The following is a 55857-nucleotide window of genomic DNA, read 5'->3' on the forward strand; positions in this document are numbered from 1 at the left end:
TACGGGCGGGGACGTTCGACGCATGGAACATATGGCAACGGCGGCATTGGCGGAAATGGTAGCCCCGGTAAACAATACCACTGTTGGCTCAGCCTCCAGTGGAGGCAACGGCACTCAGGGGGCTGTCATTATTGTTATCAACGCTCTATCGACATAAGGAAAAAGCCATGCCTGTATTTTATTCTCCCACCGGCAATTGTGAAATCTGGGAACAGAAACCAGACGGTTACATTACGCAAGAAGAATGTGATCTAGCCCGCGCTGCCGAGGAAGCCGCCGCCGAGGCTCAGCGCGCCGCCGAGGAGGCCGCAGCCGAAGCCGAGCGCCTGGCCGAGTACAACAAGCCGGAAAACGCCCGCGTCCGCAAATACGCTGAGATCAATGAAGGATGTCAGGCGGCCCTGGCAGCCCTCACCGCCACCTATCCCGACCGTGAACTGCTGACCTTCGATAAGCAGGAGGCCGAGGCACGGGCCTATCTATCTGATCCTTCGAGCGCGACCACGCCCATTCTGACGGCCATCGCCCAGGGGCGCGGCATCCCGGTGGATGAACTGGCGCAGAAGATCATTGCCAAAGCCGACGCCTTTGCCCTGGCCTCGGGCGCGCTCATCGGCCAGCGGCAGTGGTATGAGGATGCCTTGGAATCGCTCGGTCCGGACGCGACCACGGCGCAGATCGAGGACATCACGGTCAGCTACAGCCTGCCCGGCGCTGGTGGGAGTGCGTCCTGATGGACTACGGCAAGGCTTTACTCATAGCCCTGGACCAGTTTCTTAACGCACTCTGTGGGGGGTGGCCGGATGAAACCATTTCAAGCAGGGCCTGGCGTTGGGAACTATCCGGATCACGGAGCTGGCCGCGCAAGCTCATTGACGGTCTGGCCCTGATCTTTGGCGACCGCGATCATTGCCGAGAATCTTACGAATCCGAACGCTTGGGACGGCAGTTGCCGCCGGAACTGCGTTCTGACCGACATTAACAATGCCTTTGGCCGCAGGATCAAGCCGTTGCCCTCGTTGCTTAAAAAAGGGCAGATTGTAGGTTTGTAACCCCCTCTCCCCACCTTGTCCGGAGGGATGGCGACGGCCATTCCCCCGGACAAAAAAACTATAAAAATCAGCAACAAAGAGCTTGCAACCCCTTGGCGAAAGAGCGAACACACAACCACGGCAAGTGTGAATCGCTAGTAAATAAAAGGGGTTAATCATGAATCGCAAGTTCGGCATCGAGTTGGAAATCGTCTCCATCAACCGTCAGACCGCCCTTCGGGCGTTGCGCGCCGTGGGCATCAATGTGCAGGATGAATCCTACAACCACAGCACGCGGAGCCACTGGAAGCTGGTCAGCGACGCCAGCGTGCGCGGCGGCTTCGAGGTTGTCTCCCCCATCCTGCGGGGCGAGCAGGGCATCGAGGAGGCCATGACCGTGGCCGCCGCCCTGGACGACGCCGGAGCGACCGTCAACCGCAGTTGCGGCTTTCACGTTCACTTCGACGCCGGCGACTTGAGCGTTGGCGATATCAAGACCATCGTCAAGCGCTACGCCGCGCATGAGGCCGAGATCGACGCCGTCATGCCTTCGAGCCGCCGGGGCAGCGCCAACACGTTCTGCGCCCCCGTGGCCCGCTTTCTCAGCCCCCGTTTTGAGGCCGCAGCGACCATTCAGGACATGATCCGGGCGCAGGGCGACCGCTACTTCAAGGTCAATCTGCAGTCTTTCCAACGCCACGGCACCATCGAATTCCGCCAGCATTCCGGTACCGTCAACGCCACCAAGATCGCCAATTGGGTGCGCTTCCTGAGTGAGTTTATCGATGAGTGCAAGCGGCTGTCCACTCCGGCCCCGGCCGTGCCGGTCATGGAACATCCGGCCGTCACCGGCGTGCAGGGACGCCTGGCCGCCATGTTCACGGCTGACGGCACCGTGACTCTGGCCGCCATGTGCGAGCGGTTCGGCTGGCTGCCCCACACCGCTCGCTCCGCCGTGACCCGCCTGCGTCGCGCCGGGCTGCGCATCAGCCGTGTCAAGGTCAACGGCCAGTCCGCCTATCGTCTGGACAACGCCCTGATGGCCCGCGCCGCTGCCCCTCGGACGCGGGCGGAAAACCTCTGGACCGGCATCAGCGAAAGCGTTATCCGGTTTTATCGTCGGCGCGCCGCCGTTCTGGCCGCCGTCTAAAAGGAGCGCCATGCGATATCGTACACAAAATGGTGAGCTGCTGGAGGCCGAGAGCCTCCGGCAGCTGGCCGAGGCCCTCTGGCAATCCAAGTTTGACCCCGAACCGACCCTGGAGGGCTGGATGGCCGGGTCCGCCCGACGCGCCGCCATGTACGACGGCAGCGTCATCCGCACGTCCAGCCCCGAGGCCCATGTGGAGGATCTGATCCGGGCCGGCTTTCTCTCAGCGGTCAACGAGTAACCCTCCCCCGGCACGATTCATTTGCCCATAGAAAAGCCCCGGCCGGCATTCGCCGGTCGGGGCTGCTCTTTCCTGTTGAGTCCGGGCCTCCGCTGCCGTCGTCATGCGGTAGCCGAAACAGAATTATCCGTGCTCTTCTCCGGTTTTTCCGGTATTGGTTGCAACGCCTTTGTCCCCGATTCCGTCCATCAAAAGGCGCGTGGTGAGTTGGCGGTTCAATCGGCGCTCTTCAGCCAGCTCCTTTTCCAGTTGAGCTTTTGCCTGCTCCAGTTCCTTAACCCGTTCCCCATCGGCCGTATCGTAGGACAGCCCTGCCACCATATGGAGCAGGGTGCTCTCCTTACCCTTTGCGTCCTCAGCCATCTGTTTCACAGCCGCCGCCACGTCCTGTAACGGCACCGGCTGTCCCAGAGGCGTGTCCCGGCCGATGGTCATGGGGCCTTCCTCAAAGTAGAGCCACTGGCGTGAAACATGGGGATATGCCTCAAGAATTTCAGGCAGGAGTGGCCATAGGTTATCCTGTCGTTTTTCGTTGAGATAGCCCTGAAAGGTACGCTGCGGCATCCCTAATGCGCTGGCCATGGCGCTCTGGCTGGTGCCAAGATGCGAAATTAACGTTCTAATACGTTCGTATAATTCCATAAGCAAGTTTCTAGCGCCAAAAACGCTAAAACCTCCCTTGACTATGCGCTAAAATCTAGCTAATAGTGCTTTTATATGAGCACATCCAATTCCATGTACGAAACTCTTACCTAACAGAGGCCCAATGCTATGGCAACGCCCGAAGAAATCCGCAGAACGGAACTGGTCAGAGCCTGGATGGAAGTCAACGAGGTGACGTTCGCCTGGGCGGCCAGGGAGCTGGGAGTATCACTCAGTGGCGTCCGCAAGTGGTTGCTTCTTTCGGAAACCGTCAGACCGCACCGCCGCGAGGCTCTGCTGCGGCTTGGCTTTCCTCCCGAACTTGTGCCGCCGGGCGTCATAAAGCCAACCGGCCCGCGCCCCAACAGGAAACCCAAGGTCCCGCGCTTCGTCAGGGAAGGGACCGCTCCCATCCCTGTACATAAAGGCGCCCCCGCGTAGGGGCACATTCTCCCCTCCATAACCATTTTTCGCATCCGTGCCCACGCAATTGCCAAGGAGATTTTTGCGATGACCCCCGATTGCCCGTCCATCGTTGCCGTGCTGCACGAACTGGTCAAGAAAGCCCCCAACGGTCTGACGGCCAGGACCATCGCCTCGCTGCTGGGACGGGACTACCAGACCCTGATGTCCGAACTGTCCCGCCAGCCCGGGCACAAGCTGGGGGCCGATCTGGCGCTCCCGCTGATGCGGCTGACCGGCTCCCATCTGCCCATGGACGTCATGGCCGACGAGTTGGGCATGGTCTGCGTCTCGCTCCCTGCGGCCCAAGGTGAGGAGGAACACCCTGTCCATCAGCAGTGCATGGTGGCCGTGCAGGAGTTCGGCAAGCTCATGGGGGCCACGGCCGAGGCCCTGGAGGACGGCACCATCACCGCCCAGGAGCGCGACGCCATCGCGGCCAAAGGCTACGAGGCCCTGGCCGCCATCGTCAAGTTGCTCAAGGTGGTGGAAGCCGGAGTGTCCAAGTGATCACGTTTTTGGCCGTTATGGCCGCCATCGGCCTGGCTTGCGGGCTGTGGCAGGAATTTTCCGAACAGCGACGGCTGCGCCGCGCCGCAGCCGTTACGCGAGGCACGAGCATTACGGATGGGGACAGCAGCGGTATGGCGCGGGATTGCCGCCGCAAAGGAGACAGTCATGAATAGCATTTTCAGCGCTGAAGAGCGTGACCGGATGCGGCAGGAGATGCGCCAGTCCCTGGAGGAACATCTCGTTTCCGCCACTCAGGCCGCGGCCTATATTCTTATCAGCCTCGACACTGAAAAGGAGTTCTCCGTCAGCTACGGCGTCTCGGGCGTGTCTACCCCGTCTGAGATCATGACCGCACTTACCCAGGGACTCCTCGAGTGCGGGGAGGCTTTGGGGGTGCGCCCGCGGCTGATCGCACAGGCATTGGATCTTGGGTCCTCCATCATACGCGCCAAGGAGGTCGACAGCCTTCAGGCCGACGAGACAAAGGTGCGGCAATGAGCGGCATCATTCCCGAAAACTCCCGGCTCGACCTGGTCGACGCCCTGGCCCTTGCCGACAACGACTGCCGCACCAAGGGGGTGCTGATCGTGATGGTGGCTCCCACATCCGAGGGCTGGTCCCGCGACGCGGTCCTGGCCCACGCGCTCGACATCGCCGCCCGGGCGCTGCTGCAGCACAACGCCCGCGCTCCGGAGGCCCGATGAAAATTTACATCGCGGCGTCCTATAAGCATCTGCACGCCGTGCGCTTGTTCCAGCAGTCCCTGGAGGGTGATCTGCCCGGCGTCGAGATCCTCGACTGGACCAAACTCGCCACACCGCCGGCCGACTTGACGCCGGCGCAGCGCCGGGAGTGGATGGACACGGATCTGTCCGGAGAGGTGTTCCGCTTCTGCGAGGAAGCCTGCGGTCGCGCCGACCTGGTGGTCTACTTCGGCCAGTCCGGCCAGGACGCCGGGGTGGAAATAGGTCTGGCCAGGGCTGCGGGGGTGCCCGTTCTGGGCGTGCTCGGGCCGCTTGAGGCCCCGGGCCTGATGCTGCACGGCTCCGTGTCTCTGTGGGTGCGCGATATTCTGGAGGCATGGGCGTGTATTGCGACTCTGGTCTGCTGTATATGGCGTGAGGACCCCCGTCCGGACTTCTGCGCATCCTGCGTCGGAGAGAAAATCTGCAACATGGCCCCGGCAGCGCCGGGCCTGGAGATATGACCATGAATGGCGATGACCGCGCGTGGGTGTCCGAAGCACGGGGGCAACTGGAGGAAATTGCCGGCGAGGAACGCGAGGCCGTGGCCTCCCTGGAAGAATGCAAGGAGTAGAGGTGCCATGCTGATGCAGGCCATTTCCGTCCGGCAGCCGTGGGCTTGGTTGTTGCTCCACAAGGGCAAGAACGTGGAGAACCGCTCCTGGGCTTTGCCGGCGTGCTATGTGGGCGTTCCCCTGCTGCTTCATGCGGGCAAGACGGAAGCGCCTGTTCCGCCGGAGCTGCGTCCATTGCTGACGGAATATGAAGGCCGACTCGGCGGCGTAGTGGGGCGGATCACCTTCGGTCCCACCACGCAAGGGCACCCTTCCCGCTGGGCGGAACCAGGTGCACGCCACTGGCCCGTCCTGCGGTCGCACCCTCTGCCGTTCTTCGCCTGCTGCGGGCAGCTGGGCATTTTCAAGGTGGACTACCCCTTTCCCCTTGAGGCTTTGATATGACCTTTCTGGATTTATGCGCCGGTATCGGCGGCTTCTCGCTGGGGCTGACCCGCGCGGGCATGACATGCGTCGGGCAGGTGGAGATCGATGACTACTGCAATAAAATTTTGCGACGGCACTGGCCCGACGTGCGACGATGGCGAGACATCACAACCCTCGACCCCGCCGAGCTTCCGAGGGCAACTCTTGTTGCCGGGGGTTACCCCTGCCAGCCTTTCAGCGTCGCCGGGCAGCGCAAGGGCGCGGGAGATGACCGCCACCTCTGGCCGTTCGTGTTCCGCATTGTTGCGCACCACCGACCCGCTTGGTGTCTGTTTGAGAATGTTGCTGGGCACGTCAGCCTGGGGCTCGACGCGGTGTGCTCTGACCTGGAAGCCATCGGGTACGCCTGCGGGCCGCTTGTTGTTCCGGCTTGCGCCGTCGATGCGCCGCACCGGCGCGACAGAGTCTGGATTCTGGCTCACGCCGGATGTGCCCCGGGGCGGGAGGGTAAATCCGCCGGAAATGTCTTCGACCGGGCGCTTGCCGAACGGCCGCAAGCGTCAGGTGGGCCTGGAGCACCAGGCGCGCATGGTGGAGCGGGGCTTTTGGCCGACGCCGATGGCCTCGGACGGTTGCAAGGGGGGACCGGCGCAGCGGGACGGCAGGGGCCGCCCCTACCTCGCCGGGGCGGCTCATCTGTGGCCAACACCGAAGGCATCTCCCTCCGGGCCAGATTTCGCGCGCAGGAAGAGGTCGGGCAGCGGTGGGGACGATCTGGCGACGGCCGTCGCCAGGGCGGATCTCCCGGCGGCAGGACCGACGTCTTCCCGGGGCGCTCCACCAGTGCAAGCGTATCTGAACAGCAGTGTCGGAGCTTTACCCCGGAAGGGCGAACGTGGCCAGCTGAACCCGGAGTGGGTCGAGTGGCTCATGGGGTTCCCGGCCGGGTGGACCGCCTTAAAGGACTAGGCAACGCCGTGGTGCCGCAGCTCGCGGAGATGTTCGGGCTGGCCATTATGGCCGCCCATGACGAATAAACCTGATGGAGGCTGAAATGGCCAAGCAAAACGACAGCGCCTCCGGCATGACCCCTGATGAAAAAGAATTTACCGACGCCATGCTGGACAAGCTGCCGCCGGTCATCGCCCGGCACCAGATAGACAAGTTCCTGGGCGGGCTGATTTCTCCATATACTATCAAAAACGCCGACCTCGCAGGCACAGGGCCGGAGGTCGCCTGGCGCGTGGGCAACAAGGTGGCGTACAAAACCGACTCCCTGGTGACTTGGCTGGTCCGGACCATGGGCGTCAAGCGCATGCAAAACCTTAGCTCTTTGTAGGTCTGAGATGATTTACGGCATCCCGTGTGGCGTCCGGCAGCAAGTGGGCGTAGCGCATCGTCATCTTGATGGTCTTGTGCCGCATCAGGGTCTTGATCCGGTAGATGTCGGTGCCGGCGATGGCCAGCCACGATCCGAAGGTATGGCGCAAGGTGTGAAACACCACCTTGCTCTTGGGGCCGGTGCTGTCCTTGTTCAGTTCGGCGGCGTCCACCGCCATGGCGTAGAGCCTGCGCAGGACGCATCCGTCCTTGCCGGTCCGATCCGGAGGAAATACGGCGACGTCGTCGCGCCGGCGGCGCCGGTTGCGCGTTCGCAGCACCTCCAGCGCTTCCTGGTTGAGCGGCACCTTGCCGCCAGTTTTGCGATGCCGCTCAATCCGCACCGTCAGAAAGGCGTGCTGCAAGGAGACGTCGGTCCACTCGAGCCGCATCAGTTCTCCGAAACGCAGGCCCGTGTTCAGAGCCAACCGAATCAGGTCGACCAGTTCGGACAGCAGGGGCAGGTGGACGTCATCCACCTCCAGCGCTCCGGCCGCCGCGATGAGCGCGTCCGCTTCCTCATAGGTGAGGAAGCGCTCCCGTTCCTCCGAGCCCTGCGGCAGCTCCACCTCGTTGACCGGCGAGACGGCTGCGGCCCACAGCGGCGCTCCGTTGATCATTGTGATCTTGGCCAGGGAGAACATCTGTCGCAGGATGGCCATGTACTGCAGCACTGTGGATTCGGCCAGACCCTCCGAGCGCAGGGCGTCCATCAGTTCTTCCATGTGTTCTTTGGTCAGCGCCCGAAATGGCGTATCCCCCAGGCGTTCCCGGATGCCCTTGTCAAAACGTCCCTGATCATGGCTCCAGGTGCGCTTGCGCTTTTTGGCCGCCGGCACATAGTAATCGTCGAAAAAGGCCCCGACGGTGAGGTCATCGGCCGTGGAGCTTGCTTCCGCCTGACGCTGGTGATTCGCCTCGCGCAGTTCGGCCAGTGTTCGCGGCCCTTCGCCGGTGCGCGCCCCTTTCTTCAGCTCGCCCCGGATGCCCTGGGCCTTTTCGGCCGACCAGCCCTCCGTGGCCCATCCGAGACCGTCCTCGCGCTGTTTACCGTCCGCATCGTAATAGCGGATTGCATAATATCGATCTGGACGGCCGTTCTTTTGTCGTCTAGTTTCATGTTCACGATACCGCACGCCAGGCAGAGCGGAGATCCATTTTCGGCTCATTTTGGTCCCTCCCTGGTCCCTTACGTGGTGGGTGTTTTAGTGCGCCATAGTCCGGTGCGAATGATAGAGTTCTTTGATTTTATGCGCAATAGTGCGGCTAAGTCTGGCCTCTGTTTGTGTGTAGAAGGACTGAAAATCCCCGTGTCGGCAGTTCAATTCTGTCCCTCGGCACCATAGATTTCAGAAGGCCGGAAACTGAAGAATCAGTTTCCGGCCTTTCTTTTATTCGGCTTGAGACCGCGCTACGGGGTCGGCCGCGCGTTTATCCCTCTTCGGGCTGGAGGCGAAAATCTGCCACCAGCGAGCACAGACTGTTCAGCGTGTTCAGAGGGGCCATCAAGGTGTCGCCCTGCAATGTTACGGCGTAGCCGTCCATGCTCGCGCCCGTTTCAAAGTGCTGCAGGAGAAAGATCAGGGTGTGGAGATGGTTGCACGTTTTGTCAAACATCTCCTGCCAGCTTTGGGCTTGGTGTTGCGCGAGCATTATCCGCTCTTCCTCCACAATATAGCCGGGGACGCGGTAGCTGCGGACTTCCGAGGGCTTTTCGGCGTCGGCGGCGTCGCCGGGTTCGGCCACGGGCGCGGGCGGGCCTGCCGCCAGCAGGGCCTGGGCGGTTTGCCGCAGTGTTTCGGCCAGGGCAACGAGATCAGGGAAGGGCCGCGCCGAAGGCGACGGCGCGTCAGCGAGGGGATGGGACATAAGGCGCTCCATTGGTTTTAGTATCGGCATTTGGCGATGAGAAATGCCGGGACTCAACTGCGCCCAATGGAACGCTGCTCGTATTCCCCCGAAGGGTCTTGTATTCGGAGCTATCGACCCGGCAATGTATGCTGTGGGCGTGGACGCCCGAAAAGAAACCCAGCAGTATGCCGGGCAGATTGCGCGCCGCATTTATCCAGCCGCGCCCGCTGCCATTGGAAGTAGTAAATGTAGAATATGCCGCCCGCAGTCGGGCGTCAAGGCGCCGGGTTCCTGGGGCAGGGCAGACGCATCTAATTCCAGGCTTTGCAGGCCTTTTATTCGTCGTGATGATCCGTCAAAACCAGCCTTTTGTGTGCCGGCTGTGTCATCTGGCGCTTTTACAGCCTTGCTCTCGATGCCCGTAAGGCTCGCGGCTCGCCAACGGGCACGGCCCTTTGGGCCGTCTTTCGGTCGGTTTCCGCGCAAAAAGTGCCGTTTTCCTTGCCGGCGCGCAAAAATCTTGCTTCAGCCGTTGCGACGAAGGAGCTTTAGCCGTAGGCGAACTTGTGATCCGCACGGATAAAGACAGCAATTGGTTACGCAATATCTAGGAAAATCGCTGTCGCTATCCGTAGCGGTGCTGTCCTTATCTGTACGCCGCCCTGCGGCTACAGCTAAGGCAACACGGCTTCGCCGTGAACGGCTCAGGCAAGTCGCTGACGCGACAACGGCCAGCGCATTTTTTAGGATTCTCCCGGCACCAGCCATCCGCCTGCGCTTCGCTCCGGCGGAGCAAAGGTGGCTTCGCCTCTTTTTGTCCGTTCTCCGATCTCTCGGGGAATAAAGACTTTTTAGACGCGTCTGCCCTGTTCCTGAGGAGAAGCCCAGCCGGACGCCAGGGAGGGAAGGCGGGACCTCGACGACTTCAGGCGATATGGCCGCGCCCTCGAAGAACAGACAATCAATATCGGTGAAATCAAGGGGGGCATCCCGCAGGATGCCCCTCCTTGATGTTGCGAACACCTCCGGCCGTTAGCGTCAGGTTCTAGAGCGGGTTCACTCTGAAATTGCTCTAAAAGGCCGTGTTCGCGCCGATGACGCCCGCGTAGCTGGAGCGGAACTGCGTGCCCCAATGCCCGTTCATCCTGGTGAGGATGTAGAAGGATTCAAAGGTGACAATTTTTTCATGCGCGGGCGTGTAGCGCGAGAACTGCACGGCCATGTGGATTTTATCCTCATCGGCCTGGATCATCTTGCGCCGGTCCCACTTTGTGTAGCCCCAGCCGGAGGCTTCGCGCAGGCGGCTGACGTCATTGTCTCGCGCGTAGTCTTCGGGCGTGTTCCAGATCTGGACCGCGAGGCCGCCCAGGCGCACGTGCGGGTAGTGCAGGCTTTGCGCCCAGCGCAGGGGCGAGCCGCTGTTGAAGGTTTCCATGAATTCGTCCAGCGCGGCCATGCCTGCGCGTTCCAGTTCGATCCATTGCGGCGTTCCGGGGGTGGCTGCCATGTGGTCCTCCTTATGTTTGCGTCTGTTGTCTGGTGAATGATGGATATGCGCCGTGTGGCGGGCTCAGGCCGCGCCGGTGAGCTTCCAGAAGGGATAGAAGACGAGGATGAGCACGATCAGCGCCATAAGCGCCCGCCAGGCGAAGACCATAACCATGTCCTTGAAGTTGATGTAGCCCGTGGAGAACATGTACAGAAAGGCCGCGTATTCGTAGGGCAGCACGTACTGGTCCAGGCCGAGCATGAAGGCGTAGGCCGGGGCCAGGGGATTGATGCCCAGGGCCTTGGCGATTTCCGCCAGCGGCACGGTGAAGGTGCTTACGGCGGCCACCGGCGTGAGCAGGAAGTTGAGCCCCGCCCCGGAGAGGAAGGAGGCGATGACCGTGCCCAGCTCTCCCTTGCCCTGCAGCAGGGGCAGCACTGCCCGGGCGATGCTCTTGTCCATGCCCGTGGCCTGGGCCGCCGCGCCGATGGACATGCAGCCCACGATGAACAGCACGGAGGTCAGGTTCAGCGTGGCGAACTTTTTGCCGTCCACCAGGTCAAAGCCCGGCAGAAAACCGACAAAGCCCACCACCATCATGATCCAGCCGATGTTGATGCCGTGCCACTTGTCCGTCATCATCAGGACGGCCAGCACAGCGAAGAGCGCCAGGGCCTTCTTTTCGCGCAGGCTCATGGGGCCCAGCCCGGCGTACTGCTCTTCCACCCAGACGCGGGCGTCAACAGTGCTCTTGGGCCGCATGACCAGCCGCAGCACCACAATGGACAACACGCTGTAGACCACGCTGGGCGCGAAATTCTGCAGAAAATACTCCAGCCATGACACGTGCACCCCGGCCGTGGCGAGCATTTGCAGATTCAGGGTCACTTCGCCCGCGCCCGTGTACAGGCCCATGCGGGGCCCGGCCACGGCGAGGTAACCGGCCATCAGCAGGGTGGATGCCTCGCGCGAGCGGGCCTTGAAGCCCATGGCGTCGCAGATGCCGATGCAGATGATGCCCAGCAGGATGCACTTCCCTGTGGATGTGGGCATGAGCGGCGCAATGATGAAGCCCGCCAGCAGAATGCCCCAGAGCAGGCGGCGGAAGGAGCTGCCCGTGACGTGCAGGGCCCAGAGGGCGATGCGCCGGGCGAGCCCCGTATGTTGAAGCACCAGGCCGGTCATCAGCCCGCCGAGGATCATCCAGCCCATGGGCTTGGTCCACGGTGAAAGCACCTGCGCGGGCGTGCCCACCCCCGAGAGAATATAGCCCATGGGCAGCATGACAGCCACGAGCCCGTCGGGCAGCAGGGAAAAGCCCCAGAGACAGATGGCCAGCACTGTGAGGCTGAAAAACCAGCAGGCGGGCCGGGACAGACCGGCGACGACGCAGACGGCCAGAATGACCGCCGCGCACAGCAGGGAAAAAATCCATTTCAGATGTTCGTTACGGGTGGGAGGGATCGCGGCCGCGCCGCCCGTGCCGGTGGCTGCGGTTTCCGTGGCGTGTGTGACGTTCATGCCCGACCTCCATCATGGTTTCCGGTGCGGTGGCGCTTCCCGACTCTCCGAAAGCGGCGTGGGAAGCTGGAACGGAAAGAGCAAGAGCGGTGCCAATATGGATATTTATTTTTTATTGTGTATAATCAGTGTGTTGTTGTTCTCCATTCCAAATACGCTTTTTTTCGGGCTTGTTTGTTAAATAGATTTTGTCCAATATCTGGATTAAATCTGAAAACAGGACCGGTAAATGCTCCATAATCCGCAAGAATCCTTGTCGCAGGCTCTGGCCGCGCTGCTGGCCGTGGATAAAATCCGCTACACGCGGCAGGCGCTGATTCAATTGGGGCCCTGGCCGCCCTCGGCCGTGGACGAAGTTTTGCGTCTTTTCGCCGCGCGGGGGCTGGCGCGGCCGTCGCGCTCGGGGCTCTGGCGGGGACGGGCCGAGGCGCTGCGCGCTTTTTCGCGTGAACGCGCGCCGGAAACCACGGCGCGGCCGTTGTTGCGGGCCGTGGCTTCGTTGGAGCGCGGAGCCGTTCTCGACGGCTGCGAAATATTGCTGGAAGAAGTGCGGCATACCCTGGACGACGGGCGGTGCGCGGCGGTGCTGGCGCTGTTGGACCTGCTGCTGTCCGGCCTGCGCCGATGGAGCGGGGACACGGAAGAGGCGGAGGCGCTGCGGCGCTATCTGAGCGTGTTTCGCAGCGTTCAGGGCATTTCCATCTATATGGGCAAGAGCGGCCAGGAAGTTCTGGATTTGCTGCCTCGGGCCCGCGCCGCCGCCGAGGCGCTGGGGGACAGGCGCGTCACCCTCATGCTGGACCTCACGGAGGCCAGCCAGCGTCACCTGACCCGGATGCACAATACGGAACGGCCATATGCCCTGCTGGCCCGTACCCTGGCCTCCATCAGGGAACTGGGCGACCCGGACATTCTGGAGGAGGCCTCGCACAGCATCGGCATCCTGCATTTTATGCAGGGCGCGTACAGCGAGGCCCTGCCCTATCTTGAAACCGGCGCTGTGAGCCGGTTCACAGCGCATTTCAATTACTTTGAAGAAGCGCGGTTGCGCTATATCGGCAGCGCCGCCTGTAGCCTGGGCCTTCCGGCCAAGGCTGCGGGCATTCTGCTGGCCGGGCTGCGCGAAGCGCGGCTGCGCCGTAACCGACAGACGCGGAAATGGATTCAGACCCATCTGGCCGACGATCTCATGCGCATGGGGCGGCCCGACGAGGGCCTTGCCCTGCTGGATGAGCTTCTGCTCTGCTGCGACCCGGCCACGGAAACCACACTGTGGATCTGGAACATGCGCTCGCTGGCGCACTATCATTTTCTGAAAGGGCGCGTCGCAACCTCGCACAGGATTTTTTACGCCAGCATGCGCTATTGCGTGCGCATGGGGCTCCAGCGTCCCTATTACGGCTTCACCTGGCTGTTTGATATGCTCTGGGCCTATGAATGGCAGGGCCTGCCCCGGATTCCGGGCTATGATCTTGAAGATGAGCTGACGGCCGCGCAGCAAAGCCCCAACCGCCATCTCAAGGGCGCGGCCTTGCGCATCCGGGCTTTGCAGGCCCGCGCCAGAGGGGTGGACCCGGCCCAGGTGCGCGGCCTCCTGGTGCGCGGCCTGACCTATGCCAAGCGGGTGGGCAGTCCGCTGGAGATCGCCCGCTGCCGCCTCGCCCTGGCGTATTGCCTTTCGCGGCGGCGCGCCCGCCAGGCCGAGCTTCTGTTTTCGGCGGCCAGAGCCGTGTTGCGGCGCTATACCCAGTATGACTGCCCTGACGGGCCCGGCGGCGGGCAGGACGCGCCTTACTGCCCCGACGGCCGAAGCTGCCTGCGCCGCTGCCGGGAAGGACTGGAGGCCCTGCCCGCCTGGTCGGATCTGGACGCCCATCTGGCCGACATGCTGCGCATCGTCAGCGAGACCTTTGAAGTGGAGCGGGCGGCCCTGTTCAGCCCGGACGCCGAGGGACCGGTCATGGTGCGCAATATCTCGCGCCTGGAGCTGGAAAGCCCGACCTTCCGCCCGGTGCTGAAAAAGGCCGCCGCCGTCATGGAGGCGGCTTCAGGCGAACCCGCACGCGCCGCGCGGGGCACAGGAATATATCTGCCTCTGGCGGTTCCCAATGCCCGCCCGTGGCTTCTTTTTCTGCAATGCGAGTTTTTCGCCGGCCACATCAGCGCCCAAGGCACGGAAATATTCCGCGAGCTGGGCGGCTTGCTGGCGCGGGAGCTGCAAACCGCCCGGCGTTTGCAGGAAGGCATGCGCAAGGCCCTGTATGCCGTGGAAGAACGGGGCCGCGTGGCCGCCGAGCGCATGGCCGCCTTGGATGAGCCCTACTACGGGACCGGGCTCGACGACGTGTTGCGCCAGGCGGACAGCACGGCCGTCACCGACGCGCCGGTGCTCATTCTGGGAGAAACCGGCGTGGGTAAGGATCTGCTGGCCCGGCGCGTCCACGCGCGCAGCGGCCGGGCCGGAGCCTTTGTGCCCATTCATCCGGCCAGCATTCCGGAGCAGCTTTTTGAAAGCGAACTCTTCGGGCATGAAAAGGGTGCGTTTACCGGAGCTTGGCGGCAGAAGCTGGGCCATCTGGAAGTGGCGGACGGCGGCACGCTGTTTATCGACGAAGTGGGTGAGGTGCCTCTGCCCATGCAGACCAAGCTGCTCAGGGTTTTGCAGGAGAAATGCTTTATGCGGGTGGGCGGCATCCGCGAGATCCGTTCTGATTTCCGGCTGGTGGCGGCCACCAACCGGGACCTCAAAAGCATGGTGGCTCAAGGGCGCTTCCGGGAAGATCTCTACTATCGTATTTCCGTGGTGCCCCTCACCCTGCCGCCCCTGCGCGAGCGTCCCGCCGACATTCCCCTGCTGGCGCGGCGCTTCGTGGAGATGTTCAGCCGCCGTTACCAGCGCCCCGTGCCTCCCCTGGAAAAGGAAGAGGCGGAACGCCTGCGCGCCTATGCCTGGCCCGGTAATGTGCGGGAACTGAAGAACGTGGTGGAGCGGGCGGTCATCCTCCACTCCGGCGGCCCTCTGCATCTGTTGCGCCCCACGGAACCGCCGCCGCTTCCGGCGGAAAAGGCAGCTCCGCCCGGGACGCTTTCCGGTCTGGAATGGGAAGATTTGCCGAGCCTGGAAGAATTGCAGCGCCGCTACATCCGCCATGTGCTGCGTCTTGCCAGAGGCCGCGTGGACGGCGAGGCCGGGGCCCTGCGCATCCTCGGCATGAAGCGTTCGACCTTGTATGCGCGCATCCGGGCCTGGGGCCTGGACGCGGTCTCGCAGCTTTACGGCAGGGAGAAATAGGGCCGCCGGCGGCCGAAGCCGCCGGGACCGCAAAGCAATGTCGCGGGATGCGCGCCCTTACCGCATGAGCAGCGGCACCACCAGGCCCACCAGCACCAGGATGATCGCGCCGCCCAGGCGGGAGGAAATCTGGGCAAAGGGCATCAGCACCATGCGCCGGGCCGCTGAAAGCACGGCCACGTCGCCGGTGCCGCCCATATTCGCCATGCACAGCCCGGCGGAAATGGCGGATTCGATAAAGTGGAAGCCCACCAGCACGCCGCCCAGGCCCGCGCCCAGCACCGCGCCCAGAACCACCGCGATGACCTGGAGGGTGTTGGCGATGGAAAAGGTGTTGATGACCAGGGAGAGGTCCGTGTAGGTCACGCCGATGCCCACCAGCAGCGGGGCGGTCATGTACTTGGCCACGAACCTGAACCAGACCGTGCAGGACTGTTCCACGGGGGTGGGCAGCACATGGAGGATCTTGCACGCGGCCACGCTGAGGATCATCAGGGCGTAGTAGTGAATGCCGGGAATGACCATGGCGGCCAGGCGTCCGAAAAGCATGAAAGTGCAGGAAACCAGCAGGCCGATGCCCAGAGCCGTGTAGGTGATCGGCAGGCGGTTCTCGTCCTCGGCCACCGGGGCCTCGCCCTTGAGCAGCTGGCCTTCTCCGGACAGGCGCGGGAAGGCCTTGCCCAGCTTGTCCAGCAGGCCGCCGGAAATGATGGCGACCACATTGCCTAGGGCCACCGGCGGAATCAGCATGGAGAGAATGTCCTTGAGCGCCATGTCCGGATTGCTCTGGTGCAGGATTTCGGCCATGGGAATGGCCCCGGCCCCCATGCCGCCGCCCATGATCGGGAAAGAGACGTAACTGATGCCTTCGCGCCAGCCCGTACCGGCCAGCAGGCCCACCAGGGCGGCCAGGAGAGCCGCGCAGGCCACGGCGGCCACCAGGGGAACCACATAGCGCGCCCCGGCCTTGACCAGCAGGCGGGCCTCGATGCCCAGAATGCTGCCGCAGATCAGGGCGCAGATGTAAAAGGTCAGGAAGTCGTCGCCCTTCATGAAGGTGTCGATGACGGCCTTGGTCGAGGCCGGCATGACGCCGCTGTATACCAGCAGGGCACTGCCGAAAATGACAATAATGGGGCCGCCGCCCAGATAATCCTTGATCAGCGGCAGGCGGTCGCCGATATATTCCAGCAGAAAGCCCAGCACCATGACCACGGCGAAGCCGCCCACCATGCCCTTGGGCAGGGCGTCCAGGTACATGGCCGCCACGACCACCACGGTGATTCCCAGAAAAACAGGCCAGCTTATGCCTTTGATTTCAATGTCCGCTATCCGCATTGTGTACCCCTGAAAGAAATTTATTCTATTATAGATAATCATCTTTCAGGTTTGTCGCCAGATGTGCGAGACTTAAAAAAGCGCGGCGGAAGTTGCATACGGGGGCGGATTTCCCGCCGGTGCGGCGTTAGAGCAATTTCAAAGTGAAAATGCCCTAACGGGCAAGGAATAAAATGAAGCCGCCGAAGGCGGGCAGGGCCACCATGGCGATTTTGAGCAGTATCTGCGGGGCCAGCCGGGTGAGCTTGGCCCCGAAAAAAGCGCCGATCACCTGGCCCAGCAGCACCTGGACGAAAAGCAGCGGTTCCAGATGCCCGGCGCTGAGAAAGCCCACGCCGCCCAGCACCGCGATGGGCAGGATGACCAGCATGGTGGTGCCCACGGTTTGGTAGAGCGGCGCGTTGAAGACCAGCAACAGGCTCAGCTGGATGAAGGATGCCGCGCCCACGCCGCAGGCTCCGGAGATGAGCCCGTTGACCAGGCCGGTCAGGCCTGCCAGCAGCCAGAATCTGCCGCCCAGGGGCGTCAGGAAGCGCTGGCGGAAGAGCGGGCTGTGGGGGTGGAAAATGCGCAGATAGATCAGCAGGGCCGACAGCAGCAGGGCCGCAGCGGTGAGCGGGGTGAGAACGGCCGTGTCGAGGGATGAGGAAACCCGCGCGCCGCAGAACGCGCCCACGGCCCCGAACAGGCCCATGGCCAGGCCCAGGCGGCGCAGCACGTTGCCTTCGCGGAAATGGCTGTACGAGCCGGAAAGCGCGGTAAAGGCCATGGCCGCCAGGGACGTGCCCAGGGCCGTATGGATGGGCACGCCAAAACCCACGGTGAGCAGGGTGATCATAACCCCCGCGCCGCCCGCGCCCACAAAGCCGATCACCGCTCCCAGCAGAAGCATGGCCGCGAAAACAAGCATGGCATTCCCTGTGCTGAAAAAAACGCCGCCCGGCGGCGTTGGGATGCAATAGCGCCAAGCGGCGTCGGAAGCAAGGGCCGGGGCGGTCCGTGCGCAGCGGAGGCGGCTTTGTGCGTGGGGGAAAAGCAGTGCCTAGAGCGTTTTGATATTGAAAATATCTCAACGCTCTGTGCGGATTTTCCGTGAAAATCCGCACCGCGAAATTATCGCAAGGTGAATTTACTTCGCCGTTAAGCGATAATTTCAAGCGCAAATTGCTCTACACCTAGTGCCTGATTGCAAAAATTTTGAGCATAATTTTGTTCTCAACTTTCGCAGGCTCGTCAGCGGAAAAATGTGTTTTTTCTTTGGCTCACGGCGGCTAGCCCCCGCCCACGGCCGGGAACAGGCCCACGCGGTCGCCGTCGTGCAGCACGGCGTCAGGCTCCACGGCCACGCCGTTGATGAAGATGATTTTTACTTCGGCGGCGGGTAGTTGCAGGCTGTCCATGAGCCGGGCCACGTCCGCGCCTTCAGGAAGTTCCCAGACGCCGCCGGGCGGGCTTTTTTCGGCCAGGGTGGCGAAACATTTGACGTTCAGCCGCATGGTTTTTCCTCCGGAGGCGGGCGGGTTGCGGACAAGTTGAAAGGGGATTCGCGGCTTATAAACGGACGCGTTGAAACGTGCCGTCCGCCAGGTCAAAGACGCACATGCCGGGGGCGGCCCCGCGGCCGGTGAGCAGCTTCAGGGCTTCCGCGGCCTGGAGGGAGGCGGCTGTCGCCGCCGTGGGCGCGAGATTGCCCAGCTCTTCCTCGGGCGAAGCTCCTGTTTCATCTGTCCCGCATGTTTCGCCTGTGCCCAGCCATTGAACCGGGCCCGCCTGTCCGGGCGGCACCACGGCCACCCAGCCGGTCAGGCCCGCAATCCCCGCGCTGACCAGCGGCACGCCGGTCGCGGCGGCGGCTTCCTGCAAGGGCAGGCGGCAGGCCAGGCCGCCCAGGGCGTCCAGAGCCAGATCCATGCCGCGCAGCAGCCGGATCAGCAAAATTTTGTCCGCAAAGCGGGGCACGGGCGTGAAATGCACGGCGGGATTGATCCCGGCCACGCGCGCGGCGGCGACTTCGGCCTTGCTTTGGCCCAGTTGGGCCGTATTGCCCAGCGACTGGCGATTCAGATTGGATTCTTCAAAGCAGTCGCCGTCCACGCCGGTGATCGCGCCCACGCCCATGCGGACCAGCTGCTCCAGCAGCCAACCGCCCAAACCGCCCAGGCCCACCAGCAACACGCGGCTTTGCAGCAGGGCCAGCTGGTCCCGCAGAGAAAGCTGCCGGGCGTTGCGGGCATAGCGCGCGGGCCAGATTCCGGCGCGGCAGGCTGCCTGCTGGGTCGCGAGCAAGTCCACGCCTGCCGCGATGGCCAGCTCGCGTAACACGTCTTCCGCAATGCGGCCCGCCCGGGCGGCGTGGCGGATAGCGATTTCAAGTTGGGGCAGTGGGTCCGGCATGAGGTGATGCTATCCAAAAAACGGCGGCCGGGCAAAACCCGGCCGCCGTGTCGCTCAGGCTCAGAAGTTGAAGACGCTGTCCAGCTCCTCGTCGCTCACGTCAAAGGTCGTGTTGTGCGGCGGCAGCAGTTCGCGGCGCATGTATATGGGCAGACGGTCGTGGGCGCGGGTGAAACCGGCGGCGGCGTTGAATTCCCGCTCCTGCTTCAGGACGCTCTTGCCCAGGGCCACCACGTCGTCGCCGGTCATTTTGCGACCGGTGAAGGCGCTGAGGGTGTCGATGAGAGCCTGGAAGGTCTCGGGCTGGTCCAGGATGCAGAAGGCCACGAAGATGCAGTAGCCCGTGGAGTCCAGGGCGGCGGTAGCGATCTGAAGGTTGCGGGAGAGCTCCACCTGGCCCTCCGGCTTGAGCGGGTCCACCTTGCCGCCGAGGCCCAGAATATTGGTGGCCACGGCGTAACCGGCGGTGTGGTCCGCGCCCATGGGCGTGGTGGCGTAGGTCACGCCCACCCCCTTGACCGCGCGCGGGTCATAGGCAGGCATGGCTTGGCCCTTGACCACGGGAGCGCGTTCCAGGCCGTAGCAGCGGGCCACGGTGGCCGTGCCCGCGCCCAGGATGCGCCCCAGCGGCGTGCCCTTGCCCATCTCGTGGATCATTTCGATGCAGGCCTTGGAGTCGCCCCAGGGAATGACCCCGGCTTCCATCAGCACGCCGAGGCTGGCCCCGGTTTCAATGGTGTCCAGGCCGTAGTCGTCCTCCAGATAGTCCATGCGGATGATGTCGTCCAGATTGTCCACGCCGCAGTTGGCGCCGTGCCCCCAGACGGTTTCATATTCCGGCTGCTTGGAAAGGTACTCGCCGTTTTCGTCCACGCAGATGCCGGAACACTTCATAATGCAGCCCCGGTGGCAGCCGTGGGTGGGATTGCCGCCGCGCTTCTTCTGGATTTCCACCATGGTTTCGGCACAGATTTTTTCCGCGCCCGCGAAGCGGCCTTCCTTGAAGTTGTAGGTGGGCAGCCCACCGGCTTCGTTGAGGATATTGACCAGCACGTTGGTGCCGTAGGCGGGCAGGCCCTGGCCGGTGACCGGGTGGGAGGTGATGCCCTTGGCGAAGCGCTTGCAGGCGTCCTTGAAGGCTTCGGGATCTTGGGCCTTGCGCATGGTCGGCGTGTCCGCCGGGTCGAGCACGATGGCCTTGATGCCCTTGGAACCCATGACCGCGCCCACGCCGCCGCGTCCGGCGTGCCGGGTGGCCCGGCCTTCGGGATCGGTGAAACAGATGGTGGAATTGCACATGCGCATTTCACCGGCCGTGCCGATGGTCACGAAACCAGGGCCTTCGCCGTATTCCTCGCGCAGCCGGGCCACACAGGGATAGTTGGAAAGCATGGCAAGTTCGTCGCACTGCTCGACGGTCACGCCGCTGGCCTTGATGACGATTTTGTACAGATGGTCGTCGCGGCGCTGGCCTTCAATGATGATGGCGGCGTAGTTCAGACGGGCCATATACTGTCCGCCGGTGCCTCCGGCGTTGGATTCCTTGATGCCGCCGGTGAGCGGGCTCTTGCAGCCCACGGAAATGCGGCCCGAGGAACCGGCCGTGGTGGCGCAGAGCATGCCCGGCGCGAAGACCAGCTTGTTTTCGGGACCCAGGGCATGACAGGTGGGGGGCACTTCCTTGCAGATGACCGCAGTGGTCAGGGCGCGGCCCGCGAGGCCCGCGTATTCGCCCAGGCGCTCTTCCCTGATCTTGGGGCCGCCCTCGGCGCCCACATCAATGCGTAAAATCTTGTCCATAGCGACCTCGTCTGTATAAAAAATGTGTGAAGGAAAAATGCACTGCAATTATGTATAACTATAACCAATGAAAAAAGAGCCGCAATATGTTTATTGCGGCATAAATAAGAAGAGATATATTGTGACGTCTTCAATATGCTTTTCAATACATATAATATACGTCTTTATATGCCGCTTGAGTCACTGGCCCGCACCGACCCATGGGCGCAAAAAAAGCCGGTGTTCGTAAACACCGGCTGAAGGCCGCGCCGACGTTGAGAATGCCGATTCTCAACGTTAATCTGATCCGGAAAGGCCGGGGCACGTTTTCCACTCCCCGGCCTGGGATCAACTTTCTTCCCGGCTCGCCTGGCTCACCTGGGTCAGCAGATCCCTGGCCTGGTCGTTGGCCGGGTCCTGTTCCAGAGCCAGACGCAGCAGGGGCAGGGCGTGCATATTGTCGCCGGTCCGCACAAAGACCGTAGCCAGGTTGCTGGCGATGAGCGAGGATTTGCGCGGCAGGTCCGGATTAAGGGCCAGAGCCTTGAGCGTGGAGGCCCGGGCGGATTCGAAATCCTTGCCCTCCAGATAGGCCATGCTCAGATTGTAGTGCAGGTTTTCATCGTTGGGGGCCACCTTCAGGGCCTTGAGATATTCCTCGGCGGCTTCGCGCCATTTGCCCGCGCGGCGCAGCAGAATGCCCACGCGGTTGAAGGTGAGCAGGTCCTCGGTGCCCCAGAAGCCTCTTTTGGCCTCCAGGCCGCGCTGCAGAAAGGCGACGGCGGTCTGCGGGTCCTTGTCCATATAGACGTCGGCCACGCGAAAAGCCACGCCCGAGATGTATTCCGTGGCTTCGCGGTCCGAAAGGGTCATGGCCTGATCGAAAATTTTTCTGGCGTTTTCCGGGCGGTTCATCTGGAGGTATATCTCGCCCAAGGTCAGTTTGCGCTCCACGTTCAGGGGCGAAAGCCCGTCCAGGCGCTCCAGGCATTCCAGGCGTTTGGCCGTATTGCCGGTCTCCGCGTAGACTTCCGCCATCTTGCGCAGGGGTTCAAGATACATGGCCGAGGTGCGGCTGGCGTTTTCATAAGCCTCGCAGGCCTTATCATACTGCCGCATGGCCCGGAAGACGTCGCCGATGAGCAGCAGGGCCGCCGCGGAATTGGCCTTGAGGTCCAGGGCCTGTTTGCAGACCTGCAGGGCGCGCAGATGCTCGCCCTGGGCCATGAGGGCGCGCGCCCATTCCAGAACCCGGCCCAGCTTGCCGTGGGGCTTGATGGTCAGGGCGATCTTTTCAAGCAGGGCCTGCACGCCGATGGGTTTGACGATGCAATTGTCCACGCCGCTTTCGTGCAGAAGAACAAAACGCTGTTTGTTGGTCTCGCGGGCGACGCTGATGATCCACAGCTCCGGATAGGCATTTTTGAGCTGCCGGAGCAGATAGGTCATGTCCCGGCCTCTGAGGTTCTGCTCAATGAGCAGCAGGGGCGCGTTTCTGGCCGAGATCATGTGGCGCAGGGTGTGCAGCAGCATATCGGCGTTGCTGCTGATGGACAGGCAGCCGGAGGGCATCTTCAACCGCGTGCATACGGCCTCGCGCAACAGATCGGTAAAGGCTTTGTCGTCGGAAATACAGATGATCTGGCCGTTGTCGCGCAGATATTCGATAACGGCTTCCCCATAGAATTTATCTTGAACTTTGCTTTCGGCCACGGTTTTCGCCATGGTCTGCTCGATCTGCCTGAGCTGTATGCGCTTTGCAAGGCCGCTTTTCGCGGTATCGTCCTCCATAAGGCCTCCATCCCGCTGAAATGCAAAAGAGCTACGTTTTTGCAGCATAGACAAAAGAATCGTCCCCGTCCAGCGGAGGAGAGGGCCGCGCCAAGGTCATTCCGTTTTCCGCTCGTAGGCAGAATTATTCTGCATTTATAGCAGATTACCTTTCACAATTGTTCTATGGGCTTGTCATACGGATGAGGAATTTCGAGCCCTGCGGGTACGGCTTTTTTCGCTACGCTGTGGCTTGGGCCGCATTACGGATGAAGACAGCAACGATAGGCGGCCCAAACGCCGGGAGGCGTAAAGCCTCTGTGCCCGCAGGGCAGAATAAAACGACGAGCGGAGAACGGAATGACCCCGAAGGGCTTATTCCGCTATGGCCGGCGGGTCAGATGGTAGACGCCCGGCACCATATACATCAGGCTCATCTGGCGGTGGGTGGGCGCGTACTGGGTTGCCACCACCACGGAGCCCAGGTTCCAGAGCCGGGCGTCGTCCCCTTCACCGGCTGAGGGCGGCCCGAAGCGTTCTTCCACCATGTGCAGGATCTGCGCGGCTGTGGCCTTGTCCGGCGCGGCATAGTCGATTTTCAGAAAGCCCAGGGGTGCGGGCGAGCCCGGCCCGTAACAGGCGGCCATCTGCTCCGCGCCGGGCACCACCCGGCGCACGTCGTACAGATCACAGATAAAGTCGTCGCTCTCGCGGCTGGCGGGCGTGCCGGATTTTCTCAGAGCCGCGCGCATGGCGGCGCGGTCCGTGGCGTCCAGCTTCTGGCCGAAGAGTACGGCGGCCTGGCGGGCCGGGCCCTCTTTCGCCATTTCTTCTAGTTCGCGGATGGCCCCGGCTTCGCCGCTCATGGCCGCCGCGTAGAGCAGCAGCACGGCCCGGCCGGGGTTTTTTGCCACGCCCCGGCCCGCGCGGTAGAAATGCCCCAGGCGGGCCAGGGACTCGCTTTGCTGCTGGGCCGCGGCCCGGCTGTACCAGGCGGCGGCCGCCTTGTCATCCTGGGGCACGCCCCGGCCCCGTTCGTACAGCAGCCCCAGATTGTACTGGGCTTCGGGCTGGCCCTGGCGGGCGGCCAGGTCAAACCAGCGGGCGGCTTCCTGCGGGTTGGCGGCAATGCCGCGCCCCTGCTCCAGCATGCGGCCGTAATTGCTCATGCCCGAGGGGTGCCCGGCCTTGGCCGACTGGGCGAACCAGTGCAGAGCCCGGCCCATGTCGGGCTCCACGCCGTGGCCCTGGTCATAGAGCACGCCCAGATTGTTCATGGCCTGGGCGTCGCCCTCCTCGGCCAGCTTTTGCCAGATGTCCCTGGCCTTGAGGAAATCCCCCTGGGCGTAAGCGCGGGCGGCGTCCCCCGCCGGGCCTTCGGGCAATTCAGGGGCCCTGGCCTGGGCCGGAGATTCCTCCTTCGGCCCGGACGCGGTCGCGGCTGGTTGCTGCGACGCTGCCGCCGGAGCGGCTTGGGTCGGCGGATTCTTTTTACGCGCGGGACGTGCGTTTTTGCGGGACGGCTGCGCCTTCTTCGTGGCGGGTGCGGCCGGGGTGGGGACCGGCGGCGCGGCCTGTATTGCCGCCGCCGGAGATGTGCCCGGCGCCTGGGCCTGGTCCGCCGAAGCGTTGCCGGGCATGGCCCAGATCAGGGATGCGGCCAGAAAGACAGCCGGGAAGACGGCCGGAACCGGGCTGCGCCGAAAGCGTCCTGAGGAAAACATGAAGCTCATGCGCACTTATTCCTTTCCGGGCAGCACTAGGGGAAAGTCGGGCGTGAAGCGGTCCAGCAGGTCCAGCAGCTCCGCCACGGTCTGGCTGTCGCCCTCGATCAGTCCCTGTTTTGCGGCCTCGGCCACGCTCAGGCGTCCCTCAAACAAGGCCATGACCGTGGGCATGGCGGCGGTCAGGGTCGCTTCCGGCGCGGAGGCCGCATCGGGATCGTCCGCGCTCAGGCGGGCGTGCAGCACGCTGTTGCCCAGACGCAGGTCCCAGACCTGTTCCAGATCGCTGAGCTTCACGCGCAGCGCGAGCCTGCGGCCCTGAGCCCGCTGGGCGTTGAGGCGCACGCCCAGATAGTCGAAGTAAAGATCCGGGGTCATGGCCCGCGACTGGCTGTTGCTCTTTTGAGCGGCATTTTCGTCCCTGGCCGGGGGCAGGCCGCGCAGATCCCGCGCCCCGCTGAGATAGAAATTGCGCCAGGGGCCGCTCTCCGCCTGATAGCCCAGCTGTTCCAGGGCGTCCGCCGCCAGTTCCCGCGCCGTGATATTGCCGGGATCGGCAAAGATCACGTGGTCCAGAACCTGGGCTACCCAGCGGTATTCGCCCTGGGCGAAATCCTTGCGGGCGCGCCGGAGCACGGCCTCGGCCCCGCCCATGTATTCCACATACTTGCGGGCCGCCGCGCGCGGCGGCAGGGCGTGCAGATGCGCGGGATTGCCGTCGAACCAGCCCAGATAGAAATTGTACACGGCTTTGACGTTGTGGTTCAGGCTGCCGTAATAGCCGCGCAGGCCGAAGATTCGCGCCAGTTCCGGAGGAAGGCGCAGATTTTCGGCGATTTCCAGCATGGTTTGGCCCTGGTTGGCTGCATGCAGGGTCTGATCGTTGATGTAGCGGTAGAGATCGCTGGTCAGGGCCAGGGTCCGGCGGACCCGTTCATTGCCCCAGACCGGCCAGTGGTGCATGCCGTACAGCACTTCGGCCTCGTTGCCCCAGAGAGCCAGGGTTTCGTCCAGGGCGCGGCACCAGCTCAAGGGATCGCGCGTCTTGGCCCCTCGCAGGGTATAGAGATTGTGCATGGTGTGGGTGCAGTTTTCAGCGGCGGTCAGGGCCTTCAGTTCGGGAATGTACCAGTGCATTTCCGCCGGGGCCTCGGTATTGGGAGCCAGCAGAAAAACAAAGGTCAGGCCGTCCAGTTCAAGGCGCTCGCCGCTTTGGGCAATGGTACGCGTGGGCGGAATGAGGCCGGTGGACCCGCCGGAATTTTTCAGGCCCAGGCCCGCGCCCACATGGCCGGTGGGCGACGGCGGCAGCAATTCGCCGTACATGTACTGGGCCCGGCGGCCCATGGCCGTTCCGGCCAGCACGTTTTCCGACATGGCGGCACGCAGAAAGCCCTCCGGCGCGATGACCCGCACCGCGCCGCTCTTGACGTCCTCTTCCGTGGTCACGCCCGGCACGCCGCCGTAATGATCCACATGGCTGTGGGAATAAATGACCGTCTTCACGGGCTTGCGCGGGCGGTGCGTGTAGTAGAGATCCAGGGCGGCGGCCGCGTTTTCGGCGGAAATCAGGGGGTCCACCACGATCAGGCCCGTATCGCCTTCAATGATGGTCATGTTGGAAAGATCCGCGTTGCGCACCTGGTAAATGCGTTCCGTGACTTTGTACAGGCCGTCGCGCAACACTAGCTGCGACTGCCGCCAGAGCGAGGGATGCACCGTGTCCGGCGCGGGCGTGGGCATGATCCGGGAGGGCGGCATGTCCCGGCTCATGGCCGGGGCCAGAAACGCGTATTTCCGGAGATTCCAGGTTTCACGGCCGTTTTTGTCCAGAATGCGGCCGTTGTCCGGCAGGGGGGCCATAAAGCCGCGCTGGGCGTCGGCATAGTCCTGCCGGTCGTTGAAATCCAGATCCTGGACAGCGGCTTTGTTGGCCGCGCGGGTGGCGGCGGTGGCCGCTTTGGCGCTTGTTTCCGCGGAGGCGTCCCGCACGGGGGCCGCATATGCCGGGTGTACTCCCAGGCCGCAGACAATGCCGCAGGCCAGGCCCGCCGCGCTGAGAAAGAAATGACGGAACATCCGCATAATTCCTCCTGGAGTATTTACACGTGAATTGCTCGTTTGCAGCGGGCAAAGCCCGCCTACGCGCATGTTGGGGCAAGGATTTGTCTGCGAATCCTTGCAGGGAGGTTTACGCACAAAATGCGTGAGCCACTCTCAGGGTTGACGTTTGGAACAACCGAAGTGCATGAAATCCGTTTCCGGCAGGCTCGTGAGGCGTTCGTCAGGCACCAGCGCGTGTCCCTGCCAGTCCCGGATGGCGGCATTGAGCCGCTCCATGTTCACATAGGAGAGCAGGGCGGGCCAGCGGTCGGCCATGGCCCGCAAAATCCGGGCGTAGGTGACTTCGCCGCCGTGAAAGCCGTCGATGAATTCGCAGTCGTCGGAAGCGAAGGCGCGCGGGTCCGTGCAGTCCAGCACGTCGATGCCCCGCGCCAGCAGGGCGTCGCGCAGGGCGAAGAGGTGGGGATAGTCCCGCTCGTGCTCGCGCATGGCCGTCAGCACGCGTTCGGAAAGCGGCGCGATGAACACGAAGGTCTGAATGCCGCGCGCCTTGAGGCGGCAGTATATTTCGGCAAAGGCGTCCAGATGTTCCTCACTGGGACCGGTCTGGCCCGGCTTGGCCCGGTAAAAGGCCTTGATGCCGTGGCGGACCTGGCTGAGCGTGTCGCTGAACTGGTAATCAAAGGGGCGCTTTTGGCCGGTGATGTCCGCCGTATAGTACCAGGAGCCGTCCGGGCCGAAGCCGTCGTCGGTCTGCTGGGCCATGATGCCGTAGCGCCCGGCCCGGAAGCCGTGCCCGAAGGGGCTCAGGAGGGGCGCGGCCGACTCCGCCGGGGAGAGCTTGCCGTCCAGCAGCCAGCTCCAGGGCTTTTTGAGGCTCTCGAAACCGTAATTATAGGAGCCGCTGGTGGGCGGCACTTCCTCAAAGGGCCGGGCTTCCCACTGGGGCATGAACCACCAGAAATCCAGGCCCAGGATCACGGCCTGGGGCTTGTGGATGCGCAGCATGGCGTCCAGGGTGGAGCGCAGCACCGCCAGATTGCCCGCCACCCCGCCCATGTTCAGAAAAGGCTTGCGGAAATAGGCCGCGCGGAACTGCATGACCCGCGAGGAGCCCACGGCCGTGATATCCGGCTTGACCGCCGCGTAGAGCCGCAGCTTGTAGTCCACGAAATCCTGGGAAACCCCGGAGCCGAACAGTGCAAATTCGCCTTCGGCCTGGGCTTCCACGGCGCGCTCCACGGCCACGTCGCCGCTTTCATACAGCCACCACCACGTATAGGGCAGCACCAGAACAAGGCCCAGCAGAGACAGGGCCAGCAGGGTCTTGAAATAGCGCCGGAGATAGGCCGCGTCGCTCAGATTGCGGGCAGGCAAAGCCCTCGGGGTCTTGGGCTCGGGCCGCTCTTCCGGGCTGGTGGAAGATGTTCGGAAAAGTCGCATGCTAGGCTCCCGGCGCTAAAACTGAAAATATAAAAAAGTGGACTGCCGCGAGACCAGAATCAACGCCGCAAAAGCCAGCAGGGCCAGACCTGAGGCCCAGAGCCGGGAAGGCCGCCAGGCCAGCCAGGGCCGGGAGCCGTCGCGGCGTCCCTGGAGAATTTCCCGGCTGTTGGGAAAGGCCCAGACCAGCACGGCGCAGAGGATGAGCAGGGCGAAGGGCTGCCAGCCCTGGAAGTAGTGGTTGGGCAGCAGGCCGCCCGTCGGCCCAGGTTGGAGGCTGAACGGGCCGGTGAACATGGCGGTGTAGACGCGCAATGCGCCGTCCAGGCTCAGAGCCCGGAAGACCACCCAACAGAAATTAATGCACAGGAAGGTAAAGGCAATGGACAGCAGGCGCAACGGCGCGGAGGCCAGTATGGCTTCCAGACGCGAGCCCTTGATTTGTGCGCGGAAAAAATGATTCACGCTGAGCATCAGGCCGTGCAGAGCCCCCCAGATCATGAAGGTCCAGCCCGCGCCGTGCCAGGCCCCGCCGATGAGCATGGTCAGGAAGAGATTTCGGTACTGTTTGAGCCGTCCGGCCCGGTTGCCGCCCAAGGGGATGTACAGAAAGTCGCGCAGCCAGGCGCTGAGCGTAATGTGCCAGCGCCGCCAGAAATCCACGATGCCCGTGGATTTGTAGGGTGAATTAAAGTTCTCGGGCAGGCGCAGGCCCAGCATCAGACCCAGGCCCAGGGCCATGTCCGTGTAGCCGGAAAAGTCGAAATAGAGCTGGAAGGTATAGCAGAACGAGCCCAGCCAGGCTTCGGCGCCACTGAGGGGAAAAGCCTTTTCCGCCGCGTTGAACACCGCGTCGGCGTACAGGGCGATGCTGTCGGCCAGGAGGATTTTTTTGGCCAGGCCGATGCTGAACAGGCTGAAGCCGCGCGCCAGGCCCTCGGCGTCGGGATCGGCCAGGGCGTCGAACTGCGGGCCTACCTGCTCGTAGCGCACAATGGGGCCGGAAATCACATAGGGAAAGCAGGAGGAGAACAACGCGTGCCGCGCCAGGCCCTGCGGCGCGATCTGGCGGCGGTATACGCTGACCAGCCAGGCGATCTGAATGAAGGTGTAGAAGGAAATGCCCAGGGGCAGACCGGGCGGCTGGAAGTTCCATTCCGTATGGAAGAGCAAAGCCAGGTTCTGGGCCAGAAACCAGGAGTATTTGAACCAGAGCAGGGGCAGCAGGTTGAGCGTCAGGGCTAGGGCCAGCAGGCCCTTGCGGGACAGGCTCAGAGGTCTTTTTTTCAGGTTTTCCGGCGCGGCCAGGGCCAGGCCGAAAGCGTAGTTCATGCCTACCATGACGGCCAGCAGCAGAAGAAAGCCCGTGCCCCAGAAACCGTAGAAGACCGCCGAAAAGAACAGCAGCACCAAGGCCAGCCGCGCGGAGCCGAAGCCCCCGGCCAGCCGCCAGGCCAGCAGCAGAAGAGGCAGAAAGCAGAACAGAAAGGGATAGGAATTGAACAGCATGCGCGACTCCCGGCACAACGCCCCGATTCCGCCACTCCCACGGTCACAACGGATTGTCCGTTCTCGCACGACAATCTGGCGCGGTAACGCCCGCTACCGGCCTCAACTGGCGTCGCGGGCAGCGGAGCGGAAAACGGACGGCATGGCCGCAACGTGCCGTGGACGTCAACAAGGCCGACGTCCACGCGCAAAGCGGGTTACGGCCCCGCTATGGGCCGGGAACGGGGTTGCCGCTGAGCGGGTCAGGGCTCAACAATGCTCCGCTCTTACAGCTGTTGTGTTTGAAATGTTACACATTTCAAACTCTATGCCGTCTCCGGTCGCTTCCTTGCACCTGGGCGTGGGTGCCCGCTCACGCGGCCACCAGAGCTATTCACTCATTTTAAACGTGAATTGCTCTAAGGATTGAGTTCCGAACGGAATTTGCGCGACAAGCGGAAGACCATAACTTTGCGCGGCGGCAGGGTGATGGTTTCATCCGTCTGCGGGTTGCGGCCTTTGCGGGAGGCCTTGTCGTAACACTCGAATTTGCCGAAGCCGCTGATCAGCAGGGCCCGGTCCTTCTTGATGGCGGTCTTCATGATCTCCAGGAGCTGCTCCACCACGTTTTTCACATCCACGCGGTTTTTGTCGGTCTCTTCGTAGATGGCCTCCACAATATCCGCTTTGGTCAGTGTTTTTTTCATCGTGAATTTCTCCGGCGCGTTCATGCCACGCTTCTGCGGCTGGCGGCCCCAAGCCGTCGCACAGGCGATCCCCGCGTCCATAGTTGAATGGCGCGCATCCGCTTCACACAAGTGACACTTTCTTTTATAAATACACGCAAGTCCTGGTCTGAGCAAGATTTTTCTTTTTTGCCCGGCTGTATTCACTGTCCCGGCAAAGGTCCATCCCTGTTGCTGCCCTGTTCTGTTCCTTGTCCCGTATCCTGTTCCGCGAGGCCCTATGCCGTCCGATTGCCTTTCCTCAGCTTTGTTCCCGCTGAACGCGCCCTGGCCGCCGCTCCCGCGTGCCCGGCCCATTGTGCCGGTATTTCTGCCTTTCCGTGGCTGTCCCACGCGTTGTGTTTTCTGCGCGCAGGACGTCCAGACCGGCCGGACCGATAAGAGCGAGGCCACGCCGGACCGAATCCTGGACACGGCCCGGGCGGCCCTGGATCTGCGTGCCGCGCGCGGTCTGCCTCCGGCGGAACTGGCCTTTTACGGGGGCACTTTCACGGCCCTGCCCGAAACGGAGCGGGACGCTTGTCTGGAGTTTGCCGCCGCCGCGCTGGCGCGTGGGCAGATAACCGCCTTCCGCTGTTCCACCCGGCCCGATTGCCTGGATGCGGCCCTGCTGGCCCGTTTGCGCCAATCCGGTTGCGCGGCTGTGGAACTGGGCGTGCAGAGCTTCGCGGACGCGGCCCTGCGCGCCGCCCGGCGCGGTTATGACGGCGCGGCGGCCCTGCGCGCCTGCGCCCGGGTCAAGGAGGCGGGCCTGGCCTTGGGCGTGCAGCTGCTGCCGGGCATGCCGGGGACGAGCCCGGAGATTTTTCTGGCGGATGTGCCCCTGGCCCTGAGCGCGGGCGCGGACATGCTGCGTTTTTATCCCTGTCTGGTGCTGGAGGGCACGGGCCTGGCCGGGTTCTGGCGCGCCGGAGCCTATGAACCCTGGGATATGGAGTCCACCCTGGACGCCCTGGCCCGCGGCTGGCTGTTGGCGCGGGCCGCCGGGACGCCGGTGATCCGCATGGGTCTCGCTCCGGAGGTTTCCCTGGCCGGGGCTGTGCTGGCCGGGCCCTGTCATCCGGCGCTGGGCGCGCGGGTCATGAGCCGGGCCCTGTTCATGACCGTGCGGGATCTGGCCGCCCGCGAGCCGGGAGGGCAGCCCCTGGCGCGTCTGGAGGCGCCGCGCGCCTGCCAGGGCTATTTCTGGGGCCACGGCAACGAACTGCGCCCGGCCTGGGCCGGGCTGGGCCTCGGGCCGCACAACGTCCGCTACGGCGCGGACCCTGTTCTGCGGCTCTGGCCCAGGCCATAGGTGCGCGACAGGCCGCACTTTTCCTCCCTCTGGTTTTTCGTTCTGAACGGCGCTAGCATATTAGGGTCTTTGACATGCGGTGGCGGCAATATCGTCGCGACTATAATCTTTTTCCGGAATATGGCGAAAAAGCAAACAGGAAAGTGGTTCGTCATGTTTCAGAGCACCGGCCTTATGTCCATGCAGATGCCGTATCCCGGCATGTCAGGCCGCTTTATTCAGTATCGGGCACATTCCGGTCGGATTTTTCCAGGGCAGAGTAATTTTGAAGAATTACTTTGCGTGGGCGGTTGCCGAAGCGGACGCCCACGCCCGAATCAAGGCGGGACCGTGTTCCCGCCGCGGGAGGAGGGCAGCGTCAATGTTGGGGATGCTCATTCTCAATGTTAATCTGCCGCCGCACACGGTGCGGCGCGCCGCGAAGACCGACCCGAGGGGCGGCCCGTAGGGCCGTGCCTGTAGCCCAAAGGGCGTACAGGCGTCGAGAGCAACGCGGCGTGGATTCCGGCGAAAACCACGCTTTTCGCCGGAATGTCAACTTTGAAATTTGTAAAATTCAAAGTTAATCTGCCCTAAAGACGGAAAACCGGCATAGGCTCTTCATTTCGCCCGTATCTGCATGGGGTCTCTCCGGCCCGGATGTTCCGGTAGCGGGAGCCTGTTTTTTCGGCTTGCGTCTGCGCTGTGACGCCTTTTTCACGCCGCTGTCCGCGTCGTTCGATTGGAGAAGGGAGAGATGGCATGAAGTTGCGATTATTGCCCAAAATGTTGCTCTTTATTCTGCTGCCCGCGTTGCTGGGGCTCTGCGCGGTTACCTGGTTCAGCTATGTCAGCGCGGAAAAATCTCTGGAGGCGCAGATCGGCGAGGACCTCGACATGATGGCCTTGAGCGAAACCAGCCAGCTGGAAAGCGTGACCGGTTTGCTGCGCAATGTGTTGAACAACGGCGCGAATATTGCGCGCATCAACAACTTTCTCAGAGCCTCGTCTGATGAGGAGCGAGCTTCCCTGCGGCCCGGCATGCAGCAGGCGCTGAAAAGTCTGGCCGAGGATTTCCCCCTGCTCAAGGATGTGGGGCTGATCGGTCCGGACGGCATAGTCGTGGGCCATACCAACACCCAAAAGGGAAAGGGCATGGACCTCGGGGAGCGCCCGTATTTCACGGCGTCCATGCAGGGCAAAAGCAGCGTGCAGAACACGCGCAGCAAAACCACCGGCCAGGTCACCACCATCCTTTCCGCGCCGGTCATGAACGGAACCAAGGCGCTGGGCGTGATCTACGCCACGCTGGATCTTAAAAGTCTCAGCGCGGAAACCACGGACAGCATCAAAATCGGCAAGACCGGGGCCTGCTTCGTCTATGACGGCAGCGGCCTGCTGCTGATGCATCCCAACAAGGACTACATCGGCGACGAGGACGGCAAGCTGGACTGGGTCAGGCAGATCCTCGCCCAGGGCAGCGGCCGCCTGGTCTACGGCTGGGGCGGCAAGGAAAAGGTCGCCTATTTCCGCAGCATCCCGGCCATGAACTGGTTCGTGCTGGTGAGCGTGGAGCGGGCCGAAGTGCTCGCGCCCGCCAAGGCCCTGTTGCGCAGCAACAGCCTGATTTCCGGCGGCATCGCCCTGCTGGTGGGCCTGATCATCTTTCTGGTGGCCCGGAGCATCGCCGGGGCCCTGCGAGAAGGCGCGCACTTTGTGGGCCGGGTGGCCGAGGGGCATTTTGAGATTGACGAGACGCAGCGTCGCAGCCTGGAAAAGAGCGCGGCCCGCACGGACGAGATCGGGGCTCTGGCCCGAGGCGTTGGGGCCATGGTGGAAAACCTCAAGCAACTCTTTGCGGACAGCGAGCAAAAGACGCGGGAGGCCCATGCGGCCACTGAAGAGGCTCGCCAAGCCATGCGTGAGGCTGAGGAAGCCCGCAAAGCCGCCGAGGGCGCGCGCCGCGAGGGCATGCTGAGCGCCGCCGGCCAGTTGGAGGAAGTGGCGGCCGTGCTTTCTTCGGCCTCCACCCAGTTGTCGGCCCAGATTGAGCAGTCCGACAGGGGCGCGGCCGAGTCCGCCACGCGGCTCTCCGAAGCGGCCACGGCCATGAACGAGATGAACGCCACAGTGCAGGAAGTAGCCAGGAATGCCGGTTCCGCCTCCAGCGCCTCCGCCGAGACCAAGGAAAAGGCCGAGGCCGGCGCGCAGGTGGTGGAAAAGGCCGTGCGCAGCATTGAGGATGTGCATCAGATGTCCCTGGCCCTCAAGGGCGATATGGCCCAGCTCAATGAACACGCCCGGGACATCAGCCGGATTATGGCCGTGATTTCGGACATCGCGGACCAAACCAACCTTCTGGCGCTCAACGCGGCCATTGAGGCCGCCCGCGCGGGCGAGGCCGGGCGCGGTTTCGCCGTTGTGGCCGACGAGGTACGCAAACTGGCCGAAAAGACCATGGCTTCCACTAACGACGTGGGCAACGCCATCACGGCTATTCAGGAAAGCACGGCCAAGAGCATGACCGGCGTGGACAACGCCGTGGAACGCATCGGCGAGGCCAATGAGCTGGCCAGCCGCTCCGGCGCGGCCCTGGAAGAGATCGTCGCCACCGTGGTAGCCACGGGGGACCAGGTCAACGCCATCGCCACGGCCAGCGAGGAGCAGTCCGCCGCCAGCGAGGAGATCAACCAGTCCATCGTCCAGGTCAACGACATGTCCCGACAGACCGCCGGGGCCATGGCCGAGGCCTCCAAGGCCGTGTCCGACCTTGCCGCGCAAGCCCAGCGGCTCAATGAGCTCATCATCCGTATGAAAGAAGCCTGATTTCCGGGGCACGACGCGTTTTTTTCCCCTTGCGACAGTATGACAGCCGGCGGCAACGCCGGCTGTCATCGTTGGCGGGGCAATTGCCGTTTCCGGCGGCCTCAGGTCCTGTTGGGACGGAATATTCGGCGAACAGGGCGCGGGCATCCAGTGTCTGATTGCGAAAAACGTGGTTTTTCGCTGCGTCACGGCGGCCACGCTTCCCGGGCGGGCTTTGCAGCCATGGTTGATCCTTCGGGCGGGGGAGAATTTCTGCTTGGAGCGGCCGGTCTCTCGGACGTGTGCCGCCGCGTGCCGCGAAAGGGCTGAATTGTGGATGCGGCCGTCGGCTGGGCGCGGTGGGGCCGCAATGGACAGGGTTTGCCGTGTAGATTTGTAGCGGGCGGCGCCGCTTGCGGACGCCATGCTTAAAAAGGAAGGGCGGCCGCCGGGGGCAACCGGCGGCCGCTGAGAGGGAGGATGTTCCGATGGTTAGAGGGTTCTGTTCAAAGGAGGAGGTTTTTCGGGGGGTTCTCCTTGCCGCTCCTGATGGGGGCTGGGAGCGGCAAGGAAATTTGTTTTATTTTTTTCGTATATGTCGACCGCCCGTCGGCGGATAAACAAGTTGGTGATTCAGCAGGTTAAAGGTTGTTGTCGACTAGTATTGGTCCATACCGTGGCCATAGCCCATGCCGTGACCGTAACCCATACCGTGGCCCCTCATGTGGTAACCGGGACCGTATCCATTAGGACGGGTGTCTGCGCCTGCGGGTTCACCCACTTCCTTTTCAAGGCGCTGGGCCATTTCATCGTGCAGGGCGCCCAGCTGATTATTTAATTTCGTTAGTTCCGTAGCTGTTTCCCGTACAGCTTTGACATCGGGGTTGGTAGCGTTCCTCAGGGCACGCAATTCCTGCCGTTTTACGAAAATTTGGTCTTGGAGGGGATCCATACGCTTGGCGTACTCGTCCACGATCTTTGTATATTTTTCCTGCTGCTCGGGGCTCAGAGCCGCGCCTCTGTTCCATCCTTGGCCGTACCCACCGGGGCAGCCTTCGCAGCCGTAGCCGGAATCAGGGCTGTAGTGGGAGCGGGCCATGCTGTCCGTGACCAGTATGCCGCCAGTCAGAGCGGCGGCCAGCAGGGCGGGCAGAATGAAACGGGAACTTCTCATTATAATCTCCTTACCTTTCAAGCAGTTAGGTTATTTTTTCTCGGCGCTCGGTGTTCCGTGCGTCATGCCCTCTTATAGCAATGCGCGTGCCAACGTTCGACAAAACGGCTAACCTATTATAATTTAATAGAGTTTTTCCTCTATTGATGCGGGAAGAATAAAAAGCGGGGCGTATGTTTTTTATACAGAGCGCGTACAGGTTGTATAAAATTTACACAGGTGACTATATTTCACACAGGCGGAAGCGGAGGGGCACGGGGGGGCGGGAAGTGGAAAAAGCGACCCCGTGCCGACAAGATATCAGGCGGGGGCCGGTCGGCCGCACCGGAGCCCGGAGTTCTTAGAGCAATTTCACTTTGAAATTGCTCTGGTGGCTGCGTAAGCAGACGCCCGCCACGAGCGTCAGCCGTTGGCGGCTATGCCGCCTTACGGATGGCGACAGCAGAGCTAAGCGCCGGAGACCGACCCGAAGGGTGGCCCGCAGGGCCATGGCCGCAGGCACGCTAAGCGCGCCGTACGGACATTGAGAGTAGGGCGAGCGTCTTAAAAACTTTGGGAATGTGTATTCTCAAAGTTGAAATGCTCTTAGTGAACGGATGGGGGCTCGTGTCTGATTTTCCAAATCAGACACACAGAACCCGTAGAGGTTTGGGGCGGCGCAGCCCCGCGAGCCGGTGAAAAAACATATTTTTCGCAATCAGACGCTCGTGGCGACAACCTCTACTCTTCTTCATCCGCCGGGGGAATGCCGGCATGGCTCATCCGGCAGCCCCGGCTGGCGGGCGGCCCCAGCGAAACGCCCACTTCACGGCGCAGGCGCTCGTCCACATCCATCAGGGAGGCCCGCAGGGCGTCGCGCAACTGTTGCAATTCCCGGCCCAGGCGGGGCAGGGTATCCGGGGAGGTTCCCTGGTCGTAGCTGAGGCTTTCCAGTTCCGCCATTTTTTCCCGGATGCGGCCGCGCAGCTCACGGACACGGGGGCGGGCGTCATCTATGATTCTTCTGGCTTTGTTCTGTTGATTCGGGGGAAGCTGTTCCAACCAATCATCTATATCCTGGACGTTGCCTCGGTAGCGCCCCATTCTGTATTCGCCCTGCCCGTTGTACGGGCCGGGGCCGCTATGCCCCGCAACCACGGGCTGCGAGAGGCAGAACGCCGCCAGAAGGCAAAGCGAAAAACAAACTCTTAACATAGAGTAACCTTTATTGAAGTTCGATCCGGCATATCTTCTCGTGACGCCGAACGTTGCGGCCCGGAAACGCTGCTTGTGGACGCACCTGCGAACCGTGCGTATACAGACGGCACTGTGAGTACAAGCAACAACAATACTGTGTTACATGGGCCGACAGTCTGCGAAATTACTGTTGTTCTCCGTGCCGTAGCTGAATTGCAAGCCGTCTGTCGCAGAGCTTTGGCTGACTCAGCGTATTGTTCAGCCAATATCAGGCCGTTTTCCGTGGCGCAAGCGTTAAGAGCGCCGGTTGTCTGTTTCCACGCATTTTAGGAATTTCTTGCAAAAAACGTGCAAAAAATTTAGCCCCACGGCGGCCCATGGGATGACAGCCGCGAGCGGGACGGCTATAGTCGAAATATGAATGCTGAGCAAGACGACGTCCGGTCCGCGCCGGGCGCTCCCGGCGTTGTGCCCGGCGGGGGCGACGCCCCCGCGCCCGATGCGCCTCCCCGTGCCCTGGCCATGCGCGTGGGGGCTTCCCGCACGCCCCTGGGCCTGGTGCTGGGCGGTGCGGCCGTGGTGCTGGCCCTGATGGTGGGGCTGCTGGCTTTCATCTCCATTGAGCGCAGTGAAGCGGCTATGGCCCGTCTGCTGGCGGAAAAGGGCTCTTCGCTGATCATGGCTTTTGAAAGCATTCTGCGTTCGGGCATGCGCAGCGAGGCCGGGGTGCGCCTGCAGGTTCTGCTGGAGGAAATGGCCGCCAGCCCGGACATTATGTTCGTGGCCGTGACCATGCCCGACGGCACGATCGTGGCCCACAGCAAGCGGGTGCGCCTGGGCGAGATCCTCCAGCTTGAGGGCCGGGAACTGGATGAAAAGCGCATGCGCGAGCTGGCCCCGGACGCGGCGGCGCAATGGGGCATCATGAAGGTGGAGGGGCAACGGGTCTTCGTGGTCTATCGTTACTTCACGCCGGGCCTGCGCGACATCCCCAAGGGCTTTCCCATGCCGATCATTTTTCTGGGCCTGGATGTCTCGCCCTTTGAGATCACCCGCAGCCAGAACCGCGACTATGTGGCTATGCTGGCGGCTGTGACGCTGCTGGTGGGGCTGCTCTGCCTGCTGGCCCTGTATTATGCCCAGCGCGCCCGCGAGTCGCGTCAGCGGCAGCGCAAGGCCGAAGGCGAAGTGCGCCGTCTGGAGGAAGAGGTGCGCCGCAAGGAAAAGCTGGCCGCCGTGGGCAATCTGGCGGCGGGCGTGGCGCATGAGATCCGCAATCCTTTGAGTTCCATCAAGGGCTATGCCACCTATTTCGGCCAGCGCTTCCCCGAGGGCAGCGACGACCGCGAGGCCGCCGCCGTCATGGTGCGCGAGGTGGACCGCCTGAACCGGGTGATTACGGATCTGATCGGCCTTTCCCGGCCCAGCGATGTGCGCCCGCGCCCGGTCTGCCTGGAGAATGTGGTGGCGCACGTCATGCGCCTGATCCGCCAGGACGCGGAGCAACGCAATGTCAGGCTGGAATACCGCACCTCCCGGCGCGTGCCCAACGTGCTGGTGGATTCGGAGCGCATGGGCCAGGCCCTGCTCAACCTTTGCCTCAATGCTCTGGACGCCATGCCCGACGGCGGGCGCATGACCCTGGTCATCGCCAAGGCCAAACGGCGGGTCTGCCTGATGGTGCGGGATACGGGCAAGGGCATTGATCCCGCCGCCCTGGCTCATATTTTTGATCCCTATTTCACCACCAAGGGCCAGGGCACGGGTTTGGGGCTGGCCATGGTGCACAAGATAGTGGCGGCGCATAACGGCGAGATCAGCGTCTATTCGCAGCTTGCCGGTGAAGACGGCCACGGGGAAACCATTTTCCGCCTTTGGCTGCCCCTGGCGCCTAAAGCGCCTGAGGAATTCCCCGAGTTGCGCTATCGCGGCAAGGGGCGGAAAAACTAGGCCTTGCGGCAATCCCGAAAATGAGAATAATCCGGTTGGACGCCGGGCCGGGCGCGTAACCGTTCGCCCGATCCGTGTCCCCGGCGTATATCGCATATACGGCAAGGAGGGGTAAGGGTGAAAATCGACATTTTGGTGGTCGATGACGACGATGCCCACCGCGGCATGCTCAAAACCATGCTGGGGTCCTGGGGCTACACGGTGGATGAGGCCACCGACGGCGACGAGGCCGTGGACCGGGTGCGGGAAAAGGCCTTTGACGCGGTGCTGACCGATGTGCGTATGGCGCGCATGGACGGCATCCACGCGCTCAAGGGCATTCTGGAATATAATCCGGCGCTGCCGGTGGTGCTGATGACGGCCTATTCCTCGGTGGAAACCGCTGTGGAGGCCCTGCGCCTGGGCGCATATGATTATCTGGTCAAGCCCCTGGATTTCGAGGCCCTCAAGCACACGTTGGAAAAGGCCATCGAACATTCCCGCCTGAGCGTGGAAAACCGCGAACTACGCCGCCAGCTCACCGATGCCGCGACCCGCCCGGGCATTCTGGGCCGCAGCCAGGCGGTCAAGGACATGCTTCATATCATCAGTACCGTGGCCCCCACTGAAGCCACCGTGCTGATCACCGGCGAATCGGGCACCGGCAAGGAACTGGTGGCCCGCGCCCTGCACGAGGGCAGCGCCCGCGCGGACAAGCCTCTGGTCACCGTGAACTGCGCGGCCTTGGCGGAAAACCTGCTGGAATCCGAGCTCTTCGGCCATGAAAAGGGTTCGTTCACCGGCGCGGAACGCCGCCGCGAGGGCCGTTTTGTCCAGGCTAACGGCGGCACGCTGTTTCTGGACGAAATCGGCGAGATGCCCATGCAGCTCCAGGCCAAATTGTTGCGCGCCCTGCAACAGGGCGAAGTGCAGCGGGTGGGTTCGGACTCGCCCATCACCGTGAATGTGCGCGTGCTGGCCGCCACCAATCGCGACCTGCGCCTTGAGGCGGCGCAAAAGCGCTTTCGCGAGGATCTTTATTTCCGGCTCAATGTCATCAGCATCGACGTGCCGCCCCTGCGCCAGCGCGGCGAAGACATTCCTCTGCTGGCCGCGCATTTCCTCCAGCGCTTTGCCGGGCGCAATCGCAAGAGCATTAAGGGATTCGCGCCCCAGGCCCTGGACAGCATGTTGCGTTATCCCTGGCCCGGCAATGTCCGCGAGCTGGAAAATGCCGTGGAGCGGGCCGTGATTCTCTGCAACGGCGATCTGATCACGGGCCGCGAACTGCCCGCCAATGTCATTGATGCCTCGCCCCTGGCGGAAGCGGCGCTTGTGCCCGAAGGGGATGTCTCCCTGGCCGGACTGTCCCTGGACATGGTGGAGCGCCGGGCTATTGAGGAAACGCTGCGCCAGACCGGCGACAACAAGAGCGAGGCTTCCCGGCGGTTGGGCATTACGCGGGCTACCCTGCACAACAAGCTGCGGAAGTACGGCCTGGAGTAGGGGCGGTCCCGCGACAGCGCCTTTTGCCCACTGGACCGCATCAAAGGCCGGAGAACAAAATCCATCTGTCGGGGGACCGCCCCCTCCGGATGGGGGACTATGAGGCCATATGACGACGACATCGAAGCGACTTTCCGCGGAACAGCTCGGACGGCTGGCGGACTTCTGCAACGAGGTGGGCATGCTGCGCCACACGCCGCGCAGCGGCTACGCCTTTCTGGGCTCGGGCAAGGAGAATGTGGCCGAGCATTCCTATCGGGTCAGCGTGCTGGGCTACGCCCTGGCGCGTCTGGCCGGGGCGGACCCGGCGCGGGTGACCTTTCTCTGCCTGTTTCACGATCTGCACGAGGCCCGCACCGGCGATTTCAACTACGTCAATCACCGCTATAACCAGTGCCGCGCGCGGGAGGCCCTGGAGGACGCCACGCAAGGCACCGGCTTGGCGGAAGATATCCTCGGTTTCTGGGACGAACTGGCTGACGGGCGGAGCCTGGAAGCCGAGCTGGCCCACGATGCGGATCAGTTGGACCTGATCTGCAATCTGCATGTGGAATTGAGCAAGGGCAACGCCTTTGCCGAGGAATGGCTGGACAGCGCGCTCAAGCGCTTGCGCACGCCCTTGGCCCGCGAGCTGGCCGAGGCCGTTCTGCGCACGGACCCCAACCGCTGGTGGTACGGCCAGGTGGACAAGGGCTGGTGGGTTCACCACCGGGAACCGGATTAGAGCAATTTCAAAGTGAAATTGCTCTGGCGGCTGCGTGAGCGGACGTCCGCCACGAGCGTCAGCCGTTGGCGGCTATGCCGCCTTACGGATGACGACAGCAGAGACAGGCGTAAGCGCAATTTATTTGCGCGGTTGCCTCGCTCGTTAGCGAGTCTTCGAGCTTTACGGGCGAGGACAGCAGAGCTAAGCGCCGGAGACCGACCCGAAGGGTGGCCCGCAGGGCCATGGCCGTAGGCACGCGAAGCGCGCCGCACGGACATTGAGAGCAGGGCGAGCGCCTTAAAAACGTTGAGAATGTCAATTCTCAACGTTAATCTGCTCTAGGAGCTGCTCTAAATGGGCTCTTTTGACTTCCGGCTGCGTCAGACTCGTTTTTTCCTTTGGTTGAGTACCATGAGAGTACACTCCCGCCGCAAAAAACTCGTCTTCCTTGCCGGAAAGCCAAAATTTTTCAATTTAGAAACAGCTCCGGTATGGTGCCGCATTATGCCGCATCTGGAGGCAGCCCCTATCGCGCCACCACCGTGCCCAGCGGCGCGTCATCCAGGAGATAGCGCCGCAGACTGGATTGGGCGCGGCCGTCCAGAATCAACGCGCGCGAGCAGCCCGCGTCCAGCGCGTTCAGGCAGGCTTCCACCTTGGGGATCATGCCGCCGCTGATCACGCCGTCCTCTTTCAGGCGGGCGATTTCCGCCCGGTTCAGGCCGGGAATCAGCCTGCCGTCGGCGTTCAGCACGCCCGGCACATCGGAAATCAGCACAAAATACTCGGCCGCCAGGGCCCCGGCCAGCGCGCCCGCCGCCGTATCGGCATTGATGTTCAGGGCTTCGCCGTCCGGGCCCGAGGCCACGGGCGCCACCACCGGCAGAAAATCGGTGTCCAGCAGGCAGCGGGGCAGGGCCGGGTCCACTTCCGTGACCTCGCCCACCAGGCCCAGGGCCGGGTTCTTGCGCCGCGCCCGCAGCAGATTGCCGTCGCGGCCTGAAATGCCCGCCGCGCGCACGCCGTGCCGCGCGAAGCCGCTGACTACCGCCTTGTTGACCTGGCCGCAGAGCACCATTTCCACGGCCTGCATGGTGGCTTCGTCCGTCACGCGCAGGCCGTCCACAAAGCGGCTTTCAACCCGCAGGCGTGCGAGCAGGGCGCTGATCTGCGGCCCGCCCCCGTGCACCACCACAAGGCGCATGCCCTGTCCGGCAAGATGGGCCAGATCCGTGGCGAAGGCTTCGCTCAACTCCGGCTTGTCCATGGCGTGACCGCCGTATTTAATGACCACTGTGGGCTGTGTCATGGCTGTTCTCCGCTGCTGTGTTCCGGCGCATGATCCGCGCGTTACGGAAGCGGAAAAATAGCATCCGGGGGCGTGGGGCGCAAGCCTGCGGCGCCCCCGCATCAGGGCAGACGCATCTAAAAAGCCTTTATTCCCCGATAGATCGGGGAACGAGCAAAAAGAGGCGAAGCTACCTTTACTCCGCCGGAGCGAAGCGCAGGCGGATGGCTGGTGCCGGGAGAATCCTAAAAAATGCGCTGGCCGTTGCCGCGTCAGCGGCTTACGGATAGCGACAGCGATTTCCTTGGATATAATTTTGCGTAACCAATTGCTGTCTTCATCCGTAGCTAGCGTTGCTGTCTTTCTCCGTACGGCTCACAAGTTCGCCTACGGCTAAAGCTCCTTCGTCGCAACGGCTGAAGCAAGATTTTTGCGTGCCGGCAAGGAAAATGGCGCTTTTTGCGCGGAAACCGACCGGAAGGCGGCCCAAAGGGCCGTGCCCGTTGGCGAGCCGGGCGAGCCTTACGGGCATCGAGAGCAGAGCGTACTCAAGTACATGAGCAGCAAAAAGCGCCAGATGACGCAGCCAGCACACAAAAGGCTGGTTTTGACGGATCATCACGGCAAATAAAAGGCCTGCAAAGCCTGGAATTAGATGCGTCTGCCCTGGTCCCCGCATTGCCTTGCACTGTTAAAAAAGGTAGAAATGGATACGTTCATTTTTCCGGAGTTTCCATGAGCCAAGATCTTGCCTGGCGTAACCTGCTCAAAGAACAGTCCTGGATGCAGGAGGCCATGGATGCCGCCAATACCGGCCTCTGGGTGATCATGATCGACACCCGCAACGGCTGTTGCTCCATGCTGGCCAGCGCGCCTATGCTGCGCCTGCTGGGACTGGAAGAGCATCCCGCGCCGGAGGAGTGTTTCGCCTTCTGGCGCGGTCGGGTGGACAAGAAGTGCGACGACGACGTCAATGACGTGGTGGACCGGTTTCTGGCCGACACCCAGATGCACGAAGTGCGCTATCCCTACCATCATCCCAAGTGGGGCGTGATTTTCGTGCGTTGCGGCGGCCGCCGCATTTCCGCGGACGACGACCCCCTGGTGCGCATCACCGGCTACCATCAGGATGTCAGTGAGATTCAGGCCATGCACCAGTCCCTGCGGGAGAGCCTGGCGCGGCTTTCCCTGGCCTGCCGCCTGGGGCGGCTCGGCGTGTTTGAACTGCGGCACGGCGAAGGGGAGCTGGAACTCACGGGCAACGATATTTTTTTCGGCCAGTTGGGCCTGCCTGAAGGCCTTGGCGATGAAGAGCGCGTGGACGCGGTGGAAGCGCGCCTTGTGCCCGAGGACCGCGAGGCCTGGCGGGCTCTGCGGCATCCTGCGAATTGGGTGGTGGGGCGGCACGAACATACCGAGGTGCGCGTGCTGCATCCCCGGCTGGGCCAGCGCTGGCTCAAACTGGCCTATGAGGTCATGGGCTCCGGGGAGAATCGCCGCATCGCGGGCTATACCGACGACGTCACGGAACGCCGCCTGCACGAGCGCATGCTGCGCGAGGCCAAGAATGAGGCAGAGGCGGCCAATGCCGCCAAGAGCATTTTTCTGGCCAATATGAGCCACGAAATCCGCACGCCCATGAACGGCATCATGGGCATGGCCTATCTGGCCCTGAATACCGACCTCACGCCGCAGCAGCGCGACTACATCGAGAAAATCCACGGCACCTGCGTATCCCTGCTGGACATCATTAACGACCTGCTGGATTTTTCTAAAATTGAGGCCAACCACATGGAGCTGGAAAATCTCCCCTTCCAGCCCGCGCATGAAATCGAGGCCGTGCTGACCCTGCTCCAGCCCAAGGCCCAGGCCAAAAAGCTCGGTCTGGAAACCGTCATTGATCCGAACATCCCGACCGTCCTTTCGGGCGACGCCCTGCGCCTGCGTCAGATACTGCTCAATCTGGGCAGCAACGCGGTGAAATTTTCCGAGCACGGCACGGTGCGCATTGATCTGGAACTGGCGCACCGCACCACGGATATGGTGCGCCTGCGCTGCAGCGTCAGCGACGAGGGCATCGGCATGAGCCCTGAGGAACAGGCCCGTATTTTCAAGCCTTTTTCCCAGGCGGACACCTCCATCACCCGTCGTTTCGGAGGCACGGGCCTGGGCTTGGCCCTCTGCCGCCGCCTCACCGCGCTGATGGGCGGCGGCATTTCCGTGGAGAGCGAGGAAGGCAAGGGGAGCGTATTTCGGGTGGAGCTGCCGTTTCGGCTGGCCGCAGGCGCGGACCTGCCCGCCGACGCCGCCGACGGCCCCGAGGATCTGAACTGCCTCAAGGGCTTGCGCGTGCTGGTGGCCGAGGACGGCGACATCAACCGCGAAATCATGGAAGCCCTGCTGGACGGCATGGGCGCGGTCTGCATTCCGGCGGTCAACGGGCGGGAAGCTCTGGATATCTGGCGCGCCCGGCACGAGGACATCGACCTCATCCTCATGGATGTACAGATGCCGGTCATGGACGGCTACACGGCCACCCGCGAGATCCGCGCCGGCGGTCTGCCCGGCGCGGTGGAAACGCCGATCATCGCCATGACGGCCTATGCCATGCGCGGCGACGCCGAGCGCAGCCTGGCCGCGGGGATGGACGGGCATCTGACCAAACCCGTGGATGTGAACGAGCTGACCCGCATGCTCAAAAGCTATGCCCGGCGGCGGCCCAAGGCCCGGCCGGACTGAGCGCCCCCCTGGCCGCTTCTTGACAGGGCCGCGCGTGAGCGCGTAAGTCCGGCAGACACTTCACTCTTCAAGGAAAGTTACACCATGTCAGACGTTGTTACCCGTTTTGCGCCCAGCCCCACCGGGCATCTGCACATCGGCGGCGCGCGCACCGCCATTTTCTGCTGGCTTCTGGCCCGCCATTACGGCGGCCGCTTCCATCTGCGCATTGAAGACACGGATCTGCTGCGCTCCAAGCAGGAATACACGGATTCCATCCTGGCCTCCATGCGCTGGCTGGGCCTGGACTGGGACGGCGGGCTCACCTATCAGACCCGGCGCACGGACCTGTACAACAGCTATGTGGACAAGCTGCTGGAAACAGGCCACGCCTACTGGTGTTCCTGCACGCCTGAAGAGGTGGAGGCCATGCGCGAGGAGGCCCGCCAAAACGGCCTCAAACCGCGCTATAACGGCCACTGCCGCACGCGTGACCTGGGCCCCGGCGAGGGGCGTTGCGTGCGCCTCAAAACCCCGCTCACGGGCAAGGTGGTCTTTGACGACATGGTCAAGGGCAAGATCGCGGTGGATGTGGGCGAGCTGGACGACATGGTCATCCGCCGCGCCGACGGCATGCCCACTTACAATATGGCCGTGGTGGTGGACGACCATGAAATGGGCATCACCCACGTGATCCGGGGCGACGACCATGTGTCCAACACCCCGCGCCAGATCCTGATTTATGAGGCTCTGGGCCTGCCCGTGCCCCGCTTCGGCCATGTGCCCATGATTTTGGGCCCGGACCGCCAGAAGCTTTCCAAACGTCACGGCGCGCGAGCGGTCATTGAATACCAGAAGGATGGCCTGCTGCCCCAGGCCCTGGTCAGTTATCTGGTGCGCCTGGGCTGGTCCCACGGCAATCAGGAGCTGTTCAGCCTGGACGAGCTGGTACAGTATTTCGACGGCAGCAACCTCAATCCGGCGGCAGCGGCCTTTGACCCGGCCAAACTGGAATGGTGCAACGCCCACTTCATGCGCGAATTGCCCCTGGACCAGTTGGCCGCACTGGTGGAGCCCTTTGTGCGGGAGGCCGGTCTGGGCGATCTGTCTAGGGAGCGCCTGGAACCCCTGTGCGTGATGTTCCGCGAGCGGGCCAACAATCTCAAGGCCCTGGCCGAGAGCTTCCGCCCCCTGCTCGTACCCGCCGCCGAGCTGGCCTATGCGGAAAAGGACGCCAACAAGCATTTCACGGACGCGGGCAAGGCCCATCTGCGCGCTCTGGCCGTCGTCTTCAAGGCCTGCGAGCCCTTCAGCGCCGAAGCCCTGGAAGCCGCTCTCAACGCCTATGTGGCGGACAACGGTCTGAAGTTCAAGGAAGTGGCCCCGCCTCTGCGTACGGCGCTCATGGGCTTCATGGGCGGGTCGCATCTCAACGAGATCATGGCATTTCTGGGCCGGGAGGAGACGCTGGCGAGGCTGGAGCGGGCCGCCGGATAAAACACACTCGTCTTCCTGTCGCAATTCGGGCACAGACCGGAAACTTCCCGGCCTGTGCTTTTTTATTGTGTGGATTTATTCCGGCTGACTCTTGTCGTTCAGATAGGACTGTCTTTGTTTGATCTCAAATAACAACGCGCCTGCGTCGATGCCCAATGCCTCGGCAAGCAGGACAAAACCGTGATTGTCGGATTCCGTTTTCTGGATTCGATGGCCTTGATGTGGGATTCAGAGCCGTCAATCCTGGCGGCCAGTTCTTTGCGGCTCATTCCAAGCCGTTCTCTGTGCTCGCGGATGATCTGTCCCAAAGCCAGATCAAAGTTTGGGGTATCTCTCATCTGACCCGGATAGCACCGGACTGACTGGCCGACACGCATGAGGCACTATGGTGGCTATGGCTCGCGCGGAACATCAGGCAGGGCAAAGAGCGGGGAGATGCTTGATAACCCGTACACAGGCGTTCAGGGCCCACAGGCACAGGCCGGGATTTTTTATTGTGTGGATTTATTCCGGCTGATTTTTGTCGTTCAGATAGGCCTGACGCTGGATGACTTCAAGCAGTAATTTGTCCGCATCAATGCCGAACGCCGCCGCGATGGAAACAAAAACCATGACCGAGGGATTTCCCTCACGCACTTCAATAACCCGGATATGCGCCACGGAAATGCCGGTGTCGGCAGCCAGCTGTTCGCGCGTCCAGTGGCGCTTTTCTCTGTGCTCCCGGACAACCTGCCCCAAGGCACGGCAAAAGTTCGGACCTTCTCTCATTGAATCCAGATAGCACCGGATTGATGAAGCCACATGTCAGTGATAGTATATTATCACTAAATCTTGATGCTGTCAGAGCAATTCGCGTTTGAAATGAGTGAATCGTTCTGGTGGCCGCATGCTTCGGGAAAATCGCGTTTTCCTCGGCACGCGGGCGGCGTGGAATTTGAAATGTGTAACATTTCAAACGCAAAATGTTGTAGAAGGTAAAAAGGAGCATGAAAGGCAATGGATGGCGGCTCAATTCCCGATTATGAGGCGGCAATGGAACGCATCCGGGCTGTGACCGGGTGCGGAACGCAAACCGCTCTGGCTGCGGCGCTGGGCATCACCCGGTCGTTCGTATCGGACGCGCGGAGACGTAAAGTCATTCCCGCCGACTGGTTGCTCACACTCTTACGCAGCCGGGGGTCAATCCCGACTGGATACTGACGGGAGATGGCGTGCATCTGCTGTGTCCGGCCGAGGCTGACCCGCCGGTCGTACAGGCTGTGCCTGTGGCGAAAAGCCGCCCGTCGGAATAGTCTTAGGCTCGGGAGTTTGCCAACGAACTGGTAAGGCGGACGTTGCGGGCCCCGTCAATAGCGGGCATCCGGGCCATGCTGGCGCACGCTCCGCATGACAAAGCGGCGGCGTTTTACCCGGAGTGCGGATTTCGTTCCTCGCCTGTGAGTTCGTTGATATTGATGCTCGGAATGGAAGAAATAACGCGGAGCGTTGAAGGCTGACATGCCCTGCCTTTGAAATGGGGCACAATCTTAACGGTACGCTGCTCCTGGAGAGAGCGCCGGACCGTTACTGATACAGCGGGCTCATGGCCCGCAGCAGATGGGTGAACAGCCCGTCCATGCCGTTGATGAAGTGCTCCACATGGTCGGCCATGACAACCAGCAGCAGACCCACAAAGAAAAAACCCACGCCGATCTTGATGGGAAAGCCGAATTCCATGATGTGAATCTGCGGCGAGGTGCGGGCCACCAGGGCCAGGGCCACTTCCACCATGAACAGGGCCACCATGACCGGCGCGGCGATTTTCAGCGCCAGCACGAAGACCTGGGCCGCCAGATCCAGCACCTGCCAGAGCAGATTCTCGCCGATGAACAGGCCGCCGGGCGGCACCAGGGCAAAGGAGGCGGCAAAGCCCTTGATCATGTACAGATGCCCGTCCAGGGCCAGAAAGGCCAGCAGAGAGACCATCCAGAGAAAAAAGGCTGTGGCGCCGGTCTGGTTGCCGGTGAGCGGGTCCGCGAAATTGATCATGGTGAAACCCATCTGAAAACCCAGCAACTCGCCGCCCGCCTGGATGCCCATAAACAAAAAATTGACGGCCATGCCGAGCACCAGGCCCAGTACCACCTCGCCCAACAACATCAGAACCATGTCAAAGGGGTGGGCGGGCATGATCGCACCGGACAGGGCCAGATGCGGCCATACGCCCAGCGAAAAGACAATGGTGACGGCCGCTTTGACCGGGATGGGGATGTTGTTGGTGGAAAAGACCGGCAGCATGAACATGACGATGCTCACCCGCATCATGGTGAGCAACAGGCTGAGCACAGCCGCCGGATTATAACTGAAGGCATCCATGCCGGGCGGAGATGCAAAAAGGCTGCCAGATAGGCAAAGGCCCGCGCTTTAGCGCGGGCCGAAAATGCTGTGCCGTTGCGGCCGGGTCAGGCCGTCGTGGATTAGAGCGTTTTGATATTGAAAATATCTCAACGCGCGGTGCGGATTTTCACGGAAAATCCGCACCGCGAAATTATCGCAAGGCGAATTTACTTCGCCGTTAAGCGATAATTTCAAGCGCAACATGCTCTACTTGTGCAGCTTTTCGGCGATCAGCTCGCGGATAATCTTGTTCAGGCCGGGCAAATCAGGCTTGGAAACCTGCCTGTCCGCGCCCACTTTGACGCCTCTGGCGCGCAGGGCTTCGGTGATCAGGGAGGAGAAGAGGATTACCGGCAGGTCCTGCGTGCCCGGCGTCTCGCGGATTTTGGCCGTGAGCGCGTGGCCGTCCATTTCCGGCATTTCAATGTCGGAAATGACCAGATGCACCAGTTCGGTGAGTTCCACCTGTTTGGACTGGGCCTCGTTGCGCAGTTCCGAAAGATAGTCCCAGGCCTCCCGGCCGCTGCCCACCACCGTGACCTGAAAACCGGATTTTTCCAGCGAGGATTTGAGGATATGCCGCAAGGAGCTGGAGTCGTCGGCCACCAGCAGATGGAACTGGCCCGCGCCTTCCACGGGAGTGGTGTCCACCTCCACCTGAGACATGTCCAGGGTGCTGTCCAGGCTGGCAAGAATTTTTTCCATATCCAGAATGAAGAGCACCCGGTCCTGGATGCGCAGCACGCCGGTGATGCTCTCGCGTGAGTAGGCCTGCACGTATTTGTTCGGCGGCTCGATGCGGTCCCAGGTCATCCGGTGGATGCTGGTCACCGAGGAAACCAGAAAGGCGGCCTGCACGCCGCTGAATTCAGTGACGATGACCTTGTTGTTCTCATCGCTGGCCATTTCCTTGCCGAGCCAGGCCGCCAGATTCAGGATGGGCAGCACCTTGCCGCGCAAATTGAAGGTGCCGAGCACCGAGGAGTCATGCTTGCTGGGCACGCTGGTCACGCTGGGCAGGCGGATGATCTCCAGCACTTTGGCGACATTGATGCCGTAGTGCCCGCTGTAGGCGCTGCCGTCGGGCTGCTTTTCCTCAATGAGAAATTCTATGATTTCGAGCTCATTATTATTGACGTTGAGCAAGCTGTTCTGGGTCATGGCATTCCTCGTCCTTGGCTGAAACGGCGTCAATGAATCTTATCGGCGGCCGCACGCTTTCCTTAAGACGCGTGGGAAAATATCCGCAAAATTTCCGCCGCGTTCAGCGCCGTCCCGCGCTGTTGCGCCCGCTTTTTTCCTTGGGCGGCTCCAGGCGGGGACAGAAGGAGGCCATTTCGCATTCCCCGCAACGAGGCTTGCGGGCGTGGCAGACATCCCGTCCGAACCAGACCATGCGGTGGTTGACGTCGCCCCACTCCTGTTGCGGGAACAGCGCCATCAGGTCCCGTTCCACGGCCACGGGGTCGGTCTGGTCCGTGAGGCCCAGCCGGTGGCTGATCCGCTTCACGTGGGTGTCCACGGCCAGGCCCTCATTGATGCCGAAAGCGCCGAACAGGACCACATTGGCTGTTTTGCGGGCCACGCCCGGCAGGGTCACCAGATGTTCCAGGGCCTGGGGCACCCGGCACTCAAAGTGGTCCCGCACGCGCCGGGCCGCGCCCAGCAGATTTTTTGCCTTGCTGTGGTAAAAGCCCGCCGAACGGATGACCTCTTCCAGCTCTTCCTGGGTGGCCCCGGCCAGTTCCGCCGGGCCTGGCCAGCGCCGGAAGAGTTCCGGCGTGATGGTATTGACCCGCGCGTCGGTACACTGGGCGGCCAGCACGGTGGCGACCAGCAGTTCCCAGGCGTTATGGGAATTGAGGTGGGTTTCGGGCCTGGGGTAGCGGGCCTGCAGGGCGGCCAGGACTTTTTGCGCCCGTGCCGGGCGGGATTCTGCTTTTGTCATGCCTCTGCTATGCCACAGGCGGCAGCGGCCCGCAAGGCGCAGCAGGCCCGGCCCGGCAGCCGCGTGAGCGCCTCGCTCAGCAGGTGGGCGGCCATGCCCGCTTCCAGTCCGTCGTCCGCCGTGTCCACCCGCGCGCCCAGGGCGGTCGGCAGTTCCCGCGCCGCCATCTGGCTGACGGGTTCTCCTCGGCCAGCAGGATGCGCTTGTTCCGGATGGACGGAGACGCGTCGGCCAAAGCCGCGCTTTGCTCCGGCCCGTCGGCGGGAAGATCCGGTTTTGCCGCCATGCCCTGCGCCTTGCCCGGATCGAACAGGGCCGTGAAGCTGAAGCAGGTGGCCTTGCCGGGCGCGCTTTCGCAGCTGATCTCGCAGTGCATGGCTCCCGCCAGCTTGCGGGCGATGTTCAGGTCGAGCTATCGCTCTGCAAGCGTGAAAATTCCAGAATATTGCCGATGATCCGCACCAGAATGCGGGCTGGGAAAAGGATTTTTTCCAGAAAATCCCGTTGGCGGGGCGCGGCATCCTCGTGCAGCAGCAATTCGCTCAGGCCCAGATGCCGCCCCTGGGCGTGCGCAGTTCATGGCTCATATGGGAGAACACGCCCACTATCGCCAGGATGCGGAACAGCGCGATCAGGACGTAACGCCGGAGCATTTCCCAGTCCATGAAGTGCCCTTCATGGACTGGGCCCATTGCACCGCCCGGCCGCCCGCTGGAAATCGCCTGGGAGCACTTGCCGGGATCAGGAAAATTCCGTATTTAAAAAAACTTGGTTATATTTAGAAAATCAATGAAACCGGACTATTAAAAGCAATTAACTATGATTATGGGTTAAATGTAAACATAACTTATTAATTTTTTTATGTATCTTTTATTTGAATGGCGGCATGACATAAAATTAAATGATATGTGGTTTCCGGGGCAAGAGCAACAATGTGATACTTGGCGGAAGATAAACACAGCGCGATATACTGTATAACTCCCCAGTAAATATCTATGGAAAATTCATTCAGATGTCAGGCGGATGCTCCAAACACGCTCCTTATTGTTGACGATGACGAAATAAACCGCACGGTGCTGGCGAACATTTTCGCAACGGCTCACTCCATTGAAACGGCGGAGAACGGCAGGGAAGGCCTTGATAAATTGCGGCTGCGCAGGCGGGAAGTCTGCGCGGTTCTTCTTGATGTGGCCATGCCTGTGATGGGAGGCATCGCCATGCTGGAGGAACTCGGCAGGGAAAATGTGCTCAGTCAGATTCCCGTATTTCTCATCACGGGCGAAACGGACGATCGCGTTATCAAGAAGGCTTATGATCTCGGTGTGATGGATGTCATCTCCAAGCCTGTTTCCTCCCATATCGTCAAGCGCCGCGTCAATTCCGTCATTGAACTGTTCACGGCGCGCAACGAGTTCGCGACCATTGTCGACCGGCAAAAAAATGAAATACTGCGGCAGACCAAGCGGCTGCTCGAACTGAACATGGGGATGATAGAGTCCCTGGCCACGGCCACCGAATTCCGCAGCGGCGAATCCGGCGAGCATGTCCGGCGGATTCACGACATCACCCGACTGTTTCTTACGCATTCCCCACTGGGAAACGGTTTTTCGGAAGAGACCATCCAGCATGTTTCCCTGGCCGCCATCATGCATGATGTGGGCAAAATATCCATTCCCGACGCCATATTGAACAAGCCCGGCCGCCTTACCGGCGAAGAATTCGCCATAATGAGAACACATACCACCGAAGGCTGCCGCCTGCTGGAGCAGATCCCCCAGATGCGGGCCCTGCCGTTTTTCGGCTATGCCTACGATATCGCCCGGCATCATCATGAACGCTGGGACGGCCGGGGCTACCCGGACGGGCTCAAGGGCGACGCCATTCCTCTTTGGGCGCAGATCGTTTCCATTGCCGATGTCTACGACGCCCTGGTCAGCAAACGAGTCTACAAGGACGCCTTTGGTTTTGACCAGGCTGTCGGCATGATTTCCAACGGCGAGTGCGGCGTGTTCAATCCGCGGCTTCTGGAATATTTTCAGGATATCGAAGGGCGGATACGCAATCTTTATGTAACGCAGGCAACGGATATGCGGGAATGAGGTGAACGGGATGGATCAGAACAGGAAAGCGCGGCTGGAGGCCGGGGGCATTAATATCCATGGCGCCCTGGAGCGCTTCATGGGCAACGAGGCCATGCTGGAACGCTATCTGCGGAAGTTTCTGACTGAAAAAAGCTATGCCGGGCTGGAGGCGGCCATTGCGGCCGGTGACCGGGAGGCAGCCGGGATCGCGGCGCATTCGCTGAAAAGTGTCTGCGGCACTCTTGGTTGTGTGGCCATGCAGGCGCTGGTGCTGCGGCAGGAAGAATGCATGCGGGCCGGAAACTGGGACGAAGCCGTCAGAATGATGCCGGACATCGCAGCGAGTTACAGAAAAATTTGCGCCGTTCTGCACGAATAGGCGTTGCGGGCGGGTCGCTTCCGCCGGGGAGGGCTTGGCGCGTCCCGGCTTTCCCCGCGTTTTTTTGTTGAAGTCGAACTAGTCTGCACGCACCCCAAGCCTTTGGACAGCAATATGAAGCTCCGCAATCCGGTTCCAGGTGAAACGGCAACGTTGGCGGCGGTAACGAAAGATAACGCCGTTTCCGGCGAAGAACGCGGCATCGTGTCGCCGAAAAATCTGCGGACTATGGGGCTGTGCGTCATCACCGTCTGCTATGTGCTGTTTGTGGTTTTTACCATGTACAGACTCGGTGAAGCGACAACCGAGCTCTATGACCATCCCTATACGGTCTCACGCGAAGCCCGCGAAATGATGGTTCGTATGAGTGAAGTGAAAAATATGCTTCCCACGCTGCTGGCCACGCCCGACCTGTCCCTGCCGGAGCTTGAAAACATCCTGAAACGGCAGGAAAATGCGCAGGATGTTTCCATGGAGAATATCAGGGCCAACTATCTGGGCGATGCGGCCGACTTGGCCGCTCTGGAGAAGGCCCTGGCCGAGTTCTGGCAGGCCCTGGGGTCGGCCGGCCGGGCGCTTGTCGGAGACGCGACCTTTGACGAAGCCAACGAATATCTCAAACGTGAGGTATTCCCTTTTCTGAAAACTCTGGACAGGGCGCTGGACCGCATCGGCAAGGGCGCCGACCTCAGAGGCGCGGCGATGCTGTCTGATATGGACCGGGCAAGAGCCGTTTCCATCCTTGTCACCTTGCTGATGGGCGGACTCATCATCTGGCTGATCGTCTATACGAACAAACTTGAACGGAAGAAGAACAGGGAAATTGCCTATCGCGAAATGCTGTTCAACCTGCTCGCCGCAAATATAGACGATGTATTTTTCATTTCCAACGGCCGTGGGAGTTTTGAATATGTCAGCCCCAACAGCAAGCGCATCATCGGTTTCTCCTCGGAAGAGTTGTGCCAAGATAACGACAAATTCTATGCGTTGCTGACGCCGGAATTGAATGAGTGGCTGCGGACGGTTTTCAGCGACAGCGCCTTGCGCGGCCCGGTCGAGCGGGCTGCCGAGCTTGCGGGGAGTCGGCGGCAATTTAAGGTCCGGGTCTATCCCGTGTATCAGAACGGCGCGCTGGAACGCCAGATCATGGTGCTGACCGATCAGACCGACACCCTCATGTACCAGCAGACCCTGAGCGACGCCCTTGAAGCCGCGCGCGGCGCCAATGCCGCCAAAAGCAATTTTCTTTCGCACATGTCCCATGAAATCCGCACGCCCATGAACGCCATCATCGGCATGACCACCATTGCCTTGAGCAGGTTGGATGACCGGGGCCGCCTGGAAGATTGCCTCGGCAAAATCGCCCAGTCCTCGCGCCATCTGCTCGGCCTCATCAACGATGTGCTCGACATGTCCAAGATCGAGAGGGGCAGACTGTCCATCGCGCACGAGCCGTTCAACTTACGCCTGTCCCTCCAGGGGATAGTGAACCTCATTCAGCCGCAAATTCAGGAACAGGGACAGAATTTCGAGGTATCCCTGTCTGAAGTTGATGAGGAAGAGTTGAACGGCGATGGCATGCGCCTGAATCAGATCCTGATCAATATCCTTTCCAACGCCGTCAAGTTCACGCCCAAGGGCGGTTCCATCCGGCTGGACATCCGGCAACTTCATAAAAATCACAATAACGTCCGGTTCCGCTTCATTATCCGCGATACGGGCATCGGCATGAGTGCGGAATTTCTCAGCCGTCTGTACACGCCCTTTGAACAGGCCACGGCCGCCACCGCCTCCCAGTTCGGCGGCACGGGGCTCGGCATGGCTATTACCAAAAACCTTGTTTCCCTGCTGGGCGGCATGATTTCGGTAAAAAGCAAGGAGGGCAAGGGCACGGAATTTACCGTGGAGCTTCCCTTCGGCCTGAGCGGCCGCCAACCTTCACGGGAATTATCCGGTCTGGACCCGCTCAAGGTGCTGGTGGTGGACGACGATCGCGGCACCTGCGAGCATGCCTCGCTGCTGCTGGGCAGAATGGGGCTGCGCACTAGGTGGGTTCTCACCGGCACGGAGGCCATGGATCTCATCCTGCAGGCGCGTGAATGCGGCGATGATTACGACGTTTGCCTCATCGACTGGCAGATGCCCGACATGGACGGCGTGGAAACCGCGCGGCGCATCCGTCGGGAGGTCGGGCCGGACACGCTGATCATTATCATCAGCGCCTATGACTGGTCTCCCATTGAGCGGGAGGCGCGCGAGGCCGGAGTCAATGCCTTTATCAACAAGCCGTTTTTTGCCTCCACCTTGTACGACACGCTGCTTTCTGTCACGCGGCACGCCCCGCTAAAGGCCGAATTGAGCGTTTCCAAGCGCCGGGAGTATGATTTTTCCGGAAGGCGGATTCTGCTGGTCGAGGACAACGAGTTCAACCGGGAAGTCGCCAAGGAGTTCCTGGAAATGGCGGGGGCCGCCGTCGAGTGCGCCGAGGACGGCAGGGAGGCTCTGGAAAAATTCACTTCTTCCAAGCCCGGGCACTATGCGCTTATTCTTATGGACGTGCAGATGCCGGTCATGAACGGCTACGTGGCCACACGGTCCATCCGCGCCTCGGACCATGCGGACGCGGAAACAATCCACATTCTTGCCATGACCGCCAATGCCTTTAGCGAGGACATCGCGGCCGCGGTGGCGGCGGGCATGAACGGCCATCTGGCCAAGCCCATTGACGTGGCCGCCCTGTACCGGCTGATTGCCTCGCATCTTGAAGACTGATGCGGGCGGGGGCGTCTGAAAACGCCGGGCCGGCTGCAAGAACGTGTTTAATGACTCCGCCGGAACGGAGATGAAGCCGGTGTCGCGATACAGCGGGTATAAAGGCGGACGCGCCCGACCGGGTCGTTTCCCCGCTGCTTCTGGACCGGCGCGGCATTGCCGTGTAAACTGAACTTCATGCCGTTTCCCGGCGTGCCGGAGGAAGCATGTCCTTTCTGGTCTATGTC

Annotated in this window: 51 protein-coding genes and 1 pseudogene (1 of these 52 cut by a window edge); 25 read left to right on the plus strand and 27 right to left on the minus strand. The window is 62.1% G+C overall.

The annotated features are described in order from the left end of the window. The first annotated feature begins 167 nt into the window (after positions 1 to 167). The 4 genes from HMPREF1022_RS07620 to HMPREF1022_RS07635 all read left to right on the plus strand — a co-directional run bounded on the left by HMPREF1022_RS07620 (position 168) and on the right by HMPREF1022_RS07635 (position 2422). Positions 168 to 734: a hypothetical protein gene (locus HMPREF1022_RS07620; protein ID WP_009302652.1), complete on the plus strand. Its 567-nt coding sequence runs from the start codon at positions 168 to 170 to the stop codon at positions 732 to 734. After that, complete coding sequence (locus tag HMPREF1022_RS18540) at positions 734 to 982, plus strand: hypothetical protein (RefSeq protein ID WP_009302653.1); 249 nt, start codon at positions 734 to 736, stop codon at positions 980 to 982. Before HMPREF1022_RS07620 ends, HMPREF1022_RS18540 begins: the two co-directional genes overlap by 1 nt. Positions 983 to 1209: 227 nt before the next feature. Then, the gene (locus HMPREF1022_RS07630; RefSeq protein ID WP_009302654.1) at positions 1210 to 2181 is read left to right on the plus strand and encodes an amidoligase family protein; all 972 of its coding nucleotides are present in this window, start codon (positions 1210 to 1212) and stop codon (positions 2179 to 2181) included. Positions 2182 to 2191: 10 nt separating this feature from the next. After that, the gene (locus tag HMPREF1022_RS07635; RefSeq protein WP_009302655.1) at positions 2192 to 2422 is read left to right on the plus strand and encodes a hypothetical protein; all 231 of its coding nucleotides are present in this window, start codon (positions 2192 to 2194) and stop codon (positions 2420 to 2422) included. Positions 2423 to 2545: 123 nt separating this feature from the next. On the opposite strand, the gene HMPREF1022_RS07640 is transcribed toward HMPREF1022_RS07635, so the two are convergent. Next, positions 2546 to 3064, minus strand: a complete 519-nt coding sequence (locus HMPREF1022_RS07640) for a hypothetical protein (RefSeq protein ID WP_035061045.1) — start codon at positions 3062 to 3064, stop codon at positions 2546 to 2548. Between the two features lie 510 nt (positions 3065 to 3574). Between HMPREF1022_RS07640 and HMPREF1022_RS07650 the strand changes: the two genes are divergently transcribed. The 8 genes and pseudogenes from HMPREF1022_RS07650 (at position 3575) to HMPREF1022_RS07685 (ending at position 7062) form a co-directional block, all read left to right on the plus strand. Continuing rightward, on the plus strand, positions 3575 to 4036 hold the full coding sequence (locus HMPREF1022_RS07650; protein ID WP_009302658.1) for a phage regulatory CII family protein: 462 nt from the start codon (positions 3575 to 3577) through the stop codon (positions 4034 to 4036). Beyond that, a complete protein-coding gene (locus tag HMPREF1022_RS07655) occupies positions 4033 to 4212 on the plus strand; it encodes a hypothetical protein (RefSeq protein ID WP_035061051.1) in 180 nt (59 codons plus the stop codon). Before HMPREF1022_RS07650 ends, HMPREF1022_RS07655 begins: the two co-directional genes overlap by 4 nt. Beyond that, positions 4205 to 4537, plus strand: a complete 333-nt coding sequence (locus HMPREF1022_RS07660; protein WP_009302659.1) for a hypothetical protein — start codon at positions 4205 to 4207, stop codon at positions 4535 to 4537. The genes HMPREF1022_RS07655 and HMPREF1022_RS07660 overlap by 8 nt, the downstream gene beginning before the upstream one ends. Further along, positions 4534 to 4743, plus strand: a complete 210-nt coding sequence (locus HMPREF1022_RS07665) for a hypothetical protein (RefSeq protein WP_009302660.1) — start codon at positions 4534 to 4536, stop codon at positions 4741 to 4743. Before HMPREF1022_RS07660 ends, HMPREF1022_RS07665 begins: the two co-directional genes overlap by 4 nt. Next, on the plus strand, positions 4740 to 5246 hold the full coding sequence (locus HMPREF1022_RS07670; RefSeq protein WP_009302661.1) for a hypothetical protein: 507 nt from the start codon (positions 4740 to 4742) through the stop codon (positions 5244 to 5246). Before HMPREF1022_RS07665 ends, HMPREF1022_RS07670 begins: the two co-directional genes overlap by 4 nt. Positions 5247 to 5363: 117 nt before the next feature. After that, positions 5364 to 5741, plus strand: a complete 378-nt coding sequence (locus tag HMPREF1022_RS07675; protein WP_009302663.1) for a hypothetical protein — start codon at positions 5364 to 5366, stop codon at positions 5739 to 5741. Then, positions 5738 to 6145, plus strand: a pseudogene (locus tag HMPREF1022_RS19175) (DNA cytosine methyltransferase); the annotation flags it as partial. The gene HMPREF1022_RS07675 and the pseudogene HMPREF1022_RS19175, both read left to right, overlap by 4 nt. Before the next feature lie 632 nt (positions 6146 to 6777). After that, entirely contained in the window at positions 6778 to 7062 is a 285-nt protein-coding gene (locus HMPREF1022_RS07685; RefSeq protein ID WP_009302665.1) for a hypothetical protein, read from the plus strand. On the opposite strand, the gene HMPREF1022_RS07690 is transcribed toward HMPREF1022_RS07685, so the two are convergent. The 4 genes from HMPREF1022_RS07690 to HMPREF1022_RS07705 all read right to left on the minus strand — a co-directional run bounded on the left by HMPREF1022_RS07690 (position 7049) and on the right by HMPREF1022_RS07705 (position 11964). Further along, positions 7049 to 8272 (minus strand): tyrosine-type recombinase/integrase, encoded by a 1224-nt coding sequence (locus HMPREF1022_RS07690; protein WP_009302666.1) that lies wholly within the window; start codon positions 8270 to 8272, stop codon positions 7049 to 7051. The two genes, HMPREF1022_RS07685 and HMPREF1022_RS07690, sit on opposite strands and share 14 nt — an antisense overlap. Positions 8273 to 8534: 262 nt before the next feature. Beyond that, complete coding sequence (locus HMPREF1022_RS07695; RefSeq protein WP_009302667.1) at positions 8535 to 8972, minus strand: hypothetical protein; 438 nt, start codon at positions 8970 to 8972, stop codon at positions 8535 to 8537. A gap of 1054 nt (positions 8973 to 10026) precedes the next feature. Further along, a complete protein-coding gene (locus HMPREF1022_RS07700; protein ID WP_008683258.1) occupies positions 10027 to 10461 on the minus strand; it encodes a hypothetical protein in 435 nt (144 codons plus the stop codon). Between the two features lie 63 nt (positions 10462 to 10524). Next, a complete protein-coding gene (locus HMPREF1022_RS07705; RefSeq protein WP_008683259.1) occupies positions 10525 to 11964 on the minus strand; it encodes an SLC13 family permease in 1440 nt (479 codons plus the stop codon). A 229-nt stretch (positions 11965 to 12193) separates the two neighbouring features. Here HMPREF1022_RS07705 and HMPREF1022_RS16590 point away from each other — a divergent pair, with 229 nt between their 5' ends. Next, a complete protein-coding gene (locus HMPREF1022_RS16590) occupies positions 12194 to 15256 on the plus strand; it encodes a sigma-54 interaction domain-containing protein (RefSeq protein ID WP_009302668.1) in 3063 nt (1020 codons plus the stop codon). 57 nt (positions 15257 to 15313) lie between these two features. On the opposite strand, the gene HMPREF1022_RS07715 is transcribed toward HMPREF1022_RS16590, so the two are convergent. From HMPREF1022_RS07715 to HMPREF1022_RS07765, 11 genes are all read right to left on the minus strand, one after another. Further along, positions 15314 to 16594 carry a 2-hydroxycarboxylate transporter family protein gene (locus HMPREF1022_RS07715; protein WP_009302669.1) on the minus strand — a complete coding sequence of 427 codons (1281 nt, stop codon included), beginning with the start codon at positions 16592 to 16594 and terminating at the stop codon, positions 15314 to 15316. Positions 16595 to 16748: 154 nt separating this feature from the next. Continuing rightward, positions 16749 to 17504 carry a sulfite exporter TauE/SafE family protein gene (locus HMPREF1022_RS07720; protein WP_009302670.1) on the minus strand — a complete coding sequence of 252 codons (756 nt, stop codon included), beginning with the start codon at positions 17502 to 17504 and terminating at the stop codon, positions 16749 to 16751. 361 nt (positions 17505 to 17865) lie between these two features. Next, positions 17866 to 18090 carry a MoaD/ThiS family protein gene (locus tag HMPREF1022_RS07725; protein ID WP_008683265.1) on the minus strand — a complete coding sequence of 75 codons (225 nt, stop codon included), beginning with the start codon at positions 18088 to 18090 and terminating at the stop codon, positions 17866 to 17868. A gap of 55 nt (positions 18091 to 18145) precedes the next feature. Further along, positions 18146 to 18988, minus strand: a complete 843-nt coding sequence (locus HMPREF1022_RS07730) for a ThiF family adenylyltransferase (protein WP_009302671.1) — start codon at positions 18986 to 18988, stop codon at positions 18146 to 18148. A gap of 60 nt (positions 18989 to 19048) precedes the next feature. Next, positions 19049 to 20788 (minus strand): aldehyde ferredoxin oxidoreductase family protein, encoded by a 1740-nt coding sequence (locus HMPREF1022_RS07735; RefSeq protein ID WP_009302672.1) that lies wholly within the window; start codon positions 20786 to 20788, stop codon positions 19049 to 19051. Between the two features lie 327 nt (positions 20789 to 21115). Continuing rightward, complete coding sequence (locus HMPREF1022_RS07740; RefSeq protein WP_009302673.1) at positions 21116 to 22558, minus strand: tetratricopeptide repeat protein; 1443 nt, start codon at positions 22556 to 22558, stop codon at positions 21116 to 21118. Between the two features lie 362 nt (positions 22559 to 22920). After that, positions 22921 to 24270 carry a tetratricopeptide repeat protein gene (locus tag HMPREF1022_RS16595; protein ID WP_009302674.1) on the minus strand — a complete coding sequence of 450 codons (1350 nt, stop codon included), beginning with the start codon at positions 24268 to 24270 and terminating at the stop codon, positions 22921 to 22923. Positions 24271 to 24276: 6 nt separating this feature from the next. Further along, positions 24277 to 26346, minus strand: coding sequence for an alkyl/aryl-sulfatase (locus HMPREF1022_RS07750; RefSeq protein WP_009302675.1), 2070 nt, complete (start codon positions 26344 to 26346; stop codon positions 24277 to 24279). A gap of 132 nt (positions 26347 to 26478) precedes the next feature. Beyond that, the gene (locus HMPREF1022_RS07755) at positions 26479 to 27768 is read right to left on the minus strand and encodes a hypothetical protein (RefSeq protein WP_009302676.1); all 1290 of its coding nucleotides are present in this window, start codon (positions 27766 to 27768) and stop codon (positions 26479 to 26481) included. Between the two features lie 15 nt (positions 27769 to 27783). Beyond that, the gene (locus HMPREF1022_RS07760) at positions 27784 to 29277 is read right to left on the minus strand and encodes an MBOAT family O-acyltransferase (protein ID WP_009302677.1); all 1494 of its coding nucleotides are present in this window, start codon (positions 29275 to 29277) and stop codon (positions 27784 to 27786) included. A 398-nt stretch (positions 29278 to 29675) separates the two neighbouring features. Next, a complete protein-coding gene (locus HMPREF1022_RS07765) occupies positions 29676 to 29963 on the minus strand; it encodes an integration host factor subunit alpha (protein ID WP_009302678.1) in 288 nt (95 codons plus the stop codon). 259 nt (positions 29964 to 30222) lie between these two features. On the opposite strand from HMPREF1022_RS07765, the gene HMPREF1022_RS07770 reads away from it, so the two are divergent. Together HMPREF1022_RS07770 and HMPREF1022_RS07775 are read left to right on the plus strand one after the other, a co-directional pair. After that, on the plus strand, positions 30223 to 31296 hold the full coding sequence (locus HMPREF1022_RS07770; RefSeq protein WP_009302679.1) for a radical SAM protein: 1074 nt from the start codon (positions 30223 to 30225) through the stop codon (positions 31294 to 31296). Between the two features lie 741 nt (positions 31297 to 32037). Next, the gene (locus tag HMPREF1022_RS07775; protein ID WP_008683278.1) at positions 32038 to 34101 is read left to right on the plus strand and encodes a methyl-accepting chemotaxis protein; all 2064 of its coding nucleotides are present in this window, start codon (positions 32038 to 32040) and stop codon (positions 34099 to 34101) included. Between the two features lie 637 nt (positions 34102 to 34738). Here HMPREF1022_RS07775 and HMPREF1022_RS07780 read toward each other — a convergent pair. Both HMPREF1022_RS07780 and HMPREF1022_RS07785 read right to left on the minus strand, forming a co-directional pair. Beyond that, the gene (locus HMPREF1022_RS07780; protein ID WP_009302680.1) at positions 34739 to 35254 is read right to left on the minus strand and encodes a Spy/CpxP family protein refolding chaperone; all 516 of its coding nucleotides are present in this window, start codon (positions 35252 to 35254) and stop codon (positions 34739 to 34741) included. Positions 35255 to 35974: 720 nt separating this feature from the next. Further along, the gene (locus HMPREF1022_RS07785; RefSeq protein WP_009302681.1) at positions 35975 to 36448 is read right to left on the minus strand and encodes a periplasmic heavy metal sensor; all 474 of its coding nucleotides are present in this window, start codon (positions 36446 to 36448) and stop codon (positions 35975 to 35977) included. Between the two features lie 399 nt (positions 36449 to 36847). On the opposite strand from HMPREF1022_RS07785, the gene zraS reads away from it, so the two are divergent. From zraS to HMPREF1022_RS07800, 3 genes are all read left to right on the plus strand, one after another. Next, a complete protein-coding gene (zraS, locus tag HMPREF1022_RS07790) occupies positions 36848 to 38380 on the plus strand; it encodes a two-component system sensor histidine kinase ZraS (protein ID WP_009302682.1) in 1533 nt (510 codons plus the stop codon). A 117-nt stretch (positions 38381 to 38497) separates the two neighbouring features. Then, positions 38498 to 39865 (plus strand): sigma-54-dependent transcriptional regulator, encoded by a 1368-nt coding sequence (locus HMPREF1022_RS07795; protein ID WP_009302683.1) that lies wholly within the window; start codon positions 38498 to 38500, stop codon positions 39863 to 39865. A 109-nt stretch (positions 39866 to 39974) separates the two neighbouring features. Further along, positions 39975 to 40589: an HD domain-containing protein gene (locus HMPREF1022_RS07800; RefSeq protein ID WP_035061054.1), complete on the plus strand. Its 615-nt coding sequence runs from the start codon at positions 39975 to 39977 to the stop codon at positions 40587 to 40589. A gap of 508 nt (positions 40590 to 41097) precedes the next feature. Here the strand turns inward: HMPREF1022_RS07800 and argB are convergent. Continuing rightward, entirely contained in the window at positions 41098 to 41880 is a 783-nt protein-coding gene (gene argB / locus HMPREF1022_RS07805; RefSeq protein WP_009302685.1) for an acetylglutamate kinase, read from the minus strand. 714 nt (positions 41881 to 42594) lie between these two features. Between argB and HMPREF1022_RS07815 the strand changes: the two genes are divergently transcribed. After that, positions 42595 to 44598 (plus strand): ATP-binding protein, encoded by a 2004-nt coding sequence (locus HMPREF1022_RS07815; protein WP_009302686.1) that lies wholly within the window; start codon positions 42595 to 42597, stop codon positions 44596 to 44598. 84 nt (positions 44599 to 44682) lie between these two features. Continuing rightward, positions 44683 to 46074: a glutamate--tRNA ligase gene (gene gltX / locus HMPREF1022_RS07820; RefSeq protein ID WP_008683286.1), complete on the plus strand. Its 1392-nt coding sequence runs from the start codon at positions 44683 to 44685 to the stop codon at positions 46072 to 46074. A 98-nt stretch (positions 46075 to 46172) separates the two neighbouring features. Here gltX and HMPREF1022_RS19125 read toward each other — a convergent pair whose 3' ends face one another. Beyond that, positions 46173 to 46451 (minus strand): helix-turn-helix domain-containing protein, encoded by a 279-nt coding sequence (locus HMPREF1022_RS19125; RefSeq protein WP_332248519.1) that lies wholly within the window; start codon positions 46449 to 46451, stop codon positions 46173 to 46175. A 127-nt stretch (positions 46452 to 46578) separates the two neighbouring features. Continuing rightward, positions 46579 to 46842 (minus strand): helix-turn-helix domain-containing protein, encoded by a 264-nt coding sequence (locus HMPREF1022_RS07825; protein ID WP_009302687.1) that lies wholly within the window; start codon positions 46840 to 46842, stop codon positions 46579 to 46581. 264 nt (positions 46843 to 47106) lie between these two features. Here HMPREF1022_RS07825 and HMPREF1022_RS18895 point away from each other — a divergent pair, with 264 nt between their 5' ends. Further along, positions 47107 to 47274, plus strand: a complete 168-nt coding sequence (locus HMPREF1022_RS18895) for a helix-turn-helix domain-containing protein (protein ID WP_009302689.1) — start codon at positions 47107 to 47109, stop codon at positions 47272 to 47274. A gap of 363 nt (positions 47275 to 47637) precedes the next feature. On the opposite strand, the gene fliR is transcribed toward HMPREF1022_RS18895, so the two are convergent. The 6 genes from fliR to HMPREF1022_RS18115 all read right to left on the minus strand — a co-directional run bounded on the left by fliR (position 47638) and on the right by HMPREF1022_RS18115 (position 51090). Beyond that, the gene (fliR, locus tag HMPREF1022_RS07835) at positions 47638 to 48429 is read right to left on the minus strand and encodes a flagellar biosynthetic protein FliR (protein ID WP_009302690.1); all 792 of its coding nucleotides are present in this window, start codon (positions 48427 to 48429) and stop codon (positions 47638 to 47640) included. Between the two features lie 228 nt (positions 48430 to 48657). Continuing rightward, positions 48658 to 49611 carry a chemotaxis protein gene (locus HMPREF1022_RS07840; protein ID WP_008683291.1) on the minus strand — a complete coding sequence of 318 codons (954 nt, stop codon included), beginning with the start codon at positions 49609 to 49611 and terminating at the stop codon, positions 48658 to 48660. A gap of 103 nt (positions 49612 to 49714) precedes the next feature. Further along, positions 49715 to 50398, minus strand: a complete 684-nt coding sequence (nth, locus tag HMPREF1022_RS07845; RefSeq protein ID WP_008683292.1) for an endonuclease III — start codon at positions 50396 to 50398, stop codon at positions 49715 to 49717. A 76-nt stretch (positions 50399 to 50474) separates the two neighbouring features. Continuing rightward, positions 50475 to 50774, minus strand: coding sequence for a hypothetical protein (locus HMPREF1022_RS18110; protein WP_147568374.1), 300 nt, complete (start codon positions 50772 to 50774; stop codon positions 50475 to 50477). A gap of 26 nt (positions 50775 to 50800) precedes the next feature. Then, entirely contained in the window at positions 50801 to 50935 is a 135-nt protein-coding gene (locus HMPREF1022_RS19075) for a hypothetical protein (RefSeq protein WP_269544196.1), read from the minus strand. Positions 50936 to 50940: 5 nt separating this feature from the next. Further along, on the minus strand, positions 50941 to 51090 hold the full coding sequence (locus HMPREF1022_RS18115; protein ID WP_156802902.1) for a hypothetical protein: 150 nt from the start codon (positions 51088 to 51090) through the stop codon (positions 50941 to 50943). 303 nt (positions 51091 to 51393) lie between these two features. On the opposite strand from HMPREF1022_RS18115, the gene HMPREF1022_RS07850 reads away from it, so the two are divergent. From HMPREF1022_RS07850 to cutA, 4 genes are all read left to right on the plus strand, one after another. Next, a complete protein-coding gene (locus HMPREF1022_RS07850) occupies positions 51394 to 52497 on the plus strand; it encodes an HD domain-containing phosphohydrolase (protein ID WP_008683294.1) in 1104 nt (367 codons plus the stop codon). A 10-nt stretch (positions 52498 to 52507) separates the two neighbouring features. Further along, on the plus strand, positions 52508 to 52858 hold the full coding sequence (locus HMPREF1022_RS07855) for an Hpt domain-containing protein (protein WP_009302693.1): 351 nt from the start codon (positions 52508 to 52510) through the stop codon (positions 52856 to 52858). A gap of 114 nt (positions 52859 to 52972) precedes the next feature. Then, on the plus strand, positions 52973 to 55630 hold the full coding sequence (locus tag HMPREF1022_RS07860; RefSeq protein WP_009302694.1) for a hybrid sensor histidine kinase/response regulator: 2658 nt from the start codon (positions 52973 to 52975) through the stop codon (positions 55628 to 55630). Positions 55631 to 55836: 206 nt separating this feature from the next. Continuing rightward, a protein-coding gene (gene cutA / locus HMPREF1022_RS07865; RefSeq protein ID WP_008683299.1) for a divalent-cation tolerance protein CutA crosses the window boundary here: on the plus strand, positions 55837 to 55857 show its 5' end (the start). It continues 303 nt past the right edge of the window; only the first 21 of its 324 coding nucleotides appear in the window; its start codon is at positions 55837 to 55839; its stop codon lies off the right edge, out of view.

Origin of the sequence: Desulfovibrio sp. 6_1_46AFAA (assembly GCF_000224635.1) — a bacterium.
GTDB classification, from domain to species: domain Bacteria; phylum Desulfobacterota; class Desulfovibrionia; order Desulfovibrionales; family Desulfovibrionaceae; genus Desulfovibrio; species Desulfovibrio fairfieldensis.

What these genes read in the sequence shown, in the direction of transcription:
- HMPREF1022_RS07730 (WP_009302671.1), bottom strand. Translation starts at nt 18,988, where the DNA reads ATGCCGGACCCACTGCCCCAACTTGAAATCGCTATCCGCCACGCCGCC.
- HMPREF1022_RS07715 (WP_009302669.1), bottom strand. Translation starts at nt 16,594, where the DNA reads ATGCGGATAGCGGACATTGAAATCAAAGGCATAAGCTGGCCTGTTTTT.
- zraS (WP_009302682.1), top strand. Translation starts at nt 36,848, where the DNA reads ATGAATGCTGAGCAAGACGACGTCCGGTCCGCGCCGGGCGCTCCCGGC.
- HMPREF1022_RS07825 (WP_009302687.1), bottom strand. Translation starts at nt 46,842, where the DNA reads ATGAGAGAAGGTCCGAACTTTTGCCGTGCCTTGGGGCAGGTTGTCCGG.
- HMPREF1022_RS16595 (WP_009302674.1), bottom strand. Translation starts at nt 24,270, where the DNA reads ATGAGCTTCATGTTTTCCTCAGGACGCTTTCGGCGCAGCCCGGTTCCG.
- HMPREF1022_RS07855 (WP_009302693.1), top strand. Translation starts at nt 52,508, where the DNA reads ATGGATCAGAACAGGAAAGCGCGGCTGGAGGCCGGGGGCATTAATATC.
- HMPREF1022_RS07770 (WP_009302679.1), top strand. Translation starts at nt 30,223, where the DNA reads ATGCCGTCCGATTGCCTTTCCTCAGCTTTGTTCCCGCTGAACGCGCCC.
- HMPREF1022_RS07750 (WP_009302675.1), bottom strand. Translation starts at nt 26,346, where the DNA reads ATGCGGATGTTCCGTCATTTCTTTCTCAGCGCGGCGGGCCTGGCCTGC.
- gltX (WP_008683286.1), top strand. Translation starts at nt 44,683, where the DNA reads ATGTCAGACGTTGTTACCCGTTTTGCGCCCAGCCCCACCGGGCATCTG.
- HMPREF1022_RS07620 (WP_009302652.1), top strand. Translation starts at nt 168, where the DNA reads ATGCCTGTATTTTATTCTCCCACCGGCAATTGTGAAATCTGGGAACAG.
- HMPREF1022_RS07775 (WP_008683278.1), top strand. Translation starts at nt 32,038, where the DNA reads ATGAAGTTGCGATTATTGCCCAAAATGTTGCTCTTTATTCTGCTGCCC.
- HMPREF1022_RS07720 (WP_009302670.1), bottom strand. Translation starts at nt 17,504, where the DNA reads ATGCTTGTTTTCGCGGCCATGCTTCTGCTGGGAGCGGTGATCGGCTTT.
- HMPREF1022_RS07700 (WP_008683258.1), bottom strand. Translation starts at nt 10,461, where the DNA reads ATGGCAGCCACCCCCGGAACGCCGCAATGGATCGAACTGGAACGCGCA.
- HMPREF1022_RS16590 (WP_009302668.1), top strand. Translation starts at nt 12,194, where the DNA reads ATGCTCCATAATCCGCAAGAATCCTTGTCGCAGGCTCTGGCCGCGCTG.
- HMPREF1022_RS07660 (WP_009302659.1), top strand. Translation starts at nt 4,205, where the DNA reads ATGAATAGCATTTTCAGCGCTGAAGAGCGTGACCGGATGCGGCAGGAG.
- HMPREF1022_RS07740 (WP_009302673.1), bottom strand. Translation starts at nt 22,558, where the DNA reads ATGGAGGACGATACCGCGAAAAGCGGCCTTGCAAAGCGCATACAGCTC.
- HMPREF1022_RS07780 (WP_009302680.1), bottom strand. Translation starts at nt 35,254, where the DNA reads ATGAGAAGTTCCCGTTTCATTCTGCCCGCCCTGCTGGCCGCCGCTCTG.
- HMPREF1022_RS18115 (WP_156802902.1), bottom strand. Translation starts at nt 51,090, where the DNA reads ATGGGCCCAGTCCATGAAGGGCACTTCATGGACTGGGAAATGCTCCGG.
- HMPREF1022_RS18540 (WP_009302653.1), top strand. Translation starts at nt 734, where the DNA reads ATGGACTACGGCAAGGCTTTACTCATAGCCCTGGACCAGTTTCTTAAC.
- HMPREF1022_RS07735 (WP_009302672.1), bottom strand. Translation starts at nt 20,788, where the DNA reads ATGGACAAGATTTTACGCATTGATGTGGGCGCCGAGGGCGGCCCCAAG.
- HMPREF1022_RS07765 (WP_009302678.1), bottom strand. Translation starts at nt 29,963, where the DNA reads ATGAAAAAAACACTGACCAAAGCGGATATTGTGGAGGCCATCTACGAA.
- HMPREF1022_RS07800 (WP_035061054.1), top strand. Translation starts at nt 39,975, where the DNA reads ATGACGACGACATCGAAGCGACTTTCCGCGGAACAGCTCGGACGGCTG.
- HMPREF1022_RS07755 (WP_009302676.1), bottom strand. Translation starts at nt 27,768, where the DNA reads ATGCGACTTTTCCGAACATCTTCCACCAGCCCGGAAGAGCGGCCCGAG.
- HMPREF1022_RS07670 (WP_009302661.1), top strand. Translation starts at nt 4,740, where the DNA reads ATGAAAATTTACATCGCGGCGTCCTATAAGCATCTGCACGCCGTGCGC.
- HMPREF1022_RS07695 (WP_009302667.1), bottom strand. Translation starts at nt 8,972, where the DNA reads ATGTCCCATCCCCTCGCTGACGCGCCGTCGCCTTCGGCGCGGCCCTTC.
- HMPREF1022_RS07725 (WP_008683265.1), bottom strand. Translation starts at nt 18,090, where the DNA reads ATGCGGCTGAACGTCAAATGTTTCGCCACCCTGGCCGAAAAAAGCCCG.
- HMPREF1022_RS07630 (WP_009302654.1), top strand. Translation starts at nt 1,210, where the DNA reads ATGAATCGCAAGTTCGGCATCGAGTTGGAAATCGTCTCCATCAACCGT.
- HMPREF1022_RS07640 (WP_035061045.1), bottom strand. Translation starts at nt 3,064, where the DNA reads ATGGAATTATACGAACGTATTAGAACGTTAATTTCGCATCTTGGCACC.
- HMPREF1022_RS07860 (WP_009302694.1), top strand. Translation starts at nt 52,973, where the DNA reads ATGAAGCTCCGCAATCCGGTTCCAGGTGAAACGGCAACGTTGGCGGCG.
- HMPREF1022_RS07760 (WP_009302677.1), bottom strand. Translation starts at nt 29,277, where the DNA reads ATGCTGTTCAATTCCTATCCCTTTCTGTTCTGCTTTCTGCCTCTTCTG.
- HMPREF1022_RS19125 (WP_332248519.1), bottom strand. Translation starts at nt 46,451, where the DNA reads ATGCGTGTCGGCCAGTCAGTCCGGTGCTATCCGGGTCAGATGAGAGAT.
- HMPREF1022_RS07675 (WP_009302663.1), top strand. Translation starts at nt 5,364, where the DNA reads ATGCTGATGCAGGCCATTTCCGTCCGGCAGCCGTGGGCTTGGTTGTTG.
- HMPREF1022_RS07815 (WP_009302686.1), top strand. Translation starts at nt 42,595, where the DNA reads ATGAGCCAAGATCTTGCCTGGCGTAACCTGCTCAAAGAACAGTCCTGG.
- HMPREF1022_RS07690 (WP_009302666.1), bottom strand. Translation starts at nt 8,272, where the DNA reads ATGAGCCGAAAATGGATCTCCGCTCTGCCTGGCGTGCGGTATCGTGAA.
- HMPREF1022_RS07685 (WP_009302665.1), top strand. Translation starts at nt 6,778, where the DNA reads ATGGCCAAGCAAAACGACAGCGCCTCCGGCATGACCCCTGATGAAAAA.
- HMPREF1022_RS07650 (WP_009302658.1), top strand. Translation starts at nt 3,575, where the DNA reads ATGACCCCCGATTGCCCGTCCATCGTTGCCGTGCTGCACGAACTGGTC.
- HMPREF1022_RS07665 (WP_009302660.1), top strand. Translation starts at nt 4,534, where the DNA reads ATGAGCGGCATCATTCCCGAAAACTCCCGGCTCGACCTGGTCGACGCC.
- HMPREF1022_RS07785 (WP_009302681.1), bottom strand. Translation starts at nt 36,448, where the DNA reads ATGTTAAGAGTTTGTTTTTCGCTTTGCCTTCTGGCGGCGTTCTGCCTC.
- HMPREF1022_RS18110 (WP_147568374.1), bottom strand. Translation starts at nt 50,774, where the DNA reads ATGCACTGCGAGATCAGCTGCGAAAGCGCGCCCGGCAAGGCCACCTGC.
- HMPREF1022_RS07705 (WP_008683259.1), bottom strand. Translation starts at nt 11,964, where the DNA reads ATGAACGTCACACACGCCACGGAAACCGCAGCCACCGGCACGGGCGGC.
- HMPREF1022_RS18895 (WP_009302689.1), top strand. Translation starts at nt 47,107, where the DNA reads ATGGAACGCATCCGGGCTGTGACCGGGTGCGGAACGCAAACCGCTCTG.
- fliR (WP_009302690.1), bottom strand. Translation starts at nt 48,429, where the DNA reads ATGGATGCCTTCAGTTATAATCCGGCGGCTGTGCTCAGCCTGTTGCTC.
- HMPREF1022_RS07850 (WP_008683294.1), top strand. Translation starts at nt 51,394, where the DNA reads ATGGAAAATTCATTCAGATGTCAGGCGGATGCTCCAAACACGCTCCTT.
- HMPREF1022_RS07635 (WP_009302655.1), top strand. Translation starts at nt 2,192, where the DNA reads ATGCGATATCGTACACAAAATGGTGAGCTGCTGGAGGCCGAGAGCCTC.
- HMPREF1022_RS07840 (WP_008683291.1), bottom strand. Translation starts at nt 49,611, where the DNA reads ATGACCCAGAACAGCTTGCTCAACGTCAATAATAATGAGCTCGAAATC.
- argB (WP_009302685.1), bottom strand. Translation starts at nt 41,880, where the DNA reads ATGACACAGCCCACAGTGGTCATTAAATACGGCGGTCACGCCATGGAC.
- nth (WP_008683292.1), bottom strand. Translation starts at nt 50,398, where the DNA reads ATGACAAAAGCAGAATCCCGCCCGGCACGGGCGCAAAAAGTCCTGGCC.